The sequence below is a fragment of the Arenibacter algicola genome, from assembly GCF_018860365.1.
GTDB lineage: Bacteria > Bacteroidota > Bacteroidia > Flavobacteriales > Flavobacteriaceae > Arenibacter > Arenibacter algicola_B.
Window position 1 is genome coordinate 518,558 of record NZ_JAHKPO010000003.1, and the last position, 57,671, is coordinate 576,228.

Annotated in this window: 42 protein-coding genes and 1 tRNA gene (2 of these 43 running past the window's edge); 24 read left to right on the top strand and 19 right to left on the bottom strand. The window is 38.8% G+C overall.

Annotated features, from left to right (window positions below):
* The 3 genes from KO529_RS04190 to KO529_RS04200 all read right to left on the bottom strand — a co-directional run.
* Positions 1-536, bottom strand: the start of a protein-coding gene (locus KO529_RS04190) for a PSD1 and planctomycete cytochrome C domain-containing protein (RefSeq protein ID WP_215946651.1). It extends 1,837 nt beyond the left edge of the window; the window shows 536 of its 2,373 coding nt (coding positions 1-536); it begins with the start codon at positions 534-536; its stop codon lies beyond the left edge, outside the window.
* Between the two features lie 129 nt (positions 537-665).
* A complete protein-coding gene (locus KO529_RS04195; RefSeq protein ID WP_215946652.1) occupies positions 666-1,382 on the bottom strand; it encodes a LytR/AlgR family response regulator transcription factor in 717 nt (238 codons plus the stop codon).
* A complete protein-coding gene (locus KO529_RS04200) occupies positions 1,382-2,464 on the bottom strand; it encodes a sensor histidine kinase (RefSeq protein WP_215946653.1) in 1,083 nt (360 codons plus the stop codon). Before KO529_RS04200 ends, KO529_RS04195 begins: the two co-directional genes overlap by 1 nt.
* 317 nt (positions 2,465-2,781) lie before the next feature.
* Between KO529_RS04200 and KO529_RS04205 the strand changes: the two genes are divergently transcribed.
* The 9 genes from KO529_RS04205 (at position 2,782) to KO529_RS04245 (ending at position 20,768) form a co-directional block, all read left to right on the top strand.
* Entirely contained in the window at positions 2,782-4,659 is a 1,878-nt protein-coding gene (locus KO529_RS04205) for a sodium:solute symporter family protein (RefSeq protein WP_215946654.1), read from the top strand.
* An 88-nt stretch (positions 4,660-4,747) separates the two neighbouring features.
* Positions 4,748-5,713 carry a glycoside hydrolase family 130 protein gene (locus KO529_RS04210; protein ID WP_215946655.1) on the top strand — a complete coding sequence of 322 codons (966 nt, stop codon included), beginning with the start codon at positions 4,748-4,750 and terminating at the stop codon, positions 5,711-5,713.
* A gap of 56 nt (positions 5,714-5,769) precedes the next feature.
* Complete coding sequence (locus KO529_RS04215) at positions 5,770-6,837, top strand: carbohydrate-binding family 9-like protein (RefSeq protein ID WP_215946656.1); 1,068 nt, start codon at positions 5,770-5,772, stop codon at positions 6,835-6,837.
* A 59-nt stretch (positions 6,838-6,896) separates the two neighbouring features.
* Entirely contained in the window at positions 6,897-9,224 is a 2,328-nt protein-coding gene (locus KO529_RS04220) for a family 20 glycosylhydrolase (protein ID WP_215946657.1), read from the top strand.
* A 215-nt stretch (positions 9,225-9,439) separates the two neighbouring features.
* Positions 9,440-11,680: a GH92 family glycosyl hydrolase gene (locus KO529_RS04225; protein WP_215946658.1), complete on the top strand. Its 2,241-nt coding sequence runs from the start codon at positions 9,440-9,442 to the stop codon at positions 11,678-11,680.
* Positions 11,681-11,698: 18 nt separating this feature from the next.
* A complete protein-coding gene (locus KO529_RS04230; RefSeq protein ID WP_215946659.1) occupies positions 11,699-13,942 on the top strand; it encodes a DUF4838 domain-containing protein in 2,244 nt (747 codons plus the stop codon).
* 11 nt (positions 13,943-13,953) lie between these two features.
* On the top strand, positions 13,954-15,444 hold the full coding sequence (locus tag KO529_RS04235; RefSeq protein WP_252734297.1) for an alpha-L-fucosidase: 1,491 nt from the start codon (positions 13,954-13,956) through the stop codon (positions 15,442-15,444).
* Between the two features lie 379 nt (positions 15,445-15,823).
* Positions 15,824-19,150 carry a SusC/RagA family TonB-linked outer membrane protein gene (locus KO529_RS04240; protein WP_215946660.1) on the top strand — a complete coding sequence of 1,109 codons (3,327 nt, stop codon included), beginning with the start codon at positions 15,824-15,826 and terminating at the stop codon, positions 19,148-19,150.
* A gap of 34 nt (positions 19,151-19,184) precedes the next feature.
* Complete coding sequence (locus KO529_RS04245; protein ID WP_215946661.1) at positions 19,185-20,768, top strand: SusD/RagB family nutrient-binding outer membrane lipoprotein; 1,584 nt, start codon at positions 19,185-19,187, stop codon at positions 20,766-20,768.
* A 333-nt stretch (positions 20,769-21,101) separates the two neighbouring features.
* On the opposite strand, the gene KO529_RS04250 is transcribed toward KO529_RS04245, so the two are convergent.
* Positions 21,102-23,024: an FG-GAP repeat domain-containing protein gene (locus tag KO529_RS04250; protein ID WP_215946662.1), complete on the bottom strand. Its 1,923-nt coding sequence runs from the start codon at positions 23,022-23,024 to the stop codon at positions 21,102-21,104.
* Positions 23,025-23,478: 454 nt separating this feature from the next.
* Between KO529_RS04250 and KO529_RS04255 the strand changes: the two genes are divergently transcribed.
* From KO529_RS04255 to KO529_RS04290, 8 genes are all read left to right on the top strand, one after another.
* Positions 23,479-23,715: a GIY-YIG nuclease family protein gene (locus KO529_RS04255; protein WP_215946663.1), complete on the top strand. Its 237-nt coding sequence runs from the start codon at positions 23,479-23,481 to the stop codon at positions 23,713-23,715.
* Between the two features lie 112 nt (positions 23,716-23,827).
* Positions 23,828-23,901: transfer RNA gene (locus KO529_RS04260), tRNA-Pro, on the top strand.
* Positions 23,902-24,127: 226 nt separating this feature from the next.
* Positions 24,128-25,375 (top strand): site-specific integrase, encoded by a 1,248-nt coding sequence (locus KO529_RS04265; RefSeq protein ID WP_215946664.1) that lies wholly within the window; start codon positions 24,128-24,130, stop codon positions 25,373-25,375.
* Positions 25,376-27,052: 1,677 nt separating this feature from the next.
* Positions 27,053-27,724: a hypothetical protein gene (locus KO529_RS04270; RefSeq protein ID WP_215946665.1), complete on the top strand. Its 672-nt coding sequence runs from the start codon at positions 27,053-27,055 to the stop codon at positions 27,722-27,724.
* Positions 27,725-27,842: 118 nt separating this feature from the next.
* Entirely contained in the window at positions 27,843-28,133 is a 291-nt protein-coding gene (locus KO529_RS04275) for a helix-turn-helix transcriptional regulator (RefSeq protein ID WP_093978903.1), read from the top strand.
* A 269-nt stretch (positions 28,134-28,402) separates the two neighbouring features.
* Positions 28,403-28,699, top strand: coding sequence for a mobilization protein MbpA (gene mbpA / locus KO529_RS04280; RefSeq protein ID WP_215946666.1), 297 nt, complete (start codon positions 28,403-28,405; stop codon positions 28,697-28,699).
* A gap of 5 nt (positions 28,700-28,704) precedes the next feature.
* Positions 28,705-29,565 carry a relaxase/mobilization nuclease domain-containing protein gene (locus KO529_RS04285; protein ID WP_354667766.1) on the top strand — a complete coding sequence of 287 codons (861 nt, stop codon included), beginning with the start codon at positions 28,705-28,707 and terminating at the stop codon, positions 29,563-29,565.
* Positions 29,566-29,569: 4 nt separating this feature from the next.
* Positions 29,570-30,037, top strand: coding sequence for a DUF6730 family protein (locus tag KO529_RS04290; RefSeq protein ID WP_215946668.1), 468 nt, complete (start codon positions 29,570-29,572; stop codon positions 30,035-30,037).
* A 114-nt stretch (positions 30,038-30,151) separates the two neighbouring features.
* On the opposite strand, the gene KO529_RS04295 is transcribed toward KO529_RS04290, so the two are convergent.
* The 3 genes from KO529_RS04295 to KO529_RS04305 are packed head-to-tail and all read right to left on the bottom strand — an operon-like array spanning position 30,152 to position 31,345.
* On the bottom strand, positions 30,152-30,496 hold the full coding sequence (locus tag KO529_RS04295; RefSeq protein WP_215946669.1) for a hypothetical protein: 345 nt from the start codon (positions 30,494-30,496) through the stop codon (positions 30,152-30,154).
* 9 nt (positions 30,497-30,505) lie between these two features.
* Entirely contained in the window at positions 30,506-30,868 is a 363-nt protein-coding gene (locus KO529_RS04300; protein ID WP_215946670.1) for a hypothetical protein, read from the bottom strand.
* 21 nt (positions 30,869-30,889) lie between these two features.
* Entirely contained in the window at positions 30,890-31,345 is a 456-nt protein-coding gene (locus KO529_RS04305; protein WP_215946671.1) for a hypothetical protein, read from the bottom strand.
* 147 nt (positions 31,346-31,492) lie between these two features.
* Between KO529_RS04305 and KO529_RS04310 the strand changes: the two genes are divergently transcribed.
* Positions 31,493-31,711, top strand: coding sequence for a helix-turn-helix domain-containing protein (locus KO529_RS04310; protein ID WP_215946672.1), 219 nt, complete (start codon positions 31,493-31,495; stop codon positions 31,709-31,711).
* Positions 31,712-32,328: 617 nt separating this feature from the next.
* On the opposite strand, the gene KO529_RS04315 is transcribed toward KO529_RS04310, so the two are convergent.
* From KO529_RS04315 to KO529_RS04345, 7 genes are all read right to left on the bottom strand, one after another.
* Positions 32,329-33,777 (bottom strand): carbon starvation CstA family protein, encoded by a 1,449-nt coding sequence (locus KO529_RS04315; protein ID WP_215946673.1) that lies wholly within the window; start codon positions 33,775-33,777, stop codon positions 32,329-32,331.
* 94 nt (positions 33,778-33,871) lie between these two features.
* Positions 33,872-35,155 carry a hypothetical protein gene (locus tag KO529_RS04320; protein ID WP_215946674.1) on the bottom strand — a complete coding sequence of 428 codons (1,284 nt, stop codon included), beginning with the start codon at positions 35,153-35,155 and terminating at the stop codon, positions 33,872-33,874.
* Between the two features lie 77 nt (positions 35,156-35,232).
* Positions 35,233-36,513 carry a hypothetical protein gene (locus tag KO529_RS04325; protein WP_215946675.1) on the bottom strand — a complete coding sequence of 427 codons (1,281 nt, stop codon included), beginning with the start codon at positions 36,511-36,513 and terminating at the stop codon, positions 35,233-35,235.
* 222 nt (positions 36,514-36,735) lie between these two features.
* Positions 36,736-37,974 carry a hypothetical protein gene (locus KO529_RS04330; protein WP_215946676.1) on the bottom strand — a complete coding sequence of 413 codons (1,239 nt, stop codon included), beginning with the start codon at positions 37,972-37,974 and terminating at the stop codon, positions 36,736-36,738.
* A gap of 124 nt (positions 37,975-38,098) precedes the next feature.
* The gene (locus KO529_RS04335; RefSeq protein ID WP_215946677.1) at positions 38,099-39,910 is read right to left on the bottom strand and encodes a RagB/SusD family nutrient uptake outer membrane protein; all 1,812 of its coding nucleotides are present in this window, start codon (positions 39,908-39,910) and stop codon (positions 38,099-38,101) included.
* A 24-nt stretch (positions 39,911-39,934) separates the two neighbouring features.
* Positions 39,935-43,408: a TonB-dependent receptor gene (locus tag KO529_RS04340; RefSeq protein WP_215946678.1), complete on the bottom strand. Its 3,474-nt coding sequence runs from the start codon at positions 43,406-43,408 to the stop codon at positions 39,935-39,937.
* Between the two features lie 154 nt (positions 43,409-43,562).
* The gene (locus tag KO529_RS04345; protein WP_215946679.1) at positions 43,563-44,711 is read right to left on the bottom strand and encodes a FecR family protein; all 1,149 of its coding nucleotides are present in this window, start codon (positions 44,709-44,711) and stop codon (positions 43,563-43,565) included.
* A 116-nt stretch (positions 44,712-44,827) separates the two neighbouring features.
* On the opposite strand from KO529_RS04345, the gene KO529_RS04350 reads away from it, so the two are divergent.
* From KO529_RS04350 to KO529_RS04360, 3 genes are all read left to right on the top strand, one after another.
* A complete protein-coding gene (locus KO529_RS04350; protein WP_215946680.1) occupies positions 44,828-45,418 on the top strand; it encodes an RNA polymerase sigma factor in 591 nt (196 codons plus the stop codon).
* Positions 45,419-45,820: 402 nt separating this feature from the next.
* Entirely contained in the window at positions 45,821-46,108 is a 288-nt protein-coding gene (locus KO529_RS04355; protein WP_093978909.1) for a helix-turn-helix domain-containing protein, read from the top strand.
* A 9-nt stretch (positions 46,109-46,117) separates the two neighbouring features.
* Positions 46,118-47,383 carry a type II toxin-antitoxin system HipA family toxin gene (locus tag KO529_RS04360; protein WP_215946681.1) on the top strand — a complete coding sequence of 422 codons (1,266 nt, stop codon included), beginning with the start codon at positions 46,118-46,120 and terminating at the stop codon, positions 47,381-47,383.
* Positions 47,384-48,138: 755 nt separating this feature from the next.
* On the opposite strand, the gene KO529_RS04365 is transcribed toward KO529_RS04360, so the two are convergent.
* The 4 genes from KO529_RS04365 to pelA all read right to left on the bottom strand — a co-directional run bounded on the left by KO529_RS04365 (position 48,139) and on the right by pelA (position 53,522).
* The gene (locus KO529_RS04365) at positions 48,139-49,563 is read right to left on the bottom strand and encodes a DUF1593 domain-containing protein (protein WP_215946682.1); all 1,425 of its coding nucleotides are present in this window, start codon (positions 49,561-49,563) and stop codon (positions 48,139-48,141) included.
* A gap of 5 nt (positions 49,564-49,568) precedes the next feature.
* On the bottom strand, positions 49,569-50,849 hold the full coding sequence (locus tag KO529_RS04370) for a nucleoside hydrolase-like domain-containing protein (protein ID WP_215946683.1): 1,281 nt from the start codon (positions 50,847-50,849) through the stop codon (positions 49,569-49,571).
* Positions 50,850-50,907: 58 nt separating this feature from the next.
* Entirely contained in the window at positions 50,908-52,335 is a 1,428-nt protein-coding gene (locus KO529_RS04375; protein ID WP_215946684.1) for a nucleoside hydrolase-like domain-containing protein, read from the bottom strand.
* A gap of 71 nt (positions 52,336-52,406) precedes the next feature.
* Positions 52,407-53,522: a pectate lyase gene (gene pelA / locus KO529_RS04380; RefSeq protein WP_215946685.1), complete on the bottom strand. Its 1,116-nt coding sequence runs from the start codon at positions 53,520-53,522 to the stop codon at positions 52,407-52,409.
* Positions 53,523-53,861: 339 nt separating this feature from the next.
* Here pelA and KO529_RS04385 point away from each other — a divergent pair, with 339 nt between their 5' ends.
* The 3 genes from KO529_RS04385 to KO529_RS04395 all read left to right on the top strand — a co-directional run bounded on the left by KO529_RS04385 (position 53,862) and on the right by KO529_RS04395 (position 57,230).
* Complete coding sequence (locus KO529_RS04385) at positions 53,862-54,734, top strand: helix-turn-helix domain-containing protein (protein ID WP_215946686.1); 873 nt, start codon at positions 53,862-53,864, stop codon at positions 54,732-54,734.
* Between the two features lie 832 nt (positions 54,735-55,566).
* Complete coding sequence (locus KO529_RS04390) at positions 55,567-56,388, top strand: sensor histidine kinase (RefSeq protein WP_215946687.1); 822 nt, start codon at positions 55,567-55,569, stop codon at positions 56,386-56,388.
* Between the two features lie 119 nt (positions 56,389-56,507).
* Positions 56,508-57,230, top strand: coding sequence for a LytR/AlgR family response regulator transcription factor (locus KO529_RS04395; RefSeq protein WP_215946688.1), 723 nt, complete (start codon positions 56,508-56,510; stop codon positions 57,228-57,230).
* A gap of 76 nt (positions 57,231-57,306) precedes the next feature.
* Here the strand turns inward: KO529_RS04395 and KO529_RS04400 are convergent, their stop codons facing one another.
* Positions 57,307-57,671 carry the final stretch of a vanadium-dependent haloperoxidase gene (locus KO529_RS04400; RefSeq protein ID WP_215946689.1) on the bottom strand. 1,012 nt of this gene lie beyond the right edge of the window, so only the last 365 of its 1,377 coding nucleotides appear in the window; its start codon lies beyond the right edge, outside the window; it ends in the stop codon at positions 57,307-57,309.

Sequence of the window (57,671 nt, forward strand, 5' to 3'; positions counted from 1 at the left end):
TGGGCCCAGGTAGTATTGGTCGTTTTTGGTACAATTGGCTTTTCAGGAGCAATAAATGCCCAATGTTCCTTGTATTCGGCTCCTTGATCTATCCATTTTTTTAAAACTTCCTTTTCGTACTGGGTAAGGGTAAGGTTGGATTCTGGAGGCGGCATCATTAAGGATTCGTCCGCGGTGTATATGCGATTGACCAATTCACTTTTTTCAACATCACCGGGAACAATGGCATAATGGTCCTTCTTTTTACCCAAGGCCATATAGGCATCTTCGGCCGTGTTCAAGGATAGTCCGCCCTCTATGGCGTTTTTATCGGGACCATGGCATTTGAAACACCGGTCCGATAGGATTGGTTTTACATGAAAAGTAAAGTCTATTTTATCGGGAACTCTTCCGTTAATATCGTTGCTAACAGTCGTTTCGGAGGTTTGTACTCCAGTGTTGCAGCCAAAGGCGACCAAAACAGGAATGGACACCAAAAGTGAATATAATCCGGTTAGGGATCGGGTAAGGAATTTTTTTGTAGGTTGGACCAACATTTGATTTTGGATAAAATAACACCTTCTAAGTTAACGAGTTTACAATAATTTAACGGTAAATTTCGACAAATGACAATCCAAGACAGCTAAATGCGGCGAAAAAAAAGAATAAAGTGTAATTAGGAAGGTTTATTCCAAATCACCATCTAGAATTTTACTTTTTACTTCGTTGAGGTAACTACGCCCAATAGTATATCTAATGCCCTGCACTTCCACGCTGTTGCCTTCAATAGCATCTATCTTGTTGATGGCTATGGTATAAGACCTATGTATTCTTATAAATTTGTCTGCAGGTAGTTCCTCCGTAAAACTACTCAAGGTTTTATGAATGATATGTTTGTTGGCTTTGGTCTTTATCCTGATGTAATCCTTTAGACTTTCAATGACAATAATGTCGTCCAAATAAATTTTTTGCAATTTTTTCTTATCGACCTTTACAAAAATACTTGGATTATCATTGGTCGTATGCACTTCGTTCTTGGGAACTCCTTCCTTTAAATTAATAATTCTATTAACCGTCTTTAAAAATCTGTGGAAAGGTATGGGTTTCACCAAGTAGTCTATGGCCTCCAACTCAAAACTTTTAAGGGCATAATCTTCATGGGCCGTTGTCATAACTACCATAGCTTTTGAATTTACACTTCCCAGGAGATCAAGGCCGTTCATAATGGGCATATTGATATCCAGGAATACAATGTCTACTTCATTTCTCTGTAAAAAAGTGGAAGCGTCAATAGCGTTGGTGAAGGTTTGAACCAGATCCAGTTCCTTAATCTGTTCCACATAGTTCTTTAATATGTTGATTGCCAGTGGTTCATCGTCGATAATTATTACCTTAAAACTCATTACACCTTTAATTTAAGAATAACGTTAAACATTTTGTCCTTTTCAAAGATAGATAGATTGTAATCTTTGGGTTCGTAGCCCAGTTCCAATCGTTTTTTTACATTGGTAAGTCCAATTCCACCAACTTCTGGGTTTATTGTGTTGCGCGACTTATTTTGTGGAATATTGTTGCTGATTTCAAAATTCAGGATGTCGTCCACAACTTCCAAATTTATTTTGATGTACATTTTGCCAATATTTTTACTGGCGCCATGTTTAAAACTGTTTTCTATAAAGGGCATCAATAGCATGGGGGCAATTCCCTTTCCTTCAATATCGCCCGAAATATTCATATCAATTTGTAAAGAATTGTCAAATCGGATACGTTCCAAATCGATATAGTTTTGGATACATTCAATTTCTTTGGTCAAATCCTGATAGGGTTTGTCCGTAGCATATAGCAAATAACGCATTAATTCTGATAACCTTAGAACTACCTGAGGGGCCTTGTCCGATTTTTCTAAAGTTAGGGAATATATGTTATTTAACGTGTTAAAGAAGAAATGTGGCGAAACCTGTGATCTTAGGAATTTTAATTCCGTGGTCAACTGTCTTTTTTCCAGTTCGTGGAGTTTGCTGTTTTCATTTAACCAGTCTACCGTAATTTTTATGGCCGTCACAAACGACATTACATAAAGTTCTCCCAGCATGGTAACTATGGCGTAATTCAGTGTAAGGCTTTCAACATCCCCGGCTTCGGGCATTACGTTGTTGCTTACTAAATAATAAGTAAGGTTGAATTTTACCAATAGTCCTATGAACAAAGAGGCCAGGAGTAAAAAAGTATAAGTAATATATCGTTTCGTGTAAACGAATTTGGGCATCAAAAAATAAATATTGAAGTATGCCAAGGCCATATGTATGGGGAAACCCAATAAGTTGGTTTTTATGGAATAGGCAAAATCCTGGTGTAGATTTCCCCAGCGGAAAATATTGAACAGGATATACACGGCCCAAAAAATGATATGGTGCCTGTAATTGATATTAAAATCACCGGAACTATTTCTACTAAATAATTTAGGATTCAGTTTTTTGATTGGCATTAGCATTGATCACGGTCTTAAATTCTAAAAATTGGCGTTTGGCTTTACGGGTTGGTTGTTGGTCTAATTTTATTCTTCTTCCTGAAAAAAAATCAAATATTTAGTTCAGGTAAGTGGAATGCCCTTGTTGGTTTTTATTTACTTTTTGAATTATCGCCAATATAGTTTTGAAAATTTGGGGAATTTATAAAAAAAATAAGAGTTCTTGTCTTTAGGCGCGAAAAAACATAAGGCTGCGATATTTTTTTTAAACCTTTATAAATAAAAAATCACTGGTTGATGAGCTTTTTTGCTTTGACCCTAAAAAAATAAATTGAATGAATGCAATCGATGTGGCAATTATTGTTGCCTATATAGTGTTGACCCTCTTTGTTGGTATTTGGGTTTCAAAAAAAGCATCCCAAGGCCTTAAGTCGTATTTTTTAGGAGGGAATAACATAAAATGGTATTATCTGGGGCTAAGTAATGGATCTGGCATGTTCGATGTTTCCGGTACCGCGTGGATGGTAGGAATTCTATTTTTGTACGGGGTAAAGAGTTTTATGTTCATGTGGCTATGGCCAATTTGGAACCAAATCTTTGTTATGATGTTCTTGGCGGTTTGGATTCGGCGGTCCAATATTATGACCGGATCGGAATGGATACTTACCCGCTTTGGGGACGATAGGGCAGGGAGGGCTTCCCATAGTATAGTGGCCGTATTTGCTATTGTTGCCGCCGTAGGATTTATTGCTTATTTTTTTGAAGGCGTTGGTAAATTTTTGACCATTATCCTACCATGGGATATGGCTTTGCATATAGGGGAGATGGTTTTGTTGAACTCTGAACAGTCCTATGCCATGATCATCATATTTTTGACCACGATCTATACCGTGAAGGGAGGAATGTTCTCGGTGGTAGCTACGGAAGTACTCCAATATATCATTATGGTTATTGCTGGGATACTTGTTGCGGGCTATGCCTTTTTTGCTTTCTCCGATGTAGAGATCAACTCGGTAATAAGTGCCGAATGGAAAAACGTATTCTTTGGTTGGGAATTGGGAACCCATTGGGATAAGGAATTTCAGGCTTTTAATGATTTGATCGATTCTGAGGGATATAAGATGTTCGGGGCCTTGATAGGAATGACACTTTTTAAAGGTTTCTTTGCTAGTATAGCGGGACCTACGCCTAGTTACGACCTTCAAAGAATCTTGTCTACCCGTACCGTGAAAGATGCCGCTTACATGAGTGGTTTTACAAATTTGGTGCTGTTTATTCCCAGGTATTTGTTAATAACCGGGATTGTAGTAATTGCCCTGGTTGTACTAACCCCGGAAATGATTGCCAATCCTGGACTTACCGGTGCGGAGTTGGAGGTATTGCTGCCCAAAGTAATCAACTTTCATGTGCCGGTGGGAATAAAAGGCTTGCTGTTGGCCGGTTTGCTTGCAGCTTTTATGTCTACTTTCTCGGCTTTTGTAAATGCCGGTCCCGCTTATTTGGTCAATGATATTTACAAAAAATACTTTAGGCCGGAAGCGTCGCACAAGCATTATATTAAAGTGAGTCATATAGCCTCCTTTTTGGTGGTGATTTTAGGTGTTGTTATGGGATTTTTTGCAGATTCCATCAATTCCCTGACCCTTTGGATAACAAGTGCGTTGTTCGGGGGGTATGTTGCAGCTAATTTTTTAAAATGGATCTGGTGGCGATTTAACGGTTGGGGCTATTTTTGGGGTATGTTGTCCGGTTTGATTATTGCTTCATTACAATTTGTGCTAGATAACAATAAAGGCAATTTTACAGAGGGTAGCTTGTTGTACGAGCTTTCCCATGTCCATGCCATTTATCTATTCCCTATAATTTTTGGGGTCTCTATGTTGGGTTCGTTTTTGGGGACCTATTTTAGCCCTGCGACCGACAAGGAAGTGTTAAAATCCTTCTACAAGAATGTGAAACCTTGGGGTTGGTGGAATCCGATATATAAAGAATTGAAAGCGGAAGATCCTACATTTGAAAAGAACAATGAATTTTGGTGGGATATGATGAACTGTGCCATTGGCATCATATGGCAGTCCAGTATGATTGTGCTCCCCATATATTTTATGATCAGGGATTATCCTAAAGCTATTGTTGCATTAGTGATATTTGGTGCCACTTCGGCAATTTTAAAGTTTACTTGGTTGGATAAGGTTCGAAAAATACCAAATTAGAAAAAATTGACAAGTTCCTAGAACTAAGTTTTAGATAGATTACATTAGAGAGAAATAAGTTTAGTTATAATATTTAAATCAAAATAAAGTGAGTAACATTCCATGGCAAGAAAGGCCTGCCAATAGTGCAGATGTAGTTTGGCGATATACGGAGAATCCTGTGGTAAAGAGGGATGCAATCCCTTCTTCCAATAGTATTTTTAATAGTGCGGTAGTTCCATTTCAAGATGGGTTTGCTGGCGTATTCCGTTGTGATAATAAGGCGGTACAGATGAATATTTTTGCCGGTTTTAGCAAGAATGGTATAGATTGGGATATCAACCATGAGCCCATTCAGTTTCAGGCAGGCAATACCAATATGATAGAATCCGACTATAAATACGATCCTAGGGTGGTCTTTATTGAGGATAGGTATTGGATCACCTGGTGTAACGGATACAACGGTCCAACCATTGGTATCGGGTATACCTTCGATTTCAAGGAATTTTTTCAATGCGAAAATGCCTTTTTACCCTTTAATAGGAACGGCGTATTATTTCCAGAGAAGATAGATGGTAAATATGCTATGTTGAGTCGCCCGAGTGATAATGGCCATACCCCTTTTGGCGACATATACATTAGTTATAGTCCAGATATGAAATATTGGGGAGAGCACCGCTGTGTAATGAAGGTGACCCCTTTTGTAGATAGCGCATGGCAGTGCACCAAGATAGGGGCAGGACCAATTCCTATACTGACCGATGAGGGTTGGCTCACATTTTATCATGGTGTAATAAATACCTGTAACGGATTTAGATATTCCATGGGTGCGGCTATTTTGGATAAGGAACGACCAGATCAGGTATTGTATAGAACCAAGCCTTACTTGTTATCTCCACAGACAAATTATGAATGTGTGGGCGATGTCCCAAATGTAGTGTTTCCATGTGCGGCATTGCATTCAATCGAAGAGGATAGGGTAGCCATTTATTATGGGGCTGCGGATACGGTTACCGGCTTGGCATTTGGACGCATATCTGAAATTGTAAAATTCACAAAGGAGAATAGTTTGTAATCCGTGTTTTTCCACACGGCTTTTGCTCGTTAAATAGAAATAATAAAAATCAAAATATGAAGACCACTTTTTCCATCCAAACCAGAACCTGGTCCTTGGCGCTATTGTTTTTGTGCGCTGGCTTTACCGCAGTAAAAGGCCAAGAGCTTGTACCAAGAAACTATATTGCATATAAGGCCAGTGAAGCACTGACTATAGATGGGAAAGGGGATGACGCTTCTTGGCAAAAAGCAACCTGGTCCCAAGATTATATTGATATCGAAGGAAAACTGATACCAGATTATAGGACTAGGATGAAAATGTTATGGGATAATGATTACCTATATGTTATGGCGGAAATGGAGGAGCCACATGTGTGGGCTACTTTAAAACAAAGGGATACCGTTATTTTTTACAACAATGATTTTGAGATTTTTATAGACCCGGACGGCGATACCCATAATTATTACGAATACGAGATGAATGCCCATAATACACTGTGGGACTTATTTTTGACCAAGCCATATAGGAACCACGGCAAAGTAATAGATAGTTGGGATATTCAAGGGGTGAAATCGGCAGTTAGTATCGACGGTACCTTAAATGATTCCTCGGACACGGACAAAGGATGGACCGTGGAAATAGCCATTCCATGGAAAGTGATCACCGAAGCAAGCAGCGGAGGCCAAGTGCCTGAGAACGATTTTTGGAGGATCAACTTCTCCAGGGTCAACTGGAAATTTGATCTAACGGACGGGAGGTATTCCAGAAAAAAGGACGATAATGGAAAGTTTATGCCCGAATATAATTGGGTTTGGTCACCTCAAGGAGTTATAAATATGCATGAACCGGAGCATTGGGGCTATGTATACTTTTCTTCAGAAGAGGCTGGTGGAAAGGCCAATTTCTCCATTCCTCAGGACGATTATATAAAATGGCATTTGTATTCGCTTTACAGAGGAGTTTTACAAGGGAAAAAGGGTGCTGAAAAGCAAGTTGCAACACCTAAGAATATTTTGGGCAAGTCTATAAAACCCAGTTTGGATAAGCACCAGTTTGGATATAATCTTTGGGTTAAAAGTCCATTTACAGGAAAAATATTGACGATCAAGGAAGATGGGGAATTTCGAAGTATTGATGAATAAAAATGATGTGATTACACAAACTATAGGGCTGGTCAATGGAAATGAACAAAGGGAGTAAAATGAAAAAGACAATAATTCAAAGCTTTTTAGTGATTCTGCTAGTTATCCTGGTGGGGTGTGGAGAGGAAAGCAAAACTATTTTTATTGAAAATGATATAAATATTGTTCCCAAACCTTTGGAAATGAAATTTAACCAAGGGGCATTTCGCTTTAACGAGGACACCAAATTGGTGGCACCTAAGGGTCAAGGGGAGGTTTTGGACGTATTGAAGGATAAGTTTACCGCAGCGGCCGGATGGAACTTAGAAGTGGTAGATACCGCGCCAAGCAGCAATTTTGTCCTATTATCCACAGATTCGTCCTTGTCAGAGGAGGGCTACAACCTAAAGGTGACGGATAATCAGGTGATTATTAAAGCCAATGGTCTTAATGGGTTTTTGTATGGTTTGGAAACGATAAGACAATTACTTCCGGTCGCCATAGAAAGTAAAAGCGCGGTTAACAATATTAATTGGGATATTCCCAATGTGGAAATAAAGGATAGCCCTCGATTTAAATGGCGAGGTTTTATGTTGGATGTTTCCAGACACTTTTTTGATAAGGATTATGTTCTGGCTACTATAGACCAATTGGCCTTGTTAAAAATGAATACCCTGCACTTGCATTTAGTAGATGATCAAGGCTGGCGAATAGAAATAAAAAAATATCCAAAATTAACAGAAGTAGGTGGCTTTAGGGTAGACCAAGAAGACAAGCCGTGGAATGCCAGGCCTGTAGCTGAATTGGGAACAGCCACTACCTATGGTGGATTTTATACCCAAGAGGATATTAAGGAAATTGTAGCTTATGCCAGTAGTAGGGGAGTTACTGTGGTTCCGGAAATAGAAATGCCGGCACACGTAATGAGTGCCATTGCTGCGTACCCTGAATTGTCCTGTTTTCAAAAACCTATAATGGCCCCTTCCGGAGGAGTATGGCCTATAACTGATATTTACTGTGCTGGAAAGGATACCACCTTTGAATTTTTGGAAAATGTATTATTGGAAGTGATGGAATTGTTTCCCTCACAATATATTCATGTGGGTGGGGATGAGGCCACCAAGACCAACTGGAAGATATGTCCTGATTGCAAGAAAAGAGTGGCAAATGAAGGCTTGGCCAATGTTGAGGAACTTCAGAGCTACTTTATTCAACGAATGGAGCGTTTTCTAAGTTCCAAGGGAAGAATTTTATTGGGTTGGGATGAAATATTGGAAGGCGGTTTGGCTCCCGGAGCAACTGTTATGAGTTGGCGAGGCGTAAAAGGTGGTCTGGAAGCTTCTGAGGCCGGACACGATGTGGTAATGACGCCGAATTCACATTGTTATTTTGATTATTACCAAGGGGACCAAGATGCTGAGCCGTTGGCTTGGGGTGGTAATTTACCGCTAAGTAAGGTCTATCAATTTGACCCTGTGGTTGAAGGGATGAGTGAGGAGCAGGCCAAGCATGTCTTAGGAGGTCAGGCTAATTTATGGACGGAATATGTACCGACCAATGACCAAGCGGAGTATATGACCTATCCGCGTTTGGCCGCCTTGGCAGAAGCTGTTTGGAGTAGTAAGGATAATAGAAATTGGGACGATTTTTCAAATAGGGTAAGCAGTCTTTTTCAAAGATATGGTGCTATGGGGGTCAATTATGCCAAAAGTGCCTATCAGGTAACAACTGAAACTACTGTTAATCCTGAAAATGCAGTAATTTCAATCGCCCTTAAGTCGGAATTCCCCAATGCGGATATTCGCTATACCCTAGATGGTAGCGGTATCACTTTGGCTTCTGAAAAGTACACCAATCCTATAGGCATCCAAAAGACTACTACCATTAAGGCACAAGTTTATAAAGATGAACAACCTGAGGGTGCCTTATTTGAAAAAACAATCACCTACCATAAGGCTGTGGGGAAACCTGTAAACTATATAAATAAATATCACGACAGCTATCAGGGAGCCAAAGAATTGGGAATGGTAAATGTAGTTCGCGGTTCCAAAAATTTTCACGACGGACAATGGCAAGGATGGTTGGGGGATGATATGGAATTGGTAATTGATATGGAATCTCCTACGGAATTGGAAAAGATTTCCGTTGGAGCCATGGAAAATCAAGGTTCTGGGATCTACTTTCCAATTCAAGTGGAGGTTTTCCTTTCGGATGACGGCAAAGCCTTCAAAAGGGCAGGAATCATAAAACGGGATTATGCGGCAAACAATGGTTCGGAATTAAAGGATTTTGTAATCGAAATAGAGAAACAGACCGCTAGATATATTAAGGTAAAGGCAACAAATTTAGGTTCTCCGCCAACGGGAGGTGGCTCCTGGATGTTTATTGATGAGGTGGTTGTGGAATAATTTGGGCGTTTTGAAAACACACGCTTAGCCTTCCGCTGAAAACACACCCCTAACCCTCGCCAAAAGGCGGGGCAGGCTCCTCTCAAGATGGGTATTTTGAAATTATAAATTGAATCCTGTGGTAGGAGAAAACTCTCCTCTATGGAGTGGGGATGGAGTGTGTAAATTTAAGATTGAAGACCATTCAACGCAAACATAAATAGTAAAGAACAACTATGAGCTCAAAACATACAATTCTATTATTACTGGCAGTCTTTTCCCTAGGAGCTTTCGCCCAAAAACAACCCGTAGAATATGTGAATCCGTTTATTGGGACATCAAATTTTGGAACTACCAACCCAGGGCCTATTGCGGTAAGGGGTATGGTAAGTGTGTCCCCCTTTAATGTTGCGGGACCCAAAAATTTACCTTTGGAAAAAGACAGTCGATGGTTATCCACACCTTATGTTCAGGAGAACACTTTTTTAACAGGATTCAGTCACGTTAATCTAAGCGGTGTAGGCTGCCCGGAACTAGGGGTTATTTTGGCCATGCCCACCACAGGTGATCTTGAAGTTGATTATCTAAAATATGGTACTTCCTATTCCAATGAGATTTCTAAAGTAGGATACTATTCCAATACCCTGGATGATTATAATATTAAGGTAGAGGCCACCGCTACGACCAGGGTAGGGGTGAGCAAATATTTCTTTCCGAAAGGGGATGCCAATATTCTAATAAATCTTGGTTTGGGACTTACCAATGAACAAGGTGCTTCTGTAAAGGTAGTTTCACCAACGGAAATTGAAGGGGTCCGTTCTGTTGGTTCATTTTGCTATTATAAACCAGAGGAAGCTTATCCAGTGTATTTTGTAGCAAAATTCTCCAAGCCGGCGGATGAATTTGGGGTTTGGAAAAAGCCGACCACCTACAAGGGTGCCGAGGCGGAATGGATGGGCTACAATGGAAAGACAAGAATAATGCCCGGATATGCCATGGAGGTTGTAGGCGATAGCATAGGGAGTTATATGCGATATAGTTTTAAAGAGCCTACGGTAGTGGAAATGAAAGTTGGGGTTTCCTATGTCAGTATTGAAAACGCCCGTGAAAACCTGGAAAAGGAAACATCCACACGAAGTTTTGACCAAATTTTGGCAGAGTCCAAGGAAAATTGGAACGGCTATTTGTCCAAAATTGAGGTAGAAGGAGGTATTGAAGAGGATAAGATCAAGTTTTATACGGCCCTGTACCATACTTTAATACACCCCAGTACGCTAAATGATTATAATGGGGAGTATCCCAAAATTAGAACCAGGGAAACCTTAAGGACCCAGGATACTAGATACACCGTATTCTCCCTTTGGGATACGTATCGCAATTTGCATCAGCTTATGAGTTTGGTTTATCCAAGACAACAATCCGATATGGTAAAGAGTATGCTGCAGATCTATGATGAGAGCGGGTGGTTGCCAAAGTGGGAGTTGAATGCCACGGAAACTACCACTATGGTTGGGGATCCGGCAGGAATTGTTATAGCCGATACCTACTTGAAGGGTATAAAGGACTTTGATGTGGAAAAGGCCTATTCCGCAATGATCAAAAGTGCAGATCAGATTCAGGATAACCCCCTTCGCCCTGGACTAAAGGATTATTTAGAAAAGGGGTATCTGACCACCAAAACAACCAATAGTGGATCGGTATCTACTACCCAGGAGTACAATATTTCAGATTATGCCATAGCCCAGTTGGCCAAGTCCATGGGCAAGAAGAAAGATTATCAGCGCTTCTCCAAGAGGTCTATTTCTTATAGGAATCTTTTCGACAAGGAATTTAATCTTTTAAGACCTAAAAATGACGATGGATCATGGTTGACCCCCTATAACCCGGAAGCCGGGGCCAACTTCGTAAAAAATCTTGGATTCATAGAAGGCAATGCCTGGCAGTATTCATTTATGGTCACCCATGACGCCAAGGGTCTTATGCAACTAATGGGCGGGTCAAAACCTTTTGTAAATAGATTGCAGGATGTCTTTGATAAGGGGCATTTTGATATGGCCAATGAACCGGATATCGCCTACCCCTATTTATTCAATTATGTCAAAGGAGAGGAAAGACGGACGCAGCAAATGGTTTCGGACTTGCTTGATACGTATTATAAGAATTCGCCAGATGGACTTCCAGGAAATGATGATACGGGTACCATGTCTGCCTGGGCCGTTTTTTCAATGATGGGGATATATCCCATAAGTCCTGCCAATCCAATTTATACCATAACAACGCCACGGTTTAATAAGATAACCATACATTTGGATAGTGATTATTATCCACAGGAAAAAATAACTATAATTTCAAACTTTTCGGAGCAAAACAGGTTTATTGAAAATATTAAGATTGAAGGAAAACCACACAAGGGATATTTTATAGGTCATGATGAATTGGTAAATAGTAAAACTTTGGAGTTGAAATTGAACAAATAGGTCAAAATCGCATTGAGAATGAAAATATTTAAGGCAAATTTCAGAATCCTAAGTCTCTTATCAATATTATTGATCTTAGCATCCTGTAATATGGATGGGATTGAATTGGTTCATGACGGCCAATCCGATTACGAAATTGTAATTATGGGTAGGGCTACTGAAACTCAGCATGAGTCTGCCGAGATACTGCAACGATATCTACATGAAATAAGTGGGGCAAAATTAGAAATAGTTGATGAGGCCTCGCAAACTAGTGACAAGCAAAAAATTTATTTGGGTATCGATTCCGAAAGGCATTTGGAAGCGGATGGGATGTCTATAAGGACATTGGATAAAAACCTCTTGTTGTCAGGAGGGTCTGATAGGGCTACAAAATATGCTGTATACGAATTTTTGGAACGTTATTTAGGTTGTAGGTGGTATGCACCGGAAGTTGAGAAAATACCCTCTTCCAAAACAATTGATCTTCCTGCTTTGGATTATGTATATACCCCGGAAATTACTACTAGAACGGTACATTCAAGATTGTTTTACGATAACCCTGACTATGCGGAACAGCAGAAGGTAACATATGAATCCTTCCCTACTTATGTCCCCAGTGCTAGGGTACATACGTTCCACAAGTTTTTGCCCGAAGAAAAATTCTACAAATCAAATCCGGAATATTATTCATTGAGAGGCAACCAAAGGCTGCCTACCCAATTGTGTTTGACCAATCCTGATGTTCTGGCAATTGTTAAGGATTCGGTAGCTTCTTTGTTTCAACAATATCCACAGTCCAAGGTCATATCCGTGAGTCAGGATGATAATCAACAGCATTGCCAGTGCGACAATTGTAGTAAAATAGATGAGGAAGAGGGTAGTCCGTCGGGTACTATGATACGATTTGTAAATGAGGTGGCGGCTGCTTTTCCGGACAAAACGATCTCTACCTTGGCCTATCAATATTCTAGAAAGCCATGTAAGACAAAGCCCTTGGACAATGTATTGATTACACTTAGTTCTATAGAATGTGACAGAAGTGAGCCCATTGCCGAAAAATGTACCGATTTTGCAAACGATTTAATAGGATGGGGTAAATTAACCAAGAACATAAGAATATGGGATTATACAACACAGTTTACCAATTTTTTCGCCCCTTTTCCCAATTTACATACACTACAGCCCAATATTCAATTGTTTCGGGACAACAATGCAAAGTGGGTATTTGAGCAACACAGTAACAATCCCAGTGAACTTTTTCAACTTAGATCCTATATAACAGCAAAACTACTCTGGAATCCCGATCAAAATTTTGATGCACTGTTGACGGATTTTACTACTGGTTATTACGAAGAGGCAGGAATTTATATAAAAGAATACATTGATGAAATTCATGCCAAGTTAAGGGAGGACAAGAATTTTTTTCTATACCTCTACGGAGATCCATCTGAAGCTTTTTCATCCTATTTAAGTCCGGAGATGCTTTCAAAATATTCCCAATTATTTGATGATGCGGAAAAGGCAGTGGCCGAAAAACCAGAAATCTTGGCACGGGTAAAAGTGGCGCGCTTGGGGGTGGATTTTGCCGAACTGGAGGCCAGTAGAAAGAATTTTACCGACAGATATAGGCTTTTGATTCCCAATGAGGAAGGTAAAAAAATAATAAATCCGCTGGTAACAACATTACTGGATAATTTTACGGCAATCAGCGAAAAGAACAATATTACCTTAATGAATGAAATGGGTTTTACCGTAACGGAGTACCTGGCAAATTATATGTCGGCACTGGAGGTAATAAGAATGCCCAACGTTGCCATGGGTAAAAAAGTGGTTACCATTACAAAACCAAAAAAATACGCAAAGGAAGACCCCATGGCACTTACGGATAGGGCTTTGGGAGGAAGCAGTTTTTATGCCAACTGGTTGGGCTACGAAGGAAATGATATGGAGGTGGTTGTGGATTTAGGTGAGCCCATGAGCATTAGTACCATTTCTTTGGCCTTTTTACAGGTTACCAATCACATTGTTTTTTTTCCAGAGAAGGTTACCTATTCTGGCTCCTTGGATAACCAGCATTTTGAAAATTTTGGGACTATTAATAATCCTTTTCCCTTAACCAAGGACAGTAAGGTCAACGACATTCAATTTTTTAAATTGGATTTTGAAAAAAGGAATTCGCGATATATCAAGGTGAAGGCTTCAAATACAAAAACACCTTATTGGCATCACGCTGCAGGATTGCCTTCTTGGCTTTTTGCGGATGAAATAATAATTAATTAAATCCGATATAAATGAATATTACAAAAAACAGATTAAGATCTCTTTTGTTGGCACTAACATTGACTTTCATTTGTCAGGTAATGGGTGCACAGGCCATCTATGAGGACGAGAGGTATGTTCCCGAGACAGATCCCTTGGTATTGGAAAAATTGGAACAATGGCAGGATATGAAATTCGGCCTTTTAATGCATTGGGGAACCTATAGTCAGTGGGGTATTGTGGAATCATGGTCGTTATGTCCCGAAGAATATGGTTGGTGCGAGCGTACTAAGGGCTCCAACCCCAGTGATTATAACACTTATAAAAAGGAATATGAAGGTTTGCAGAAGACCTTCAATCCGGTGAAATTTGACCCGGACAAATGGGCCAAGGCGGCAAAAAATGCAGGTATGAAGTATGTGGTGTTCACTACCAAGCACCATGATGGATTTTCCATGTTCGATTCCAAATACACGGATTACAAAATTACGGATCCAAAAACACCATTTTCGACAAACCCCAAAGCCAATATCACCAAGGAAATTTTCAATTCCTTTAGGGAGCAGGGATTATGGGCAGGAGCTTATTTTTCCAAGCCAGATTGGAATACCCCTAGCTATTGGGATCCCTATTATCCTCCTAGGGACAGAAATGTTAATTACGAACCTGAGGCAAATCCCGAAAAGTGGCAGGCATACATAGACTTTACCCACAATCAAATATTGGAACTGCTAACAGATTACGGCAAGGTGGATATCTTGTGGTTGGATGGTGGCTGGGTGGCCAAAACACCAAAATCTGAAATTACCAATTGGTATGAGCAGCAATTGGTTAACAATGACAACGGGTATTTAAAGAACCGTATCGTTAACCAAGATATTAAGATGGATGAATTGGTGGTCAAAGCCAGGGAAAAACAGCCTGGATTAATTGTGGTGGACCGGGCCGTTCACGGTAAAAATCAAAATTACCTTACCCCGGAAAATAGGGTGCCGGAAAAGCCGCTTCCCTATCCTTGGGAGTCTTGTATCATAGCTGGCGGTGGATGGTCCTATTCTTTTGATGCCAAATACATGTCCGGACGTGAGGCAATCCATACCTTGGTAGATATAGTGGCCAAGGGAGGTAATTTGTTGTTGAATGTTGCTCCAAGCCCTGAAGGGGAGTGGGATGAAGGGGCGTACAAATTGTTGAATGAAATAGGGGACTGGATGTCTGTAAACAACGAGGCCATCTATGGCACACGGTCTTTGGCCCCGTTTAAGTTTGACAACGTATGTGTTACTGCCAAGCCTGATGGTACTGTATACCTCACCTATCTAGTAGAAAAAGGACAGACATCCCTGCCTTCAGAAATTGTCTTCCCTGATTATTTTCCTAAAAAAAGTGCCAAGGCACAAGTATTGGGAGGTAAACAAAAATTAAAATGGACCCAAAAAGACAAAGGTATGGCTATTCAGCTTCCCAAGGATTTGGAGGCTAAATTGTTGGACACCGAAGCATTTGTTATTAAAATAAAATAAGGAATTATACCATATTGGGAATTTAAAAATGAATTCTTTGGTCTAAAAATGCAAGGGAATACGATTCCTGAAGGAAGAAAAGGCTAAAGATATCAACAGTTTGTTCCTCTGGTAATTAACATATTTTATCATAAATTAATCATAATTTACCCTAGCACCCTGATAGTATTCATAACTATCAGGGTGCTTTTTTACATAAAAATCAAATTATTGTTAAGGTTCTCTACTAAAACGTTTTCGATAATACGTCATTAGGCTTTCGGCAATTGTCATTAGTCGAATTAATTTCTCCACCTAGGCGGGAAAATGAAAATTTAGTAATTATTTAACATTGGGGTAACTCCCTTAACATCTAATTAACTAACTAAAAATTATTAGTATGATTAAAAAATTTCATTACTATTTATTGCTGGCTTCATTTCTCGTTGTACAGGGAATGATGGCGCAGAACAAAACGGTTACCGGTACAGTGTCCGATGATTTGGGCACCCCGCTACCAGGTGTCAACGTTGTGGAGAAAGGTACATCCAATGGTACTTCCACGGATTTTGATGGTAATTACTCCCTAAATGTAGGGAACAATGCTACATTGGTTTTTTCTTCTTTAGGTTTTACCAAAAAGGAAATTGCAGTGGGAGCACAGACTTCTATTAAAGTTGTTCTTGAAGAGGATGCAGAACAATTAGGGGAAGTTGTTGTAACAGGTTTGGGTATTACCAGGGAAAAGAAGGCCCTTGGTTATGCTACTGCAACTATTAGTGCAGAAGCTTTGACCGAAACTGCAACACCCAACTTTGCAACTGCATTGTATGGGAAAGCTCCTGGGGTTAGTATAAATACTACTCCTGGTGGATCTACCAGTGCTTCCAACATTACTATAAGGGGTTTCGCTTCCATAACAGGTAAGAGTCAACCGTTAATTATTATGGATGGTGTGCCTATTAGGGATGGTGAAGTTTCCAACAATAACTATTGGGGAGACCAACGTCTTAGAGGTAATGGTCTTTTGGATATTAACCCAGAGGATATAGATAACATTTCCATTCTTAAGGGAGCATCTGCTGCCGCACTGTATGGTTCTGAAGCGGTAAACGGTGTGGTTTTGATCACTACCAAAAGTGGTAAGAACAAGAAGAAAGGAATGACTGTAGATATGAGTTCATCCTATAGCTTTGACAAAGTGGCTTATCTTCCAAGATACCAAACGGTGAGGGGACCAGGTGCTCCTTTGAACGTATCAGATGGTGGCCAGGATGCCGAAGGTTTTATTTATCATGATTTAGATGGCAATGGAACTGCCGAAACTAGAGGTGTGTTGGGTTATAGTATTAACTTTGGACCAAAATTTGACGGTAAGCCAACCATTGGTTGGGATGGAGTTGTAAGACCTTATGAGGCTCAGGATGACCGTTATGGTGGCTTGTTCAACACTGCACACAATACAAGTGTTAACATGTCCATTACCAATGTTACCGATAATTCCAATTTAAGGTTTTCTTATACTCGTCAGGATAATCAGGGGATCAGTATTGGAGCTGAGGAGGAAAAGAATATATTTAACTTAAATGCAACCTTTAAATGGGCTGATAATATGTCTACTGATGTAATTGTAAATTATGTAAATCAGTCCGTATTCAATAGACCTTATTCTGTAGACCGATTGATGAACAACTTTACAGGAATGATGTCCCCCTTCGATAGTGCAGATTGGTATTTGGCCAATTATAAAACTAGTAAAGGATATAAGTATGTTACAGGAACAAACCAAAGTTTAACTCCTGAGGAGAATATTATTTATCCTGGTTTTAAAGGAGATATCGGAAACTTTGTTTGGAGCGTAAAGGAGAATCGCTTGGAAGAGCAGAGCAATAGGATCATAGGAACTATCACCAATAATTGGGATATCGCCACCGGTCTTAATTTAAGAGGTAGAATTTCTACAGATTTCACCAACAGAAATTCAGAGGGCAGTAGTACTACATCTATACCTTTGGCTTTTGGAAATTCAGGTGGTTTCAGTATGAGTAATGATAGTTACAACTCTTTGTACGGAGAATTGTTGTTAAGATATGAAACCCCAATCACAACAGACTTAACCCTAGCCATGATGGCTGGTTACAACGCTACCAAACAATCTGAATCCCACCTAAACAGGGGAACCAATGGAGGTTTGAGCGTTGAAAATTGGTTTGACATATCTGCATCGGTTAACACACCTAATTCTGGAAGTAGCCGAAACTCTATTGTAAAGGATGCGTTTTTGGGTACCATGAATTTGGATTACAAGGGGTATTTTTATGTAGAGGGGACAATTCGTAGGGATAAGACCTCTACTATGAACCCCAACAACAATAGTTTTGTATATCCTTCGGTAAACTCCAGTTTTGTACTTTCAGAGGCATTTGACCTACCACTTTTTATGAATTATTTCAAAATTCGTGGATCTTGGGGTATCGTGGGTAACTACCCTGATATTTATGGAGCAAACATTGCCTATAACCAGAATACTTTGGGATCTCAAGGAGGCAACCCAGTGCTTTACACTACTATTCCTTCTAGTTTTGGTAACGACGGTATTAGACCAGAAGAGAAGCATGAGTACGAGTTTGGTTTGGAACTCAAATTTTTTCAGGGAAGGTTAGGTCTTGATGCTTCTTATTATAACGCCCAAATTGTTGATCAGATCTTGCCATTGACACTTCCGAATAGCTCTGGAGCCAGTAATGTGCTGACCAATATTGGTACGTTAAGGAACCAAGGATATGAATTTGCGGTGACTGGTACTCCTATAGACACTGGTTCCTTTAGATGGGATGCTATCGTAAACTTTGCCAAGAACAACAACAAGGTTGAGAAACTGGCACCTGGTTTGGATGAACTGTTACATGCGGATTATGATGGAAATGCTGCTCAATTGAAGTCGTTGGTAGGACAACCAATGGGGGATCTATATGCACATCCGGTGGCCACAGATGCACAAGGAAGAAAAATTGTGGATCCCAATGGAATGTATAAAGTGGATGCGGACAACATGGAAAAATTCGGTAACGCCATGCCAAAATGGACCGGTGGTGTTATGAACTCCTTTAGCTATAAGAACATTACTTTGGATGCCCTTGTGGATTTCCGTATAGGTGGGCATGTAATGCCAACTGCACTTAACTGGATGACCAGCCGTGGTCTAACAGAGGAGAGCACAAAGTTCATGGATACGGAAAGTGGCGGACTAAGTTATTACGAGGATGGTACAGGAAAAAGAATTCAGACAACTCCTGGAGCTGCTGCAGGTCCTGGAGGAGAAGTGGTTTATCATGATGGTATTTTGTTGGATGGTGTTACCAATGATGGTCAGCCTAACGATCAAATAGCTTCTGCCGCGGATTACTACTGGACCGTTTACAACTGGGGTGGACCTCAATATAGTCCAAACACCCGTTATGAACTATACATTAAAGAGAATACCTACTTTAAAATGAGAGAGTTGTCCATAGGCTACAAAATGCCAAGAAAAGTAATTGATAAGATAGGACTTAGTAAATTGCAATTCTCTGTTTTCGGTAGAAACTTGTTCTATCTATATAGAACAATCAAGGATATGGATGGGGAACAGACCACGGCAGGTTCTAGATGGTTCCAAAATGTTAATAATGTTGGTACCAACCCTTCAACTCGTTCTTTCGGTCTAATGGTAAGAGCTAGTTTATAATAATATAAATAAGAATTATATAAAAAGATATTTCATGAAAAAATTATCGATAATACTCAGTATTGTTATGGCTACAGCCATTAGCGGGTGTACTGAGGCAGATTTTAGCGAGAATTACGCAAACCCTTCAAAGGTATCGACAGCAACAGTAGAGAAGCAATTTGCTGGAATGTTGGTTGCCAATAAGGATTACGTTCTTCCTGCCTATTGGAACTATTTCGTAGTGCTTAGAACTACACTAACACGTTATACCCAAGCAGTAGGTTGGATAAATACTTCCAACCAATATGTTCCCGGTGAAGCTGGAATTGGTGGACGTTGGGGTAATTACTATGATTTCTTGGCACAATACAGGGAATTGGAGAAGATTTACAATAACCTTTCTCCAGAGGATCAAGCAGATTTAAGGGTATATATGCTTACGGCCACAATTTACCTTTATGATCATACCCAAAGGGTGGTGGACTTACATGGTGATATTCCATTCTCCGAAGCGGGTCGCTTAAGCCAAAATGGAGGTGATTATTTGGCGTCGTTGCCTACTTATGATACTGCCGAAAGTATCTATACTACTATGTTGGATGGTTTAAAGGCATTTTCTGACGAATTGAACAGTATCAATGTTAGCGCAGGAATCATGGTAGGGTTTCAGACCCAGGATTTTGTTAACGGAGGTGATTTGAGTGCTTGGAAAAAGTATTGTAATTCGCTTAGACTAAGAATGTTGACCAGGGTTTCCGGTGTTTCGGAATTCCAATCTAGAGCGCAGTCTGAGATTGCTGCCATTTTGGCCAATCCAGGGCAATATCCTTTAGTAGAGGATAATTCTGAAAATGTTCAGATAGACGTTGTTAGTTTGGATACTCCGATCAACTCCAAAAGCTTTAGAGGTGGACTGGAAGATTGGGACGGTAACTTGGCTGGAAAAGCCATGATAGATCACATGTTGGATAATACCGATCCTAGATTAAGAGCTATGTACGAACCAGGCGAAAATGCCGGTAGCGACTATTTAGGTTTGGATCCATTGCTTAATGAAAATGACCAAACTACTTTGGTAGCTACTGGTACCTTATCAAGATACAACCGTTCCACTTTAAGTAGAAACGAATATTTCCCTGGGCTTTTGTTTACAGCTGCTGAGGTAAGTCTACTTAAAGCAGAATATTATTTGAATGCCAGTAATGACGCCATGGCACAAGCTAGTTATGAGGATGCAATTGAGAAATCAACTGAATTCTACTATGCTTTACGTGATTTGAGTGCCGATGGTACCGCTATTGATCTAGTTCCTACCAATGATACGGAAATACAGGCCTATATTGGTAGTGCCGATGTAAATTGGGACAACGCAACTAATGATGATGAGAAATTGTCTTTGATCGCAACTCAAAAATGGATACACTTCAGTGTACTTCAATTGCCAGATAGCTGGGCAGAACAAAGAAGGTTGAATTTACCTGAATTTACTTTCCAGGTAGATAATGCCAACGAACAAACATTGCCACCTAGCCGTTGGATTTACCCAAATAGTGAGCGTGTTTATAACACAGACAATTATAATACAGTTAGTGGCGAGGATAATTTGACCACAAAATTATTCTGGGACGTTAATTAAGGAATTGAGTTAGTTTTTATTTTATTTTTTCAAAAGCCCGATACAACTATTGTATCGGGCTTTTACTTTTTGGCATTTAACAAAACTGAAAATGATTTTTGGTGAAATTTAAGGAGGCCGGCGAGTTTAACACCTAGAGCTTAAGTAGTTCTTTTTTATTAACAGTATTTAGCCGAATCCGATTGGAGATAAGGGGAGCGTAGCTTTATTAATACTCGAAATAGAATTTAAACATACCCATGTATGTATATCTAGGTCCTTTATACCATTCAATTTAAATTAATTCCACATTTTGTTATCAGAAAGAAAAACCCCATTTTGTTAGCTTGGTCTTTAATTTTTTAGGTAATAAAAATGTCCGTCTTCTGCCCCGATCAATAAATTTGGTTTACCGTCCTGGTCCCAATCCACTACAGTTGGACTCGTGGTATGGCCGGCCAATTTGGTATTGACCAGGTTGCCTCTTTTTTTGAAGATGGTATTTCCGTTAGATTCTCCTACGTTTTCGTACCATTCAATATTCTCACTATTGGCCAAAAGGTCAAGGTCTCCGTCCCCGTCCCAATCCGTGAATTGAATTTTTCTTCGCCCACTGCCACCTGCTTCCCGCTCCGTTAAACGCAGCAAATCGTTGCCAATGCTGCCATCCGCATTTTTGAAGATACGTTGTCCTGGCTTTAGATAGAGTTTACCTCTTTTTTTAAACCGTTCAAAAAAAGCCAAATAGCCTTCGTGATCTAACATTACCAAGTCCATTAGTCCGTCTTTGTTCCAGTCTATGGCGTAAGGCGTTGTTCTCCACTGGGTGGCCAATTCGTCTTTTTCTGGATTCCACCAGTTCCATTTTGGTTTGGGAACTGTGTTTTTCCCCCATGCCACCTTAACACCTCCCATTTTTGTTAATTTCGGCGCACCTTTCGTGCCTATGTTTCTATACCACTCTACCTTGCCAAAAATGGAATTTAATACAATATCCTTTAGGCCATCACCGTCCCAATCGGCAACCGTAAGGGTGGTGTATCCCCATTTGCGTTCGGCCGGACCTTGAATGGAACCGCTTTCCCCTGCCATTATCCGAATCACTTCCCCATCGGCCTCTAAATAAACGGGTTCTTTAAAATCTGGATTTGCGCTCCCGTCCAAATTCTCTATAAAACCAATATAACCTGCCGAATTTCCACATATTAGATCTTCATCCCCGTCTTCGTCCCAATCCACGCTGAACGGAGTGACCAAGGCTCCAAATTTTAGATTTTGACTTTTTTGCTGAATATAAACGGGCGACATAAAAATGGGCAAATTGTCCTTTACGGTACCTGTATTTTCAATAAATACCACTCTGCCATCTTCATCACCAACTACCAGGTCGATTTTGTTATCATTGTTCCAATCAAGGGCCACGGGCCGCATCATTTCCAAGTCCATTTCCAGGATACCAGTGGTATTCTCCAAAAATCTGCCTTTGGCATAGGTTGGGTTTTCTCTATTTCCGGTATTTTCAAAATAGGTAAATCGGTCTACGAATTCGCCACATATTATATCCAGATCCCCATCGCCATCAAAATCGGCCATATTGGGGGTGGTGTTGCCATAAACATCAATTGGTTCGTTCCCGGCCAATATTTTGCCGTCGTTCCTATATTTTCCATTGTCATTTGTCAATAAATACAAGTATCCTCGAAGGTCTCCGTTTGTCCATTCGCCTTTTTCGTTAAAGGCATTGTCCCATCCATATTCACTCCAGTCATCTATGCCTACAATGAGATCCATATCCCCGTCGTTGTCATAATCAACATATTTCCAGTCGCTAAAACGTTCTTTGTACAGATCCAATAACTCTGATGCCTGATAAAGGCCTACGGGCCGGGTATATCCATATCGTCTAAAGTTGTCATATTCCAAGCCAACACCTAAAAGCCTAGGTTCGTTCTCTACATAAGAAATAGCTACATTTCGCATGCCGTCACCAATTTTAACGGGGGCGTCAAATATGGGATTTCCGTGTTGGTCTTTTGTGCTGTTTTTAAATAAAAAGGTGCCATTAAAAGGAACATCGGTACAGGAAATAATGAGATCTAGATCCCCGTCCTGATCGTAATCCATAGGTAAGGGGTTGGCCCAGAGTCCTACTGCGAGATCCTTGGTAGTGCTGGTATCCTTGTATTGCAATCTTATTAATTTTTCATTAGTGGATTGGCCAATGGAAACAGTGGTACCCGTTAAGAACAAGCAGAGGATTAATCGTTTAAGCATCATAGGTGGATTTTACTAAGTTTATTACAGATTGATAGGTGTTTAAATAAAAATTTCAAATTAGTGTTTATTTTTCAAATGACCAACATCATACAAAAGGTACCTCACAGATGCAGGTACATAGCTGAAAATACCAATTAAATTTATCAGGAATTTGGGAATAATCCTTTGATCGACCACAATATAAGGGGTGAGTAAAAAAAATCATTTTTTTGCCTAAAGTTTAGGGTTAAATTGTTTGATCTTTCCTATTTTTGCAATCTCATTTTCGGGATGTGGCCCTTCGTCTACGCTCAGGACAGGCTGCCCCACAGGGGATTCATTTATAAATGGAGATTCTGAAAAAGAATATAGAGTATTGAGCAAATTGTAGTATCGGGATGTGGCGCAGTTCCCGCAAAGGAGCGGGACAGACCGGTAGCGTATCACGCCCCGGGCGTGATGGTCGCTTGAAATTATGGAATATGTAGTTTACATATTGTTCAGTGAAACTACCGACAGGTATTATGTGGGGCAGACGAACAATATTGAAAAACGGCTAGTTACCCATAATAATGGTGGTAAAAAGTATACATCCAAGGGCAGACCTTGGAATTTGATAAAAACTTATCCATGTACCGATCGAATTGAGGCGGTGCAATTGGAAAGAAAGATAAAGAATAGAGGTATCAAACGATATCTGGACGAAAAGTAATTTTTCGGGATGTGGCCCTTCGTCTACGCTCAGGACAGGCTGCCCCACAGGGGATTCATTTATAAATGGAGATGCTGAAAAAGAATAGAAAGTATTGAGCAAATTGTAGTATCGGGATGTGGCGCAGTCCGGTAGCGTACACGGCTGGGGGCCGTGTGGTCGCAGGTTCAAATCCTGTCATCCCGACTTGACTAGTTTCATCTAGTCGCATGACGTTGCAAATCACCTGATTTGCAACGTTTTATGTTTTTAGGGGGTCCAGATGAAACCTCTTGAAACTACCTGAAAACACCCCTCTGGTGTCCATAAAGGGATTTTGAAACCACAGTATTTTTTGTACATTGAAGTAGCTTTTGTAGGTATTTAACCTTGTGTTTTTACCATTTTATTTACTAATTTAAAGCTATGTAATATGTTAGAAAACAGTAGGTTATCGGTGGTATTCGTCACTCGGAAATTGAATTTGGAAAATGGGAACATTAAGATCTATGCTCGGGTCACCGTGGATGGAAAAAGAGCGGAATTCAGTTTAAATCGGGAATTGCCAGTGTCCCTTTGGGACGAAAAGCGAAAAAGGGGTAAGGGTTTTTCGAAGTATGTTATCTCCTTGAACAAATATTTGGATCAGGTTTTTACTGGATTGCACGAGGCACATCGGCAACTTTTACAGGAGGAAGTTGACATCACCTCTGCAGGAATAAAGGCCCGATATTTAGGAGAGGATGATAGGGGCAAGTCCCTTCTCGACTTGATAAGCTATCACAATACCTCCATGCTCAGTGTCCTTAGAAAAGGAACCATGAAGAACTATTATAGTACGGAACGTTGTATCAAGGAATTTTTAAATGAGAAAATGGGCGTAGAGGACATACCTCTAAAAAAACTGAATTATGGTTTTATTGTAGATTTTGAACAATATATACGTAAGTATAAACCGGCCACGCGAATGGGTTGTGCCAATAACGGTGCCATGAAACACATGGAGCGCTTAAAGAAGATGTCCAGGCTTGCTGTAAAACTGGAATGGTTGGAAAAGGACCCTTTTATCAATTATAAACTACGTTTTGAAAAAACAGAGCGCCAATTTCTAACGGAACGGGAGTTACAGCTCATTGAGGATACTATGTTTACTATACCAAGTACCCAACATATAAAAGACCTATTCATTTTTGCCTGTTATACGGGTTTGTCTTTTATTGATGTTAGTGAGCTAAAAATTGACCATTTGGTAAAAGGAATGGATGGCAACGATTGGTTATATACCAAAAGAACAAAGACGGATGAACCCTTGAAGATTCCTTTGCTACCGAAAGCTAAGGAAATCATTGATAAATATAGGCATAATGACCGTCTACTGAAAAGTGGAAGATTACTACCTCTTTACAGCAACCAAATGATTAACCGGACCCTACGGGATATCGCAACCGCCTGCGGTATTCGTAAAAAGATAACCTTTCATGTGGCACGGCATACTTTTGCCACGGCCATTACCCTTTCAAATGGAGTGCCAATTGAAACGGTTTCAAAACTTTTGGGACATACCAAATTGTCTACAACTCAGATTTATGCTAGGGTGGTTGAAAAGAAAGTAGGGGAGGATATGCAGAATTTGATGGCTACGATGAAACTAAAGAAAGTTAGGGCAGAGGAAGCGTCTTAGGTTGTGTTCTATTAAAGTACAAGGTCTGAATAAAAGGGGAGGTAAATTGTATGGATACTTTAAGAATGATAGCCCCCCCCCGGAAAAAGTTTTTTAATTAACCCTAAATTTCACGGGCACAAAACACTTTTAATAATTTGTAAACAACACAGCTGCAGGGGAGGAATTTTGAAGTTAAGGCTTTTGAGCAATACCCCTTTGACAAAAACCTGAAAACGCCTACGACCAGTAAGGTGCGAAAAGCCAAAAGATTTTCGCCCTTATTGGCGGGCTTGGTCATTTTCTCAAGTTAACACATTTCGCAAATCTATTTTCTTTCCATATTCCCTACGCTATCTGGCGTTTTTTGCTTTTGGACGATACCGGACTTATCAACATTGTAAACACAAAATAAGCACTTGTAACCCTAAAATGTATTAAGATATGGGCTAATTATACCTATTTCTCAAAGAAAAAGGTGTTGAACAACTGTTGACAAATATGTTTCCACGTAAGATGTATTAAATATAACTTTACAATATCAAAATTATTTAATCATTTTGCCTGTAAACCCTAGCAAAAATGCCGTAATAATTTAAATTGAAATACTGAAATGCAGACTGTCCTTTTAAATTCAAGTGGAAATAGTAAACTTTGTTTACCAGGAATTGAAAGCTTAGAATTTAGATTTACAGTAGAAAGGCATTTGTAAATGAACTGATCTTTAATTAGATCTACGGCATTAAAAAAGGATACGCGGTAACGTATCCTTGTTTTAGTCGGAAGGATGGCCCGAGGTCCATCCTATTTATTAACTCTTAAATCCATGAATTATGGCTAGAAGAGTAGTTATCAGAACTCGAATTGTGAGAGTCCCCGTAAGGATCAGAATCACAAGGCGAGTAACTATTACCACCAAAAGGTTGAGGTAGTAGTCCAAAAGGTGGGAGATCTATTCCCACCTTTTTTATTATACAAATTTATGTAACTAATATGATATTTAAGCATAATTCTTATTAAATAACACTAACATTTTGAACGACAGACGCGGAAAAAAACTCATCACAGAACAACTGTCGGAAAATTTTGATTGGCAACAGGTAATATGTACTCCCATGGGCAACTTCTCCCAGGTACCTTGCCAGGATCAATTAATAGGTTACATCATGTACCAGTTGTGAATTGCTTTCAATTCTTTAATTTTAAGGATTATTCACAGGGAACCGCTGGTATCCAATAGGGATACTACGTTGTGAAAACATTCAAAGCGGCCTTATCGGGTCGTTTTTTTTTGGTAATATTGCGGGAGGATCTCCTAAGAGAACTTCTAATATAATAATAACTCTTTTAATTATCCTATAGAGAAATGTATTTGCCATAAAATAAAGAATAATAAAGTGATATCTTGGAACCCCAAGCCTGCGGAAGTCGAAAAACCCTTCCACTCCAATCCTCCCTTATCCGACACGCTTCACCGGTCCACTAGGGAAGTCCCTCCGTTCGGGCCTGCCTGCCGCTAAGGGCAGATTTTTCCGACCTCCTCGGCCCCTCTAAAGAACAAGCGGCGAAGGGCCGCTTGACCTTTCTTCTCCCTACCCACAAAATCCAGCAAATCCCTATCCATTTTTTGAACCATAACATCGAAAATGTAAAAAGGTCTAATTTCTTTTAATTATCTTGAAATCAGCTTTTTGTAAAATGAAAAAGATAATCGAAAATATCGCCAATTGGTTGGTCGCCGTAAAGGGGAGAAAAGACAATATCCACCAGAACATTAATGCCTTTATGAGAAGAGGTTATAATGGACTGATTTTTGGGCTTATTCTTTTTGGAATACTTATGGTCTACTTTTCGTTCGATCTTTATGAAACCTACGAAAACTTTTGGTTGGCATTGCTTCCGATATGGTTTTTCGTGATTTTAATATTTGGTATTTTGGTATCTGATGCTTATACGGAGAAAGTGAAGTATCAAAGCCGAGGTTCACGAATGAAACTAGTCGGTTTCAATATGGATTTCAATGAGCATATTTTAAGAAGGATCTATGGTTCCTTGACCCAATATGAATATCTGGACGAGAACCTAACAAGCTTCTCCAATTTTTATGAAGTTATGGTCCTGGATTTTGATGAACACGATTCGGTGCTGCATTTTAACTGTACCCAGCCGCAATTGAAATATATTCTGGATAAGTTCAAACAACTTAAAAAGGGGATTAGCTTAAAATCCTTTGAGAGATCCAAAAAAATTTACCATAAGGGTAACTTGATATCGGCAGAGATACTTTCAAAAAAGTACAATGAGTTTCCGCCCAATTATGAATTTGAACAACAGATAGATTCATTCTTCGATTTCTTGGGGGACATTTGAATATTTTATGGGGTAGATTTCCCCTTTTTCTTCTTTTCACCCGCTTGCATCTCCTTTCTTTGCTTCGAACATTTGTAACACAGGTAGACCGCATTGCGGCTATTTTAAAGCGAGAATTATGGAAATAGAAAATGACATGGTAGATCTCTTAAGGGATATTAAGGGACTTCTTTCGCATCAAAAGAAAGTGATGAACGTAGATGATCTTGTTGCCTACACAGGACTCTCCAAAAGCAAGATCTACAAACTGACCCAGTTACGATTAATCCCCATGGGAGGTAACAAACACATCCGCCAGAAATTTTTTGATAAGGATATTATAGATGCTTGGTTATTAGGCGAACCTAATTTGTCAGATGACTTTTTGGATCAGGAATTCAATAAGCAATTGCCACGAAAAAAGAAGTAGTATTTCTATAATTACATACTAATTAGTAATAATACTAACAAGTAAAAAGTATGTGGATAGGTAGAAAATGATGAAACGGAATTTAGACGTAAAAAATCCGATTGAGTGAGAATTCAAGATGTGTCATTGTCATGACAAATCTTGCTTTTGCTCCCGATGGGTCGCAAAAGAATGGGAAGCAATAACTTGATTTTCGATATAGGATTATAGAGGGAGTTTCAAAGGATATTTTTTAAAAGGTTACAGGGTAAAGGTTCAGAAATGCCAAAATGAAAAAGGAGTTTGTACAGTTTAGATGTTCTATTTATGAGAAGAAACTGCTAAGGGTCAAGGCCGATAGGAGTGGACTTTCCATAAGTGAATATTGTCGTCGTGCGGCTTTTGATGATCGGATAATAGAACGTTTGACCCAAGAACAAATAGAGATGTACAAGATGCTGTCTAGGTATGAAACAAATTTTAAGCTTATTGGGAATATGTTCCGGAAACGCAATCCGAAATTGGCAGATGAAGTAGTTCAATTGGCCAGTGAGATACGACGACATCTTTTATCCTTTAGGAAATGATAGGCATGGGAAAATCCATATCGCATACCGGAGCATCCATGGGTTATGGTTGGAATGGGGAAAAGGAGGCAGAAGTCGTCTACCGCGAACACTTGTCGGGAGACAATCCTAGGGAGATCACTCAGGAGTTCAAGGTCATCCAGCAGCAGAACCATCTTTGCCAAAAGAATACCTTGAGTTTTGTGCTCAGCCCAACGATTGAAGATGGGCAGGGAATGACGAACAAAGACCTCAATGAAATCGTTGAAAGGTTTCTTAAGGAAATGAAACTAAAGGAACGCCAGGCCATCGGCTTTGTGCATAGGGATAAGGAACACACCCATGTCCACGTATATGTAAACCGTATCGATTTCAATGGGAATGCATACAAGGATAGTTTTATAGGAAAACGGAGCCAACAGGCGGCGGAAAATGTGGCAAAACAAATGGGCCTGACCACGGTAAAAGAAGTGCAGCAGGAAAAACTGAACCAGATTCAACATGTAAGAGGGGAAATAAAACGGATACATGATAAGGTCATGGAAAAGGACAAGCCAAACAACTTTGACAAGTACATCAACGATATGGCCAAGAACGGTGTGGAGGTGATTCCCAGTATCAATAAGCAAAACCAACTCCAAGGTTTCCGATTTGAATATAAGGGGCATAATTTAAAGGGGAGCGAAGTACATCGGTCCATGTCGATTGGAAACATAGCGGGAAATATGGGATGGGATAAAAATGTAGCCCAAAAGATGGCTAGAGAAAATACTGTAAAACTACTGGGCAAGCCCGTTGGGCTATCGCCCAACCTGGCTGCAACTATTGCAAGAAAGGTGGTCACTATTGCTGTCAAGAAATCAATTGGACTTGGAATGGAAATATAATATCATGGCAAAACTGGACGAAATTATGGAAGTGCTTACCCAAGAAATATCCGGGTTCAACAATTCCATTGGTAAACTGGAGGAACTATCCACAAAATTTGACGACCTAAAAATAACAGCGGACACCTCTCATTTGGAGTTTCAACTACAAGATTTTTTAAGGCTGCAAAAGATCAACTTAGAATTTTATAATAAGCGGATGGATAACGTCTTGGAAAATATAGAAAAATCTAGATGGACCCCAAAATGGGAGATTGTGATGCTATACCTTTTCATAATAATGAACACTTCGGCATTTGGCTATTTGGGCTATTATTTTATCACCTATGAACAGAAAAAAAAGGCTGAGGTTTTAAAAGTAAAAAAGGAAAGCTTGGGTAGGGCAAGAGGCTATTTTGAAGATCATCCGATCATATATAAGGATTTTGAAAAGTGGGCCCAAAAGCAGGATAGTGTTCTAAATCGGGAGTAGGGTTGCGCCCTAATTCGATTTTACTTTACGCTAATCATCCCGAACGCTATAAAATCGAATTAGGATCCATGCGCCGTTAAGTTATGGTAAGATTTAGGGACCATGCTAAAGGTATTATTTTAATCCCTCCCTCAATTTTTCCTCTCTATAATAAAGATTGAGGTCGTCCAAAAGCGACTCTTCCCCTTGCGGTAATAACCTATTGGCAATTGTAAGTACCTGACGGATATATTCCTTTTCATATCTGTCATTGATATCATCAATTAGTTCTGGATCGATTGCCTTCATGGCCAAGTAGAGCATGGCTCGGACGGTCAATACCAGGTCTACATGGTTATCTACATAAAAGAGACTTACCTCAAACTTGTTTTTAAAGAAGGAGTGCGGCTTTAATGTAGGGTGGTAATCCAGTGCCTGATGTTTTAAGCTATTGATCAGTTTTTCTTCGTTCGGGTTCATAGTTCATATTTATTCAGATGAATTTGATTTGGCATTGTCCAAACCGTTCAGCTTTTCGGTTACGTAGTCCATAAAATCCATTTGACTGTGTGGCAGTATATTTAGGACCAATTCCAGCACCCTGCAAACACTGTCATGTTTGGTTACATTTTGATTGTTCGGGGACAATAGCATTCCGTTCCCGTCCAATGCAAATACACATACTTCCAGAAGGCTCGCTATGTTCAACAGCAGATCATTGTTGTCCCTTACCTCTAAGGATACCTTATGATTTCCTAATGATGGATTACTTATATCCTGTTTTAAAAGCCCCATAAGATTTTGGTGCAGTTTATGGATGTCTTTCAGTGTTTTTCTTTTTTTCTTTTTCATAGCCTGTTTTTTTTAGGGTTTTTATTTGGTTTCCAAATCCGGTAAAATATGCCGAATCTTATCAAGGAATTCCATTTCCTCATAGGGTATCATATTGAGTATATACCCGAGTACTTCACGAATGTTATGTTCGGGTTCTGGAACGACACTATTTGGGGTGCGTTCAGCATCCAATGCCGTGATGCATACCTTTAATAAACTGGAAATCATAAAGGAGGTTTCCAGATAGCCATCGGTGATAAGGTTTACAGTATAGAGTTCCTTTTTGGAAGGGTAGCGTTTTAAGGTATGGAAATGTTCCTGGGCCAATTCCCTTATTTTATGCAAGATGTCTTTTTCCTCCGATTCCTGATGTTCCACTTGAGAAGTACTCTCATTAACGAACGTGTTTTCTTTGGTTGGTTCTCGATTATCAAAGTACTTTCGGCATTCTTTATTTATTGTGTTTTGTTCTGATTTACTGATTTCATGGCCCATAATATTTAGTGTGTTAGAATCATTAATATATCTTTAGATTATCTAATCAAATCTATAGATAATCTATTTAAATTCCAAACAAAACTTTAGATATTCTATATTTTTCATTAAGAAAAGTATATTTATGTAATCAAATTCAATAGAGTTATGACTTCGCTAGGATTATTTTTAACCAAAAAATCGGTAAATCGTGCCATGGTCTCAAGACGGACAGGTATTAGTCAGGCTAGGCTTTCCCAATTAAGTTCTAACGAATCTACTAAACTTCGGGCCGATGAACTCTATTTGATTGCCTTGGCAATAGATATTGATCCTTGTGAATTATTAAGGGAAGTATTTAAAGGACTTAAACTACCTAAAGATTAAAGACTGTTGGGTATAGATTTTTATTGTTTTAAACCAATTGAAGTATGTGGAATCCGAGTTTTAGAGATTAGCTAGATTCTTTATATATTCAACATACAACATATGTAGGCGAATAAATAGTAGTTTAAAAATAATTGATCTTCGGTACTTTTGATACTGAAATTCAATGGGATTTAAACTGTTTTCTCTTGCTGACAATCATTGTTTCTAAAAGTTATCTAAGTGAAAATAATTTACATGGCAATAGCTTTAATTAAATAGGCTAAAAATAGATCAAACAGATTCTATATTACTTGCTTATCTTCCCACGAATACTATAAGTTCTAATAAGGATTCTACAAATCCTATTTTACGTAGAGTTTATCTTCCTGAACGCTAAAGGAATCCAATAGGATCCAATCGTAAAGTTCAGAGGTAACGATTTGGGGTTGAAATTGAAATGATCCCAGGATTTTGAGAATTGGCTATATCAAGTACTGATTACTTATTTACAATAGAGACTGATTTATAAAGGAGTTTTATGTCCCCGCAACTTGTAATATTGCTACCTAGCAAATAAAAGGAACAACAGTTTCCCATTGTTCCTTTTGCAACTAAACTAACTCAACTCAAAATTTTTAACTAGTGGGCAACGCCCCTGAATATTTTTGTCTTTTAGCTGTATACATCCAAAAGAGGATAGTTATGCACAGCGTAATGGTTGCCCCTCCTATATAAGCCAGATTATTTGCCAATTCAAACCCTTCAGGAGCAATTAAAATGTATGTACTACAGACCATGGTCATAAAAATCGCTGGCAACAAGGTTACCCAAAATGCTTTGTTATTATACATAAGATAGGCCGTAATAGTCCATAACACGACCGTGGCCAATGTCTGGTTGCTCCAAGCAAAATAACGCCATATAATACCAAAATCTATCTGGGTAAGCGCAAAGGCAATAACAAACAACGGTAAGCTCAGGTAAAGCCTGTTTTTGATCTTCTTTTGATCTGTTTTAAATATGTCTGCGAGAATCAATCTGGCCGACCTAAAAGCAGTATCTCCAGAAGTAATAGGTGCCGCTACGATACCCAACAAGGCCAACACCCCTCCTACGCTACCCAACATGTTTAGCGATATTTCATTGGCTGCCCAAGCGGCATTACTGTTATTGGCCAACATGGCGCCATTGAGCGATTCTACATTGCCAAAGAAGGTCATTGCCGCTGCGGCCCAGATCAGGGCCACTATACCTTCGGTTATCATAGTACCATAAAAAATCTTTCTTCCCAATGTTTCATTCTTCATACAACGTGCCATCAAGGGGGATTGTGTTGCATGGAATCCTGATATGGCACCACATGCTATGGTCACGAACAGGATAGGAAATAAGGGAGTGTCAGAAGGACTAGTGGTCATATTCCTCAAATTGGCCGGTACAATTTCAGGGATGTAGTAATCCCCAAATAAAAGTGCCAAAAGCAGCCCAACGGCCATCAAAAGCATGGCTATACCAAAAACTGGATAGAGCTTACTTATCATTTTATCAATGGGCAAAAGCGTAGAAAGAATATAATAGACCAAAATAATGCCCACCCAAACCCATAGGTTCCACATATTCCCCGTCATACCATCAATGATCTTGGCTGGACCCATCAAGAATACGGTGCCGACAAAAATCAAAAGTATAATAGTGAAGTAGCGCATAAAATGCTTCATCTTTGGACCAAGGTAAATGCCTACTACCTCACTAATACTAAGTCCGTCGTGGCGCACAGAAAGCATGCCCGAAAAATAGTCGTGGACAGCCCCTGCAAAGATACTCCCTAGTACGATCCATAGAAAAGCGGCAGGTCCGAACATGGCACCGGCTATTGCTCCGAAAATTGGGCCAAGACCTGCAATGTTCAGAAATTGGATGAGAAAAATACGCCATGCCGGCAAGGGCATAAAATCCACATCATCCTGTAACCTTATTGCGGGAGTGGGCCGGTCTTCCTCCACTCCGAATATTTTCTCCACAAATTTCCCGTAGGTAAAATAGCCTAGGATTAAAGAGAGTATTGAAATTATAAATGAAATCATGTAAGATCTACAAATTATATGTATTATTAAAAATTGGCCGCCATATTCCACCAAGTAAGTTTGTACATGGTAAATTGGGCTAACCTGTTGTCAATTATTCACATGACTTGACATAATAAGCCAATTCCGCATAGAAAAATTCTGCTAGGTACAATTTTGAATAATCGTAATGAGAAATTACCTCATCAATTAAATCACAATCAATGGAAATTCCAGCCAAAGCAATTATCGAAACGGCCGACAGGGGTGAGGTCATATAGGTTCTCTCATAAGCCTTACGCTGGCCAATTTCATCATGATTTCTAAGATTTGAAATTCTAAAGGCATCATCAACTGTCAACTGGGGATACCAATCCGTATAACACTCTCTCCAATACTTATTACCGAAAATTCTTTGATCTTGATTGTTAAAATTAGAAAAGGTGCTGGTAAACCTCATCACAAAGTCCCTATTGTTTTTGACACCTTGTATGAATTTCGCACGAACCGACTCATCTTTCTCCATTTTAGCCAATTCAACCAATGCCGCTTGTTTCATTACATAAATCCATAAGTAACTCTTACTTTCACCCCACATATCCTGATCATAAGCAATACCCTGTGCGCAAATGTCTGCTCTTATTAGTGTACCTCCTTCGGGAATTTCATTTAATGCATTTTTGTACCGATTTAACCAAGAAATATCTTCTGTGAGTTCGTACATACATCTAAGCAGTAGAAGGTAACACGGGACTTCTAAAAATCTATTTTCCTTAATATTATTAGGAGATTTACCTGTAAAAAATCCATCACTAGGAATTTTCCAATTATTAATTCTAATTGCATCAACAATTTCTATCAATTTCCTTTTAATAATTTCCCTTTCTTTAGTTGTAGGTATATCTGTTGTCAGGTAATGATAAAGGCCATAAAACCATGGAATAGATTGATCAATTGATCCATTTGGATAATGGGTCTTTCCGTCTGTACTCAATCCTCGGGATATAAAACCGGGCACATCTGAAACCGAGGCAAGCTTAAGCAATCCCTGTACAAGAATACGTACCTTATCTTTGTCGACATCTAATTTTGTCGATTTTGCCCTCTCGCATGCAGCCATTAAATACATTCCTGTGAAGAACGCACCATTTTCTATAGGAGTCCACCATCCAAAACCATTGGGCCTTGACAACATGGAATCATATGCCGTAGGACGCTCACCTTGAAAATCATTGACAATTCCGTACTTATCAATAAACTTGTCCCAAAGTTCATAATTGGCCTTTTCAACTGCATCACGAATTACATTTTGTGCGTTCCCAAAAAAAACAACAAAAAAGGTAAATTGGAAAACTAAATATCTTAATAATACTGTCATATATCTCTTAAACAGATTCATTTACTCCTTATTTTTATAGATTACTTATAGTATCTATTATGTACCTTAAGTATCTGCCCTTACTCTAAAAAAGTACACTAATCGCATTCTTTTAGGTAATAGGCAAACTCCGCATAAAAAAACTCCGATAAGTACAACTTTGAATAATCATAATGAGAAATTATCTTATCGATAAGTTCACAATCCTTGGAGTTCCCTGCCAATGCGATTATGGAAACTGCAGACAGAGGGGAGGTCATATATACTTTCTCATAGCCTTTTCGTTGGCCGATTTTGTCTTTGTTGCTAAGTTTGGATACGTTTATCGCTTCATCTATAGTAAATTGTGGATACCAATCCGCGTAAACCTCTCTCCATTCTTTATTTCCGAAGGTCTTTTTATCATTATTGTCGAATTTGGTAAACTCCTTTGCATATTCCATTACAAATGTTCTATTGCTGTTGATACCGTCTAAAAACTTGGAACGGATATACCTATTTTTTTCCAATTTTGCTAGTTCAACAAGAGAAGCCTGTTTCATTACATATATCCATAAATAATCCCTTCTATCGCCCCACATATCCTGATCATAAGCAATACCCTGTGCGCAAATGTCTGCTCTTATTAGTGAGCCTCCTTCGGGGGCTTCATTTAATGCATTTTGATACCAATTTAACCAAGAAATATCTCCTGTGAGTTCGTACATGCATCTTAGCAACAACAGATAACAAGGGACTTCCAAGAATCTATCGTCTTTAAGATCATCGCGGGATTTTCCTGTAAAAAGACCATCACTTGGAAATTGCCAATTATTGAGCCGTATTGCATTGACTACTTCTATCAACTTGCTTTTTATGATTTCACTTTCCTTTATTGAAGGAATATCTGTTTTTAGATAATGATATAGTCCATAAAACCAAGGTATAGTTTGATCGTTGGATCCATTTGGGTAATGAGTAACCCCATCTGTGCTCACTCCTCGGGAAATAAACCCTGGTATGTCAGAAACAGAAGATAGTTTAAGCAACCCTTGAGCAAGAATTCGTGCCTTGTCCCTGTCAACATCCAACCTTGTTGATTTTGCTCTTTCACATGCTGCAATTAGGTACATGCCTGTGAAGAAGGCACCATCTTCTATGGGGGTCCACCACCCAAACGCATTGGGCCTAGAGAGTTTTGCGTCAAAAGCAGTTGGCCTTTGGCCTACAAAGTCGTTTACAATTCCATACTTATCGATGAACTTGCCCCAAAGTTCTATATTAGCTTGTTCTACTGCGTCCTCAACTAAATTTTGGGCATTGACGACAAATACCAAGCAAAATGCAATTAGTGAACATAAATATTCTAATCCTTTTGAAATACGTTTATTCTTTTTCATTTAATTGTTTAGTTTTTTGGAATTATCGAAGTTTAAATACTCTTTATTTAAGTAGCCTTATCTTTTTTAATAACTTTTTGAATGGTACTTTAATTGAAATACAATGGAACTAGAATCTCTTGATATCAGTTGACCAATTGTTTTTTCTTTTTTTTAACATCCTTAATTCTACCAATTAATTATTTTTATAAGTTGAGGTGATCACAACTCTTTAGGAGCTTGTTAATTGCATTTTTTTACATAGTAGGCAAATTCTGCAAAAAAAAATTCGCCTAGGTTTAGCTTTGAATAATCATAATGCGCAACAATCTTATCGATCAATTCACAATCATCTGGATCACCAACTAAAGCTATGATCGAGGCCGCTGCCAATGGATTGGTCATATAGGTTCTCTCATAGCCTTTTCTGTGACCCGTTATTTCATCGTTTTTAAGACGTGATATACTTATGGCCTCATCAACTGTGAATTGTGGATACCATTCAGAATAACTTGCCCTCCAATCACTATTACCATATTTTTTTGTGTCATTGTTATCAAATTTGGAAAATTCGTTGGCATATTCCATTGCAAAATCTTTGTTATTCATTATTCCCTTTAGGTATAATGAACGGATGGAATCTTCCTTTTCCATTTTAAGTAACTCAATTAGCGAGGCTTGTTTTATTACATATACCCATAAATAGTCCCTTCTATTGCCCCAAACTTCATAATCTGCGGAATAAGCAATACCTTCTGAGCATATTTCTATTCTCGTTTTGTCACCCACATTAGATACATCTTTTAATGCAGCTTGATACTGATTAAACCATGTTATGTCATCGGTTAATTTGTGCATTGTTAGGAGAAGCCATAAATAACAAGGAGCCTCCAAAAATCGGTAATCCTCCAGGTCATCCCTTGATCCTCCTGTGAACATTCCATCACTTGGAAACCCCCAATTATTTAGTCTTATTGCTTGCGCCACTTCAATCATTTTATCCTTTATGATTTTTTTTTCTTTAATTGAAGGGATGTCTGAATTCAAATAATGATTAAGTCCAAAAAACCATGGTATGGTCTGATCATTAGATCCATTAGGGTAATGGGTTTTTCCATCATCGCTTATTCCTCTCGAAATAAAACCGGGTACATCAGAAACCAAGGCAAGTTTAAGCAAACCTTGCGCCAAAATACGGGCTTTGTCCCTGTCTACATCTGAGTTTGTTAACCTGACACGTTCACAAGCGGCCATTAAATATATACCATTGAAAAATCCACCATTTTCTATGGGTGTCCACCATCCAAAAGCATTTGGCCTTGATAACCTACAGTCCATAGCGGTTGGTCGTTCCCCAACAAAATCATTAATAATGCCATACTTATCGATATATTTATACCATAGTTCTCGATTTGCTTGTTCAATAGCAATTTCAGCAACAGTCTGGCTATTAACGGAAAAAATTGAAAATAATGCGCTCATGAAAATGATGACTTTCACCGAACTCCACAAGTAAATTGTAAATTGTCCCATAGTGGTAACTTTTTTATTTCTAATTGTTTTAGCAAAGAATTCGAGTTCCTTGCCAAAACAATTGAAAACATATTTAATTTTCCCAACCAGGGCTTTGAGTTAAATTTGGATTGATGACCAAATCTTCTATGGGTATCGGGAAATAGTAGTTTTTGGGTTCTTCAAAAATTCTACCTCCAGGCAATGCGTTTCTATATGGGTCCAAAAAACCCTCAGTGTCAAGGAAAACATCACTACCCGGAACAACTGCAGGATACTGGTATTGATTAAATTTCATTCCTCCTACTGCTTCAGGAACTGTAAGTAACTTACCTGCTCTCCAACGAACAAGATCATCCCATCGAAAATTCTCCCAAACAAGCTCTACACGTCTTTCCCTTCTAATTTCCCTTAGGAGCGCATCGGGTATGTATCCGCAATAATTTGAATATCGCTCATCTAATACTGGATCAATTGGTAAGTTGGTTAATTGTAAATTAGGCATTCCTGCCCTGTTCCTTAAAATGTTTATTGTGTTATCTAAAATGTTTTGGGTACAAGTTCCGAGTTCCGCATGGGCTTCCGAATTGATTAATAATACTTCCGCATATCTAAAAATTGGACATGGCATAGTTCCTGTCTGTATAGAATTGACTTCTGCTTGGTCATTTTTCCAGAATTTTATAGGCCAATATCCTGTTGGGGTTGGGAACTCTTCACCACTTCCTCTTATCCCTGGCATTTCTCCATTATATCCTTTTCCTCGAGCGACGAAAGAACCGGTTAAACTATTATCCAAGGCGTATTGACCTGGTGGACAAACTGTTTGGGCCAAGCGAGGGTCCCGGTTTTTGAACTCGACCTGTAAGCTATCTTTTCCCATAAATAATGGACTTTCTGAGGTAGGTAGTCCATCCGAACAAAGATACTCATCCATCAAAGACCTAGAAAAACCGGCTAAATTCTCACCTATACTCCAAAGATAGTAGCGTAAAAACCCATGTCCGAGTAGTCCACTGCTATATTCTTTCCAAAGGATTATTTCAGGATTGGAAGCATAACTATCCTGAATAAATAAATTGTGATAATCATTTGCGGGATCTCCTGTACTCCAAATAGAATAATGGGAGGAATTCATTAATTCCTCCGAAGCCTTAACAGCCTCATTAAGAAATTTTTCTCCGGAAAGTCCTAGTTCAGTGTGATATTTCCTAAATGTGCCTTCGTATAGGCACACACGTGCCTTAAGCAGTAAAGCCATATCTTTATTCAGCCTTCCATCGCCTTCACTGCCTTTTGCGGGTAACCATTCCACGGATCTATCAATGGCTAATAAAACGGAGTCCATTAATGCTGCACGTGGTGTTTTAGGATTGTACAACGCTTCTGAATCCGGATTTAAAGGTTCACTGTACCAAGGAACTTCACCAAATAGTTTTATTTTATTAAAATATTCCATTGTTTTAAAAAACATAATTTCCCCTGCATAGATATTTTTTATTTCTGGTTTTATATCTGCCTTCTTATAATTGGCTAGGAAGAAATTCAAATCCCTGACATTTTCCCAATTCCACCCACCTGTTCCGGCTTGACTTGGAATTACATAAAGACCATTTACCATTCTACCTGTAGAAAGGTTTTCTGAAAGTGCATTGTCCGAATGTAAATCCCCATAAGGAATTGAAGAACCTCTATATCCATATGGATTACGTATACCAAGGGTGTTGTCAAACCCCTCTATATATCGACCGTAAAAAGAATTCGCAAATAGTTTTAAATCTGATTCATTATTCCAATAGTTTTGGTCAACAACACTATCCAGGGGATAAAGCTCAAGGAAATCATCATCGCAGCTTGATATAAGACCAATAGCAATAAAAAATATTATAATATATTTAGTTTTCATCGAAGTTCATTTTGAAGTTAATTGTTAAAAAGTAGCTTGTACGCCAATAGTGAATGATCTAGTCAAAGGATACGCATCGTTCAAGTTTTCTGGGTCCATAAACTTTGGCACCTTTGAAAAGGTCAATAAGTTGAAGCCAGAAGTAAACAAACGAAGTCTTTCTATTTTTACTTTTTTTGTTATTTCATCTGGAATTGTAAAACCAATAGTTATATTTTTCAATCGCACAAATGCAGCATTCAAAAGGTATCTAGATTGTATCTCCATATTTTTAAATGCTGGCTTATAGGCAGGAAAGAAGGCGTCCTGTCGTTCCGGCGTCCAAGAATCATAGTACATCTCAGGAGTGCCAATGCCCCCATGGATGTTTGAACCACGAATCAACCCCCAATAGAGATAACTGTTTGTCCAATAATCTCTTTTCGCAGTTCCTTGCCAAAACATATTAAAGTCAATATTTTTCCAACTAATATTTGTATTTAGACCATATTGGAATCTTGGTAGTGAATTACCAACAATCTGCTTGTCACCAGGATTGGAGACCGTGGACTCACCATATGATATTTTTCCATCTCCATCAATATCTTCATATTGCACATCGCCTGGGCGCCAGACTCCACCATCAATTTGTGATTGACTTGGAGAAACATCAACTTCCTGATCTGATTGAAAAATTCCAACCGTTTTCAACCCCCAAATTTCTCCCATTTTTTTGCCTTCATAAAGGGAAGAAACTATTTTTTGCGGATTACCTGAAAATCTAACAACTTCCGACTGGCTATCAGAAAGAACGAAGGAAAAATCATAATTTATTCCATTTTTTAATCGATCATTCCATTTAGCAGAAAATTCCCAACCTTCAGTTTTCATAATTCCTGTATTGCTATTAGGAACACTCGTTCCTAAAACAGAAGGAAGCTGTTCGGCAGTTGTTAAAATATCGCTAGTTTTTCTTTTGTACCAATCGAAATTAACTCCTAACTTATTCCATAAGGTCAAATCCATTCCAAAATCGACCGTGGTTGCCGTCTCCCATGTCAATTGGGGACTTACCAAGCCGGGGGAAGTAATTCCAATTGGTCGCATTCCATTCATTAAATAGGGCACCTCGAGAGTAAGTCCATAAGTTGATATATAGGCATAGTTAGCGACATCTTGATTACCCAAGCTCCCAAAGGAGGCTCTAAGTTTAAGATTGCTTATTCCTTCTGATAATCCTTTCATAAAGTTCTCTTCAGAAACTCTCCACCCAGCTGAAATGGAAGGAAAAACCTTGTATCTATTCCCCCTGGGAAATTTGGAGGTGCCATCATATCTTGAATTAATCTCGACAAGGTATTTATCATCGAAATTATAATTCAGCCTGGCGAACGCTCCACGAACACCCCAATGCGATTCATTATCGGAGGAAGTCTTGGCTCCTGTAGCAAGTTTTAAACTTGGTATCTCATCCGATATCAAATCATTTCCTTGGGCAGTTAAATCACGGTATTTAGATAATTCTTGATTAAAACCTAAAACTCCGGAAAAACTATGTTTGTCCTTGATAGTTTTATGAAAATCAAAATAAGCATTGAAAACTGTGTAATCACTTTTGGAAAATGTTTTACTAATAGTACTGAACCCTTCTGCAAAAGGGGTCCATGACTTTTCTATACGATATACTAAAGGCAAATGCATTTTAAGATTTTCATTAATAGACTTATATGCATAGTTTGTCTTAAATTCAAGTCCCTTGAATAACCTTACAGTTCCTTCAATTTTCATTAATAAGTTTGAATTCTGAGTAGTTATGTTGCCATCATTTATGAAGGCATTTAGCTGTGTATGGGTTGGCATTACGCCTACAGGAGAATCCTCTGGCGTAAATCTGGGAGTCATTAATGCACGCCAACCAATCCTAGATAAGAAATCGAAGTAATTATCCGAATATGCTGAATACCCCCCTTGTCCATGTGGACGTTTTGTTCCAGTATTTGTGTAAATAACTTTGGTGTCAATATTTAACCATTCCGATACATCCGCATTGAATCCAATCATTGCATTGTACGTCTTTCTCCAATCATCCCCAAGTGCCACCAACCCTTCTTGATCCCTATACCCAAGAGAGGCATAATAACTACTACTATCAGTTCCTCCTGAAATAGATAGGTCATGGGTCTTTAAAGGGGCGGATGATTTCAGAAACTCGTCCCAAGGATCTACATTTGCAACCCAAATGTTTGTTCCCCCTGATACATAGTAACTAGGGGCAGTATCAGGGTTATTAAAATAATTCTTGACTTGTTGAAGTTTGTATTCATCATCTGATGAAGGTACCCCCCCATCTAAAATTTGAGCATTCATCAATGATTCCTGATATTCGACCGAATTTAAAAGTTTGGGCTTCGTTATGGCTTGTTGACTCTGGTAGCTAGAAGAATACGTTATTCTGGGTTTCATGCCTTTACTACCTTTCTTCGTAGTCACAAGTATGACACCATAAGCAGCTCTTGCACCATAAATAGCTGCTGAAGCGGCATCCTTTAAAACCGAAATGCTTTCTATATCAGAAGGATTGAGATTATTAATTTCCATGGGAATACCATCTACCAGAAAAAGGGGGCTGCCACTCTTGAAACTTCCGCCTGAAAATGATGTGCCTCCCCGTATATTGAAGGAAGGATCCTTAGTTGGATTACCGTCTGAAAAAGAAATGTTTAAATTAGGAACCACACCTTGTAATGCCTGTCCTAGGTTAGCTACAGTTTTTGTTTCCAATTGTTCGGAAGTAACTTGGTCAACCGCTCCTGTAAGATTTACTTTCTTTTGGGTTCCGTAACCAACTACTATAACCTCATCCATTCCGACTGCACTTTCTTCTAAAATAACTGAAATGGTGGTTTGTCCTTCAAGACTTATCTCCTTGGTTCCAAAACCAATATAAGAAACTACTAAAATAGCATTATTATCGCCTACTTCAATTGTAAATTTACCGTCAAAATCTGCTTGAGTTCCATTGCTTGTGCCTTTTTCTAGAATGTTTGCACCAGGTAGAGGGCTGCCGTCCTTGTCTGTTATTGCACCGGATATCTGAAATTGAATCGGTTTATTTCTGGGCTCATTTATCGGTAATTTTGGAGAAGGATATGTTATGGTCTTACTCTTTCTTAGAACTATCTGTTTATTTAATATCTCATAAACTACATCTGTATTTGAGAACAATTTAGATAAGATACTTTTGATTTTTTGTTGCTCTACCTTAATAGAAACTTTTCTACTTAGATCAACATCCTTTCTATTCAGAAGAAATTTAAATTCAGATATGGCTTCTATTTCATGAATAATGGTTTCCACACTAGTATTGGAAAAATCCAAGGATATTTTCTTATTCTGAGAATATGTATTTGCTTGTATCTGAAATAAAGCAGCGATTGTCAACAGTAGCGTTAACTTCATTTTTAAGCTTAATTTAAAGGGGAATATTAAATACCCCCCATAATTAAAGAGTTTTTTCATAATTTTGTAGTGTTAATTGGTTTAAATTTTTTTAAATCATTTTTTACTAAATCGGGAAATGTGTCCGCATTTTCCGATTTTTAACTTAAAATGATTGTGGTTTAGTTTACTTAAAAGTGTTACTTCATTTATTTTAGATTTAAAGGATTAAGTTCTATTTAATAATTACTTCGTTTTCTATAATATCATATTCGATAGCCCAACTTTTGTTAAATGATTCTAAAACTTGGTCAATTGTTTCTACATCAAATGTGGCATCGAACAATTGCTCCTCCAATTCCTTATTGCTATTGTTTATAATAACGTTATAATGTCTCTGTAGGGCTTCCCTGATTTGTTTGAACGTGGTGTTACGGAAAACCAATTTCCCTCCTAGCCAAGCTGTATAAAGACTTGTGTCTACATTAAGTACAGTTATGTGATTATTATCCTTGTTCCATTCCCCTTTGTGGCCAGGTTCCAACATTACAGAATCTAAATTGGAAGACTTTTTCTCTGTCCTCTGTAGTTTTACAACGCCTTCAACCAGAACTGTATTAATATTGTCATCTTCTGGGTAGTTAGAAACATTAAATTTTGTTCCGAGTACTTGAATGTCTATTGCATTGGTATTCACTATAAAAGGATGTTTTTTATCTTCGGTAACATCAAAATAAGCCTCTCCTGTTAAAAAGACTTGTCGGCTAGCTCCTCGTATAAAAGAAATGGGATAACGAAGGGAGGAACCTGAATTCAAATAAACATGGGTCCCATCCGATAGAACCACATCAAATTTTTTACCATAAGGAACATTCAGGGTATTGTAAATCAATTTTTGGTTTTCAGCTTTACCTGCATAGTTCAATTGAGAATTGTTCTGCGTACTAATTATATTGCCGTCTTCATCTTTCACATTCCTATTTTCATTGGCTCTTAGTGTTTCTATTCTCCCATTACCCAATATAATTGTTATAGCCTCTTCTTTAGGGATCAACACATCGGTTTCATCAGCTAAAGAGCCCACTTGTTGGAAGAATAAGCCTAAAGAAATAAGTAACAAGCCGATAGCAGCATATTTCATAAATCCCGTCAAATTCCTTCGGAGTTTATCCCTTTTTATTTTCTGCAATAATTTTTGCTTAATCTTATCCGTATCAGGTCCGTTCATACTGGTAATTATCTCAAAATGTAATTGAATATATTCCTGAAAAATCTTTGTATTGCCTTCTTTTAAAATCCAATCGGACAACGCATCAAGTTCCTTGGCGGTTGCATTGTTTGATAGATATTTAAGAATAATTTTTTCTTCCTCTGATCCAGCCATTAGGTTCAATCTTTATAGTAATGACATAGCTATTTTGCAATACCCTTACTTTTTGTTGATTTTTTTTTCATATTTGCAATAACCATAGCAGTATTTTGCGACTAACCAAGTTTTTTATGAATATCGATGATAATGCGTTTTTAATAAAGCGCCTTCAAAAGGGGGATGAAAAAGCATACGTATATCTAGTGGACTTATATAACCGGAGACTATTTGGTTACGCACTATCTCTTACCAATGACCATGCACTTGCAGAGGACATTCTGCAGAATGTTTTTCTAAAAACTTGGGAGAAAAGAAAGAAGCTCAATGTACATACTTCATTGCAAAACTATTTATTCAAGTCCGTTTACAATGAATTTATAAATGCCTACAAGAGAAAGCGTTCCACAATGATTTTGGAACACAAATATTTCGAAGGTCTGGAAAGAGCAATTAATTTACACAGTGAGCAATCCTTTGAGCCAATTATTGCTCAAATTACCAAAGAGATTGAAAACCTTCCTCCGAAATGCCAACAAATTTTTGTATTGAGCAAAAAAGAAGGCCTTACCAACATCGAAATATCGGAATACCTAAATGTTTCCAAAAAAACAGTTGAGGCCCAAATAACCAAGGCATTTGGAATACTTAGGGAAAGATTGGGAAAAAAATATGATATGCTATTGTTTATCTTTTTTGGTAGAAGAACTAACAGATTGGTTTAGGTTCACCTCTAAATAATTAGTATGTTTTGTGGGTAAGGATTTGGGACCGAGCTAAGATAGAAAAACGTACTATCGAAATGTGGTTGAACCAACTGGTTTGGTTAATAGGGATTTGTTTCAATACGGACCCATTTTGCGAGCAGGGCTTATTTGGGTACAGTACACTAGGCTAATTTTAGCACAATATTTACCCTGACTTTGTCGCAATATTTTTAGAAAATCACCTTTACTTTGTTACAAAAAATTTAAAAGCTTACTCCTTCACTGTTAGAAATAATCGTCGAAATTTTCCTATAAGATCACTTTAAAAGATGATTACTCATTGATTTTGAAAATAATTTTTGATATATATGAGTATTAATATCCCCATAATTGTTATATTTGGGGAAAATAATACCCATTATGAAGAATAAGAAAGCTGTCCTTTTTCCAAAATACCAGAGGATAATGGGGCAATTAGGAGAGAATATAAAGCTTGCCCGTAAACGAAGAAAGCTTACCACTATTCAAGTATCTGAACGGGCAGGTATAGATAGAAAGACTTTGTATCAGATAGAAAAGGGGAATTCAAAGGTAGCGATTGGTTCATATTTTAATGTTCTGATTGCACTTGGTTTGCAAGATGATTTCTTGAAGTTGGCAACAGATGACGAATTCGGAAGAAAACTTCAGGACTTGGATTTATTATAACAGGGAAGAATGGCACAAGGTAAATTTGAGATATATGTTTATGCACATTGGCAAGGAATGCCAGAAGCTAAGATGATAGGCGTTCTTACAGCCCATTATGCCAAGGGAAAAAAAGCCTTTAGCTTCGAATACGATAAGGATTGGATAAAATCGGAACAACAACTATTGTTGGACCCTGATATCCAGTTTTATTCGGGTCCACAATACCCAAATAAGAAGGAAAACTTTGGTGTCTTTTTAGATAGCATGCCAGACACCTGGGGAAGAACCTTGATGAAAAGACGTGCAGCCCAACTATCTAATGAGAAAGATCGAAAAGCTACTACTTTATATGAAATCGATTATCTGCTTGGAGTTTATGACGAAAGTAGAATGGGAGCTTTACGTTTTAAAACAGACCGTGACGGACCATTCTTGGATAACAACGAAGAGAATCCTACTCCCCCTTGGTCGTCAGTGAGAGAACTTCAAGAAGCTGCCAAGCACTTTGAGAATGACACGGACAATGAAGAAGCAAAAAAATGGTTGGCAGTTCTTATGGCACCTGGATCTTCATTGGGAGGTGCCAGACCCAAAGCCAATATTTTGGATGAATATGGGAATCTTTGGATAGCAAAATTTCCTTCAAAGAATGATACCATTGATAAAGGAGCATGGGAATTTTTAGCATATCGATTGGCAATAAATTGTGGAATTGAAATGGCACCCTCCCATATTGAAAAAATTACTGGAAACTATCATACCTTTTTTACACAACGCTTTGATAGGATAAGGAAAGAACGTATCCATTTTTCATCGGCCATGACTATGACAGGAAATAATGAGGATACCATCCGGGATAGCCCAGCAAGTTATCTGGACATCGCCGAATTCATTCAAACAAATGGGGTAAACATTGATAAAAACCTACATCAACTATGGCGTAGGATTGTTTTTAATATCGCGGTTTCGAATACCGATGACCATTTGCGTAATCATGGTTTTATCCTAACCCCCAAGGGTTGGATACTTTCCCCTGCTTATGACATTAATCCTTCCATAGATAAAGATGGATTGGCACTTAATATTGATATGGATAACAATGCTTTGGATTTGGAATTGGCAAAAAGGGTAGGGGAGTACTTTCGTTTGGACGAAAAACTAATGGATGCTATTGTTGATGAGGTTACCAAATCAGTTAGCCGTTGGAAGGAAATAGCCGGAGAGATTGGAATTTCACGAGCAGAGCAGGAACTTATGGGCAATGCCTTTAAATATGGTATTGGTTTAAGTTAGGTTTTGCATTTGGCTATAGTTAGATATTTTTTGTAATTTTATCTCGTAACTAACACACAATCAATACGTTCTTGAGCTATGTATAAATCGAGTGTCCAAAAAGGGATTTGATTAGGATTATACATTTAAAATACTGAAAATCAATTATTTGTAACGATATGGTGGATGCTGTCATCCCGACCAAGCAGAAAAGTGATTTGCAATAGCAAATCACTTTTTTTGTTTCCAATGGAGCCAAACGTAGTTTGTGCGAACATAGGAAACAAAAAAAGTAGGAAGGCGTTAGCCTTCACTTTTCTATTTTCAGCAAAGGGTTTATTGGGATTCTGTAAATCCTGTTCTGATAAGTTTGCCAAACGCAGTTTGTGCGAACACAGGAAACAAAAAAAGTACGAAGGCGCCGGCCTTCACTTTTCTATTTTCAGAGAGGGTTTATAAGGATTCTGTAAATCCTGTCGTCCCGAGGAACTACTTATCAAGTAAAACCAAGTTTTTGTCGATTATCAAGTTACAGATCAATTTCTTCCCTGGTCAAATGCCGGACCATACCCTATACGGTATCTGTAATCCATAGAAATGGGCTGCCATTAAAGTGTTGAATGTGAAAATCATACCATGGAACACTCATCGCCTATTTCACCATCTGAAGTCACAATTATTCGCGGTTTTTTTGCTTTGACTTTTTACCTCTGACTGGGCCGTGAATAACAGAATGATAAGGCTTATAAATACAAGTTTAGTTATTTTACAAATTGTTATTCTTCAATGGTAACTATTACCCTTTCATATCGTGTTAATCGTGGCGAACCATGGTCTGTTACCGCAAGAATAATATGCATGGTTCCCTTCCCTGAACCACCGATTCGACTCTTTGGAACGGTAAACCAGGCTTCAGGTTGGTCAAAGTTTTGAATGGTCAAAGGTTGTCCACTACGTGCGCTGGAGACTGAAAATGTGCCAGCTTCTTCATAAAAAAACCAATGGTATGAGAGGGCATCTCCATCGGGATCCTTGGAACCTAGGGCACTTAAAAGTATTTTGTCTCCTTTTTTTGCGACAAGATTTTTTTTATGGGTTAGTTTAACTTTGGGCGGGTGGTTGGCATTATCGTATGGCTTTATGGTCCAATCCATTCTGGCTGCAAAATCGTTTTGAAAATCTTCTCTCCAGCGCCATATAGTTTCGTGGTTGCCCGAGTGCCATCGGCCATCAGTACCTAAGACTTCGTCTACAGCATCGGAAAAGATAGGTCTGGTCTCTGGATATAAAAACCACTTTTGCATCCTTGGGGTGTAGAGTTCGTATCTGCCTCCCCAGCCGCCCCATTCCGGGTGTTCCGGATAACTTAGGCCGTTATTGATCAAGCCAAGGAAAGAGGGTGTGTCTCCTTCCATTAAATAATCCCATCTGGGGTACTCGGCCCCTAAAGGCCCTTTTTTCCGTATATTCCGATCTAACCATTCGTTTGTAACGATGCTAAAATCGGCTCCGTCGCAACGGGCATGAAAAAAATCACCGCTTATTCCACTCCAAGTGGCATGATGATAGCCGCCACCTGCATTAAAACCAGGACTCACAATGTAGAATAGTTCTGGAAATTCCTTGCGAATCCATGGGCCGCTATCGTCCTGATCGGAAATAGTGTAAACCCGTAATTTCTTGACAAATTGTTCCAAATCTTTTTTTGAACGTGTTTCCCTAACTTTCCAGAGCGCCTGTGCCAATACATTTGGCCCTCCCCAAACCGTTACCCATAAAGGCCTTGTGTCATTTTTGTCGACTGCTTTAATTAATAATTCGGAGGCCGGGGAATCTTTTCCAACCCCAATTGCTTTTACTCCGTACTCTGGTAGTCCTTCTGTAATCTTTGATTTTATATGGTCTCCCGAAGGAAAACCTGATTCGTGTTTTTCAAGGTTATCCCTTACCTTATCATAGGCATTTACAATTTCTTGAATACGATAGGTTGCTACCTTATTTTGTTGGTGAACAGATGTAGTAGCGGCCAATCCTTCAACGTCATAGTGATTTGCATAAACCAAAAAACGGACCATCGACATGGCATCATCCGGTTCATTTTCTATGTCGGTAAGCACAAATACCCTAGGCTTTTCTTGTGCAATGGCGGTAGTTGTTAGTAAGGCTATGCCAACTATTGCAATGAGGTTGTTAATTTTCATCCTTTTTATTTGTTTATTGATTGCCACCTTTTAGCCCAATCCATTAAATAGGCTTCCCGATGTTTTGAAATTGTTTTCGCGCCTTGCTGATCTCCGATAAAAAGGTCGGGAGCTGGCTTGTCGCTATACCAATTGGAACCAAGAGGGTAATCATTGGGAGTTGTTTTTCCTGGCCATGGGGTTATACTAACAAACTGACCTCGTTGGGCATCCAATTCGGGTATGGCACTTTTGGTGAAATAGCTGCCGGTTTCCGGTTTTTTGGAGGAGTAGCGTACCCCATAAATTCCATTGCCAAGATAATATCCTGGCCATGACTGATTGGAAATCTCCAATGTAAAACAAGTGGAATCTTGCGGAATGGGCAGGTCAGGCCCTTTAAATCTCCATTCCAATTCGGCATAGGCGGCTACCGTATCTTTCTTGCTGCTGTTTCCTTCAAAAATAGTTCGTGAGCTATTTTTGATCGGGGTAAAACTTCCGCCCCAACTTTCGCCTGTAGGATTATCTGCATCACCATTCATCAGATAGGCCAAGGAAGGGGTGTCGCCCATTTTAATTTCGCCCTTATAGTGGTTTTTAAAATTTTTCCCTAAGGCCCCTCTTCCCTGGATATAGTTGTTGTAATAGGATTTGCCTTTGAGTTTATTGGGTGATTCTGAATCCATGAACCAGCCTCTGTAAGTTGAATTAGCTTCGATTATCCATAGGTTGGGATGATTTTTTACAATGTAGGCATAGGCATTGATGCTCCATTTTTTATTTGGACCACCAATCCAATATACCCTTATTTTTTCTTCAATTCCAGGTGCATCATGTAGCGCCTGTGCCAAATCTTCCAAACCGCCCCAGACCAAAATCCATAGGGGTTTGCCGGTTGTTCTATTGGCGCATTTAATGATCCATTCCGAACCTTCCGTGGCTTTATCGTATCCTTTGTAAGGGGCCTCTAGTATTGTTCCCTGTTTGCAAACGGCCCTGAGTGAATCTGGATGGGACAAGTTCGGGGTATATCGTTTTAATTCAGGTAAATCCTTTTCATAAAGGTCAATCATATTCAGAAAATCCTTTTTTCGACCTTTGCCAAAGGGGGAGGAAACCAGGCCCTCTATTTGGAAAAGGTCGGAATACATCAATAAATGTATCATGGATTGAAAGTCATCGGGATCGGTTCCACCAATATCCGAACTGATCAATATTCGAGGTTTTTCTACAATTTGCTTGCTGTTTTTAGATGCACAACTTTGTAGAATTAAGAAGGAAAATATAAAAATTAGTTTATTCATGGTCGTTTTGTTTTATTCCCAATGGTTGGATCGATGTCTTCCAATTGGTAAGTACCGACTATTTTGGAAGAACCGTCACTATTACACGCTTGTATCTTGACAACGCAGGGGTGCCCTTGTCCGATAGTTTCAAAATGAAATGAATGGTCTCCTTCTTTTTTACTATCGGAGCCCTAAGGTTTACAATATGCACGTTCTCAGCACCCAAATCTATTTTTTCTTTATATGAACTTTCCTCTGGATAATGGAACCACAAATAACTAAGATTATCGCCATCAGGATCCCTAGATTTAAAAGCATCTAGGCTAAAGGCTTCGCCCGACTTTACCGTTAATCGATCGGAATGGGTCAGTTCCGGTACGGGTGGGTGGTTGGCTTCCTCATAGGTTTGGGTACACCAATCCATACGGGCCGCAAAATCATTTTGAAAATCTTCCCTCCAGCGCCATAACGTTACTTTGTTATCTTTGAATGTAATGGTATCCTTTTTAACGGAACGGCCATATTCCTTAGGAACGTAAGGGGTGTAATTATCATCGGTATTGGTCCAAATTGCCCTGGTCTCAGGAGCAATTTTTACAATGGAGCTTCCTTTTTTTGTTTTTGAGAAATTGGGTTTGTACAATTCATAGCGTCCGCCCCATGCACCCCATTCCGGATGTTCAGGTTCGTTAAGTCCGTTGGGTATTAACGATAAAAATGCGGGTGTATCTCCTTCTACGCCCCAAGCAACATCCGGATATTCAGCTCCTAAAGGTCCATGATTCTGTTGAATGTTTTGGGCTATCCAGATGTTGCTGATCGAGCTGTTGTCTATTCCTTTTATATAGCTATTGATGCCCGTCCAAGTTGCAGTGCCGTAATAATCTCCCGGACTAACGATATAAAAAAGCTCAGGAAAATTGTTCCGTATCCAAATACCGCTATCATCTTGGTCCGAGATGGTATAGACTCGGAGTTTTGAGATAAGTCTTTGGGCCTCCTTCTTACTTTTGGTTTTCCGAATTTGGTCAAGGGATTGGGCCAAAGTATTAACACCGCCCCAAACTGAAATCCACAATGGGCGATCATCTTTTTCTTCCAATACTTTGATTATCCACTCGGAACCCTCTGAATTTTTTCCGTCACCAACCCCCTTCATACCATATTCCGGAAGGCCGTTTTTAATTAATGCTGCCAATGCTTCTGGTTTGGGAAAACCAGCTTCATGTTTTAAAAGGTTGGGATGTACTTTGCCATAGGCCTGAATGACACGTTCTATGGATTCTGGGGCTATTCTATGCTGTAACCAACAAGACGTTGTGGCGACAATTCCCTTTATGTCAATTTGGTTGGAATACAAAAGCAAACGCACCAAAGACTGAGTGTCATCGGGGTCGGCTTCAATATCGGTTAAAATAATTACCCTATTTTTTTGATCTATTTGGGCAAAAGTTGTGATAGAGGATACCAAACAAAAGGAAATAAACAGATAAAATGTTTTCATATCAATGAAATTAAGGGTTTTTCAATTATGGATTAATTGTTATCCTAAAATTCTTCAAAGGTTAGGCATGTTTATTTATTTCTTGATAGATTTATGTTTGCCAACCATTCCGGGTATTTTTTTAGTACCTTTTCCGGTGCATTTGTGTACCAACTATAACCGTTCCTTCTATTGTCGCTTATGTCTGCGAGCGAGTTTCTTTTGACACCATCCCGACTACAGAAATATATAGTGCTGGTTTCTAAATCATAAAAGCGTCCCCATAAGGTGGGTGCATTTTTATCTTCCACAACAATTCTATTCTTTCCTCCGTCCTTGTTGATTTCCGTCTCTATTTTTATACCCTCAATTCGGTTGTTTTCAAACCATTGTACAGCCCCGTTTACAGAAGTAACAATTTCTTTGGAAGGATTATCTATGTCCATCAATAATAGTACAATCCCCACGGATTCTGAACCGCTAAACGAAGGAAGTTCGTAACTACGGGCCTTTGCAGGGGCCAGTGTCACTGAATCATGCTGGGCACACCAGACCGCTGGTTTGCCTTTGTATATTATTTGTGTATCAAGAAAACATTGAATGCCCTTATCGTACGCTTTTTTGGCTTCTTCCCTTATGTTGGCACTTAATTGAAGTGATGCGTATTCTTTGTTATCCGAACTAATTCCTTTTAGGAATTTCATGATATTGACCATGGCATCGTCGTTATAAGTGATATGGCCAGAATAAGCTACACTCCCTTGGCGCACTGGAAAAAATTGTGGCCATCCGCCATTTTCGTATTGTGCCTCAATGATGTAATTGAGTCCCTTTTCAAAAGCTTTTTTGTACTGATTATCCTGAATTTGTGAATGTATTTTAGCCAAGAACCTAAGTTCTGTTATGGTGGCACCATTATCGAAGGTTGCTCCAATTTCATCCTTGTTATTTTTATAATGGGATTTCTCTGCCTCAGAAAATGGATGATGGTAGTCTTTGTTTTTCTCCCATCCTCCGATTGCTTTTTGACTTAGGATTACATTTTCTGCAACCAATTGCGCTTTATTAGACCCATACCACTCTAAAGGCATGCCTGTGGCAACATCCCCCCATCTCATACTCAGATAGTCAGTGGTTTTGTTTTGAGTGTAGCCCACAGTTGTGATTAAGGTCATTACTGCTATTGTAATAAGTTTAATTAGTTCCATGTTTTTATTTTTTGAAAATGATTTGAATTTCTGTCTATTGACAGATAACTCTGATTAATTTTTTATGAATTCGGCAATATGTCATCGAATTCTACTACTCGATTGAGTCGGTTATAATCTAATTCTTAGTTTCGAAATGAATCGAAGTTGTTAATGCAAACTACGTACCCGGCAACCTCCGGTCCATTTTTCATATTCGTAAGTGCAAATAACCCAGTTTTACAACTGTTGGTAATGGTTTAGGGTAATACTCACTTACAAGGTGAAAATTAAAATAATCGGATACCCCTATTTCAAAATGCTAAGATATGCTCGTAATTATACACATACTTCCTATATTTGAATAAATACCTATCACTTTCCTATATGTTAAAGCATTTCGATGAAAAAAGAGAAGATTTAGCCCCCTATGGTCTTACCTGTGAAGTTTGGCGGCCCAATGTAATGAGAAGGGCCGATAGACATAATGAAATAGAAATTAATTATTTACCGGAAGGATCTATCACCTATTTGATCCATGACAAAAAAATACATGTGGAAAAGGGCAGTTTTGTTGTTTTCTGGGCATTGTTACCACATCAAATTGTTGATTATGAAGGTGATGCGCCATATTTCGTAATTACTATACCCTTTGGATTGATATCTCAATGGAATATGTCCAAATCATTTTTGGATCTACTATTTAAGGGACGGATACAAATGTTTGAAACAGTGCAGAACCTCCAAATAACAACGGCCCTGTTTAAACAATGGGTACTTGACCTGGAAAGCAAATTATCCTATCTAAATGAGGTTTGCGCCCTTGAAATTCAGGCCTACCTAAAGCGATTGATGTTTCAAAAATCGAATAATGACGAAATAGAGCTTAAGATGGAACTGCCGCCAATGAACCTTGTAGAGCAAATGGCCATATTTATTGCCCAAAATTTTACAAAACCAATTAAAGTCACTGATGTTTCCCGCGCTGTGGGAATTCATTCCGATTATGCCAATGCTATTTTTAAAAAGGCCTTTGATGTATCGCTTTCCCATTACCTTATTCAGCAACGGGTATTATACGTACAGAGAAAACTAACCATCACCATGGATCCAATTACTTCCATAGCCTATGAAGCTGGTTTTAATTCCATAAGTAGATTTAATGCCAGTTTTCTAAAATTCGTGGGCATGACACCAAGGGAGTACCGAAAAATAATCCAGTCGGACATATAAAACGAAGGTTTTATGGACAATTTTACTCTAGAGGGGTAAATATCCCAAGAATTGCCTAGTCAATACATCGTTAGAGCTTGTAAACGGGTGCCTTTAAAGTTATTTAATATCAACCCCATGAACAAGAGTCTCTTTAAATGTTGAGTTTTGTCCCGGAACAAAATCTCTTAATTTACTTTCCCTATTAAGAAATTCTCCTTGACTCAATATGATTTGGGCGTTGAACTTCTCAAAACTATTTTTTGCCAAGTATGCACCAATTGGTCCAACAGCACTTCCATAGGCAATATCTTCCTTGGAGCAGGAAACAATGCCAAAAGTGATAATACCAAGGACTCTAATTAATAAAATAGACTTTGTTTTCTTGAAACACTTAAATATAATTCAAAGATTGGGGTCAATTTTAATAGGCGGGTAGAAGGCGCAATTTGTTGTACAGAGGATCAGTTTCCATTTAATAATGGATAGACCGCTCAATTTTGATCTTCTATCTACGAAAGTTCGTTGTTCGTCATCAAATTTTTCCATTTGGAGTAGATTGTTTAACTTTAATAGAGACTTTATGTAAACGGAACTTATGGGCACCCTGCGTCGATTCCAAGATTCCATCTGTCTGAAAACAATCGGGCTGCACCTTGTTTTTTGGGTTTTTATCGTCACCTATTTCGCGTGGGGTTTTGGCCTTAATGTAAATCCAAAAAAGTCTTTTATAAACTCCATGTATTTTTTGCCGGGACATATTATTATGGTGTATTCCCTGCTCTACTTTTTGGTCCCCAGATTTTTGCTTAAAAGCAAATTTTTACAATTTTTTATTGGGCTATCAATTGTAATGTTGTTCTGCATTCTCTATACTATTTTGGCCCAATTACAATTGTCATCCAGTATTGACGATTTTAAGGGTATTACCTTTACCGTGGGCAGGAACGTATTGCCTTTTCTGCACGTTGCGGGGATAGCTCTATCCATTAAGCTCTTAAAATACTGGTATTTGCAAAGGAAGAGGACCATTGAGGCCGAACAACAGAAAACAGTTGCTGAATTAAAACTGTTGAAAGCGCAGTTGCATCCCCATTTTTTATTCAATACTCTTAATAATTTGTATTCACATACGTTGGAGGCGTCACCGAGATCCCCTGAGATAGTGCTGAAACTTTCTGGGCTCCTGCGGTTTATGATCTATGATAGCAACGTTCCAAAAATCTCCTTGGTGAAGGAGATCGAATTGTTGCAAAACTATATATCTCTAGAAAAGTTGCGTTACGGTGATAGGTTGGATTTATCCATGACCATTACTGGTGACATTGGGCGATTTCAGATTGCACCGTTACTATTACTTCCTTTTTTGGAAAACACCTTTAAGCATGGAACCAGTAGACAGGTAGAAACAAGTTGGATAAGTTTTCATCTTTCTATGCAGGGTTCCACCATGTACTTCAAATTGGTGAACAGTGTAGATGCCGATGAGGCAAAAACCAGAATTGGGGGATTGGGCCTTCAAAATGTACGGCAAAGGCTGGAACTTTTATATAAACATAACCACACTCTGGAAACGGTGATGTTGGACGAAGTTTTTGTTGTAACCCTAGAAATCAATTTGGAAGAATTGGAGAAACAATATGAGGACGAATTGGTTTTAAGCATATCAAATTAATCTATATTTTGAAATGTTCCAATCCAATTATCGATAGTAATCCGACCAGAATTTAAAGTGCTAGCGCAGCTTGAATTTGGGAATATCTCTTGTCAGAAGAAACTATTAACCATTGACAGATGAAATATAATTGTATTATTGTGGATGATGAGCCCCATGCGATCAAGATCCTTGAAAGCTACATAAGGTCTACGGATCAACTAAAGATTGTCGGAACTTGCAGTAATGCATTTAGAGCAATCAATATTTTGAACAATGAAAAGGTAGACCTTATATTTCTTGATATTAATATGCCAAAATTGCTTGGCACGCAATTATTGAAAACACTTCAATATCCCCCGAAGGTTATTTTTACTACGGCCCATAAAGATTATGCTATTGAGGCATTTGAACTGGATGCCATTGATTATCTGTTAAAACCTATTTCCTTTGAGCGGTTCTTAAAGGCGGTGAATAAGTTTTGCCATACAACAACTGTTGAGGTGGCTCCTGCTAATCATGGACCGGGCTTCTTATATTTTAGGGCAGACCGTAAAATGGTAAAAGTATTTTTAAAGGATATTTTTTACATAGAAAGTTATAAGGACTATATAATTATCCATAAAAAAACGGATGTGGTCAAGGTAAAGCTAACGATCAGTGCCGTTGAAAAAATGTTGCCACAGAATTTATTTTTGCGGATCCATCGTTCCTTTCTGGTGGCTATCAACCAAGTAACCGCGTATACGAAATACGATGTTGAAATTGGGATAATTGAACTACCCATTGGTAGGAGCTTTTCCTCCGTAATTCAAAAGTTGACGGATAATACCTCAATCATTGCTAACTTGGATAGTCCATAGATAACCGGGTTAAAACCAGGATCCAGTTTTATTTCTAAAACTGGATCCTATTAAGTTCAATATTCCGATGTGGATTTTAAGGTAGTTCCCTTAAATTGTTTTCAAATACAAATTTTGACAATTGTCTTCCCATTTTTTTTCCTTCGATTATATCTTGTCGAAAATGATAGCCTATATATATCCTGGAAAGCGAAATTTCATCTGCAAGTTGAGAAAAGCTTTTATAACTTCTTTTTGTTCCAGGCAGACTAATACTTTCAATGGTAAATGATTTTTTGTCTTTCCCGAAGAACAATTTGAACAACTCTGCAGCAGCTCCTCCGTTGGCAGCGTGGGAGGAAGGGTAAGACGGTGTTGGTGGTGTTACTCTTACCTCGGGCCGTTGAGGTATATTCCAGTTGGTGTCTCCGGCCGTGTTATTATTTCCGTCGTTCTCTCCTT

Excerpts from the sequence above, each read along its gene's own strand:
- KO529_RS04195 (WP_215946652.1), bottom strand. The coding sequence starts at position 1,382 with ATGAGTTTTAAGGTAATAATTATCGACGATGAACCACTGGCAATCAAC.
- KO529_RS04200 (WP_215946653.1), bottom strand. The coding sequence starts at position 2,464 with ATGCCAATCAAAAAACTGAATCCTAAATTATTTAGTAGAAATAGTTCC.
- KO529_RS04205 (WP_215946654.1), top strand. The coding sequence starts at position 2,782 with ATGAATGCAATCGATGTGGCAATTATTGTTGCCTATATAGTGTTGACC.
- KO529_RS04215 (WP_215946656.1), top strand. The coding sequence starts at position 5,770 with ATGAAGACCACTTTTTCCATCCAAACCAGAACCTGGTCCTTGGCGCTA.
- KO529_RS04220 (WP_215946657.1), top strand. The coding sequence starts at position 6,897 with ATGAAAAAGACAATAATTCAAAGCTTTTTAGTGATTCTGCTAGTTATC.
- KO529_RS04225 (WP_215946658.1), top strand. The coding sequence starts at position 9,440 with ATGAGCTCAAAACATACAATTCTATTATTACTGGCAGTCTTTTCCCTA.
- KO529_RS04230 (WP_215946659.1), top strand. The coding sequence starts at position 11,699 with ATGAAAATATTTAAGGCAAATTTCAGAATCCTAAGTCTCTTATCAATA.
- KO529_RS04235 (WP_252734297.1), top strand. The coding sequence starts at position 13,954 with ATGAATATTACAAAAAACAGATTAAGATCTCTTTTGTTGGCACTAACA.
- KO529_RS04240 (WP_215946660.1), top strand. The coding sequence starts at position 15,824 with ATGATTAAAAAATTTCATTACTATTTATTGCTGGCTTCATTTCTCGTT.
- KO529_RS04245 (WP_215946661.1), top strand. The coding sequence starts at position 19,185 with ATGAAAAAATTATCGATAATACTCAGTATTGTTATGGCTACAGCCATT.
- KO529_RS04250 (WP_215946662.1), bottom strand. The coding sequence starts at position 23,024 with ATGATGCTTAAACGATTAATCCTCTGCTTGTTCTTAACGGGTACCACT.
- KO529_RS04255 (WP_215946663.1), top strand. The coding sequence starts at position 23,479 with ATGGAATATGTAGTTTACATATTGTTCAGTGAAACTACCGACAGGTAT.
- KO529_RS04265 (WP_215946664.1), top strand. The coding sequence starts at position 24,128 with ATGTTAGAAAACAGTAGGTTATCGGTGGTATTCGTCACTCGGAAATTG.
- KO529_RS04270 (WP_215946665.1), top strand. The coding sequence starts at position 27,053 with ATGAAAAAGATAATCGAAAATATCGCCAATTGGTTGGTCGCCGTAAAG.
- KO529_RS04275 (WP_093978903.1), top strand. The coding sequence starts at position 27,843 with ATGGAAATAGAAAATGACATGGTAGATCTCTTAAGGGATATTAAGGGA.
- mbpA (WP_215946666.1), top strand. The coding sequence starts at position 28,403 with ATGAAAAAGGAGTTTGTACAGTTTAGATGTTCTATTTATGAGAAGAAA.
- KO529_RS04285 (WP_354667766.1), top strand. The coding sequence starts at position 28,705 with ATGGGAAAATCCATATCGCATACCGGAGCATCCATGGGTTATGGTTGG.
- KO529_RS04290 (WP_215946668.1), top strand. The coding sequence starts at position 29,570 with ATGGCAAAACTGGACGAAATTATGGAAGTGCTTACCCAAGAAATATCC.
- KO529_RS04295 (WP_215946669.1), bottom strand. The coding sequence starts at position 30,496 with ATGAACCCGAACGAAGAAAAACTGATCAATAGCTTAAAACATCAGGCA.
- KO529_RS04300 (WP_215946670.1), bottom strand. The coding sequence starts at position 30,868 with ATGAAAAAGAAAAAAAGAAAAACACTGAAAGACATCCATAAACTGCAC.
- KO529_RS04305 (WP_215946671.1), bottom strand. The coding sequence starts at position 31,345 with ATGGGCCATGAAATCAGTAAATCAGAACAAAACACAATAAATAAAGAA.
- KO529_RS04310 (WP_215946672.1), top strand. The coding sequence starts at position 31,493 with ATGACTTCGCTAGGATTATTTTTAACCAAAAAATCGGTAAATCGTGCC.
- KO529_RS04315 (WP_215946673.1), bottom strand. The coding sequence starts at position 33,777 with ATGATTTCATTTATAATTTCAATACTCTCTTTAATCCTAGGCTATTTT.
- KO529_RS04320 (WP_215946674.1), bottom strand. The coding sequence starts at position 35,155 with ATGAATCTGTTTAAGAGATATATGACAGTATTATTAAGATATTTAGTT.
- KO529_RS04325 (WP_215946675.1), bottom strand. The coding sequence starts at position 36,513 with ATGAAAAAGAATAAACGTATTTCAAAAGGATTAGAATATTTATGTTCA.
- KO529_RS04330 (WP_215946676.1), bottom strand. The coding sequence starts at position 37,974 with ATGAGCGCATTATTTTCAATTTTTTCCGTTAATAGCCAGACTGTTGCT.
- KO529_RS04335 (WP_215946677.1), bottom strand. The coding sequence starts at position 39,910 with ATGAAAACTAAATATATTATAATATTTTTTATTGCTATTGGTCTTATA.
- KO529_RS04340 (WP_215946678.1), bottom strand. The coding sequence starts at position 43,408 with ATGAAAAAACTCTTTAATTATGGGGGGTATTTAATATTCCCCTTTAAA.
- KO529_RS04345 (WP_215946679.1), bottom strand. The coding sequence starts at position 44,711 with ATGGCTGGATCAGAGGAAGAAAAAATTATTCTTAAATATCTATCAAAC.
- KO529_RS04350 (WP_215946680.1), top strand. The coding sequence starts at position 44,828 with ATGAATATCGATGATAATGCGTTTTTAATAAAGCGCCTTCAAAAGGGG.
- KO529_RS04355 (WP_093978909.1), top strand. The coding sequence starts at position 45,821 with ATGAAGAATAAGAAAGCTGTCCTTTTTCCAAAATACCAGAGGATAATG.
- KO529_RS04360 (WP_215946681.1), top strand. The coding sequence starts at position 46,118 with ATGGCACAAGGTAAATTTGAGATATATGTTTATGCACATTGGCAAGGA.
- KO529_RS04365 (WP_215946682.1), bottom strand. The coding sequence starts at position 49,563 with ATGAAAATTAACAACCTCATTGCAATAGTTGGCATAGCCTTACTAACA.
- KO529_RS04370 (WP_215946683.1), bottom strand. The coding sequence starts at position 50,849 with ATGAATAAACTAATTTTTATATTTTCCTTCTTAATTCTACAAAGTTGT.
- KO529_RS04375 (WP_215946684.1), bottom strand. The coding sequence starts at position 52,335 with ATGAAAACATTTTATCTGTTTATTTCCTTTTGTTTGGTATCCTCTATC.
- pelA (WP_215946685.1), bottom strand. The coding sequence starts at position 53,522 with ATGGAACTAATTAAACTTATTACAATAGCAGTAATGACCTTAATCACA.
- KO529_RS04390 (WP_215946687.1), top strand. The coding sequence starts at position 55,567 with ATGTTGTTCTGCATTCTCTATACTATTTTGGCCCAATTACAATTGTCA.
- KO529_RS04395 (WP_215946688.1), top strand. The coding sequence starts at position 56,508 with ATGAAATATAATTGTATTATTGTGGATGATGAGCCCCATGCGATCAAG.